The following is a 42432-nucleotide window of genomic DNA, read 5'->3' as shown; positions in this document are numbered from 1 at the left end:
ATCAGCACTTGCTGCAAGCGCAGCGGGTCGCCGACCAGGCTGCGGGGCACGTCGGCCGCCACCGCTATCGTGAAATCGAGGCTCTTTTGCCGGGCTCGGTCGGAAAACAGGTTATGGAGATTGTCGACGATTTCGTCGAGCTGGAACGCCGTGTGGTCGATGGTCAGGCGGCCGGCTTCGAGTTTGGAGAAATCGAGGATGTCGTTCAGGATGCTCAGCAGGTTGTTCGACGAACTGCTGATTTTTTCCAGATAATCGCGGATTTNCCGGGCTGATTTCCTTGTTCAGGGCCAGTTGCGACAGGCCGATGATCGCATTCATCGGCGTGCGGATTTCATGAGACATGTTGGCGAGAAATTCCGACTTGGACCGCGCTAAGGCTTCCGCCCGCTCTTTGGCCAGCAGGATCACGGCTTCGTTCTGTTTGCGGCCGGTGATGTCGCGCGCGGAAGCAAACAGAAGCGACCGCCCCTCAACAATGACCGGGACCGAATTAATTTCAACGTCGATAATGCTGCCGTCCTTTCTTCGGTGCTTGGTTTCAAATTGCCTGGCCTGGCCTAAATGAACCAACTCTCTTAATAGCCGAAGAACTTCTTCTGCCGGCCACTGCGCGTCCCATTGGGCGATATTGAGTTTCATCGCTTCTGCATGGGAATATCCCAATTGGCTGCAAAATGCTTCATTGATGTCAACGATATTTCCATCCAGATCGACAATATGGATACCGTCGGTCGATGATTTCAGCAGAGTCTGGTAACGAAGATTTTGAGCAGTCAGTTTTTGCTCGGCCAATTTTCGATCGGTAATATCCATACACGAGCCGATATAACCTAAAAAGCTTCCGTCCACATCGAATCTCGGCACGCCGCTATCGTGCAGCCACCGATACTCGCCATCGAAACGCTTCAGCCGATACTCCATCTTGAACGGTTCGTGCCGGTCGAAATGGCTGACGTAAATATCCATACAGCGCTGAACATCGTCGGGATGAACGCAATCCGCCCAGCCGTCGCCTAATTCCTCCTCCATTGAGCGGCCGGTGAAATCCAGCCAGACCTGGTTAAACCAATAGCAGCGTTTGTCGATTCCGGCTTGCCAAATCAGCACCGGCGCAGCGTCGGCAACGTTACGGAAACGTTTTTCCGATTCCTGCAATAGAGCTTCCGTTTGTTTGCGTACAGTAATATCTTCCTGAACGCCGACGAAGTGGGTGATTTTCCCGTCCGGCTGACGAACAGGGGAAATCGAAGCCGATTCTATATATTCGCCGCCATCCTTGCGCTTGTTGATGAACTCGCCTTTCCATGACTTCCCGGCGTTTAAGGTAGCCCATAAATCATCATAAGCGGCCTTGGGCGTCTTCCCCGAATGTAACAAGCGTAAATGCTTTCCTATCACTTCATCGCGCGTATAGCCGGTTGTCTTAACGAAAGCTTCGTTAACATACTCAACGTTGGCATCAAGATCGCTGATAACCACGGAATTGGGACTTTGTTCTACGGCCAACGAGAGCTTTCTTAACGATGCTTCGGCTTGCTTGCGCGCGCTAATATCGCGTGCGGAGTTAAACAGCACCGGCTTGCCGTCCAACTCCAGCGGCAAACCGCTGACTTCGACGTCGAAAAGGCTTCCGTCTTTACGGCGGTGCCGGGTTTCGAACAGGGACTGGCTGGGCCGGTCGAATTGTTGTTTAACGATTTGCAGGCATTCGGCAGGCGTAGATTGGGCTTCCCACCGGGTAACATTCATGCCGATCACCTCATCGCGCCGGTAGCCCAGCATGGTGCAAAAGGAATCGCTAACCTCGATCACATTGCCCTCGGTATCGAGGATATGGATACCGTCGCTGGAATTGCGCAACAGTGCGAGGTTCTTCTCGCTTTCTCTTTGCAAGGATTGCTCGGCGCGCTTACGCTCGGTGACGTCGCGAAAACTCCACACTCTTCCGGCCACTTCGCCGTCGATACGTTGCGGAATAGAATAACGCTCAATAATTTGTCCGGTTTTAAACTTAAGCGTATCGAAAGAGCTGGACTCCGGAGAAGCGTACAGCCCATGCACTTTACTTAAAAAAACATCGGCATCTTCCAACTGATTCATCGCATAGAGCAATGCGGCGCTGTCGTCCTTAGCGGCAACGATTTCGCCGGGGATGTGCCACAGGTCAATAAACCGCTGATTGTACAATACCCAAGTGCTGTTCAGGTCAACCACCAGAATTGCATCGTTGCTGGATTCCAGCGTCGCATGAAGCAACGATAAAGATTTTGCCGTTTGCGCTTCCGCCTGTTTACGGCGGTCGATATTCTCTATCACTGCAACAAAATGATTCGGCGTCCCATCGTCATAGCGGCTCAGTTTCACCGATAAATTTCCCCAAACCACTCCGCCATCCTTTCGTACGTACTTCTTCTCTACAGTAAAGCCGGAAATCTCGCCTGCCAGCATTCGCCTTACCATATCGGCATCGTGCTGACGATAATCGGGATGCGTCACTTGCTGAAACGTCATCGTTAAAAGCTCATCCCTGCTGTAACCGAGCAGATCGCAGTAGCCTTGATTGACTGCCAAGAACCGGCCGTTTAGCCCCGAATTAACAACCCCAACCGGAGCACTTTCGAAAGTGGATCGAAAACGCTCCTCGCTTTGCGCGAGGGCTGCGGTCCGTTCTTCGACCAGCCGCCGAAGCATGTTGCCCCGGCCGGAAAAGACCAGCACGAATGAACTGACCATGCTGGTCAGCAATAAGCCGCCCAATAAAATCAGCCCCGCGTGATTGGATCTGTGAAAAGCAAGATAATGCTGGGTAGGAACAACATCGACCCGCCATGAACGGCCCCCGACCGGGATCGCTGAACTGCTTGTCAGCGAAAAATTTCCGCCGAAAAGACCGTTTTCTTGCAAAACCAGAGGCTTGAGCGATTCCCGGCTATTGGAAAAAATCAACTGCTCGTTCGGAGCAGCTCCTTCGTCGATAACGCTATAGACTAAACCTGCCTGGTTTACATCTTTCAATGCGTTAGTAACAATGTCTTCGCCCCGGAATGCTGCGACCATGTAACCTACGATATTAGCGCGGCGCTGTTCCAAGGTTTGATAAGACAAACCTTGGCGATAAATGGGTAGGTAAGCAAGAATTCCGGGTTGGTTTTTATGTTCCTGGACTAAAATAACCGGTGCTGTAGCAGCTATTTCGCCGGTATCGGTAGCACGGTCGATGGCTTCTTGACGCACTTGATCGGAGTAAACGTCATAACCCAAGGCCTTTTCATTGCCTTGGAAGGGTTCAATGAAGCCGACCGGCACGTATACGGGACGGTCGCCTGCACGCACAATCCGATTGTCGTTATTTTTTTCGGAAATTTGAAAGTTTGGGTACCCTTCGCTTTGAATGCCGCGCTCGTATGCGTCCCGCTCTGAAAATAAAATGCGCGGATCCCATCCTATCGCCTGAATACCGCTGAAATTGTTTAACGAATGTTCAACAAAAATATGGAACTTATTCCGGTCAACATTTTCCGAAGCGGAATAAAAGCTTCCCAGCGAACGCAGCACATTTAAATGTATCAAAACCGACTTTTCCAGTGCTGCGTCCAGCTCTGAAGCCTGTAGATTGAATTCGCGCTTTAACCGCTCATTGTTGCTCTGCGCTTCATAAAAAACGCCGGTGGTCGTCAATACAAACAGCGCAACAATCGGCAGTGTGATCGACAACACCCTGTTTCGCCAATCTTCGTTTGAGCGTTGAGCCCAGGCTAAGGCCAATGGAGTAAAAATAAAAATGCCTAACGCATCTCCCATCCACCAAGTGGCCCAGTTAGCCAGGGAGTTCTCTACCGGCATCCGCCCCGCGGCTACGAGTGTTGAGACGGCAATAGTCGAATTGACTAGGGTGCTTAAGATGCCGCCAAAGAAAAACAGTAGGAAAACTTCTTTTTCCCTGACTAGCGGATTGGGAAAGCCGGCAAAACGGCTGACTAGATAAGCTCCGGCAATGGCTTGTAGACTGGCCCCGGTACCGATTATCAACGTAGTGGCAACGGCAATAATAATTTCCGTCGACGAGCTGGAAATAAGCGAAGTCGACAAATTAACCAGAAACGAGCCCAGCAATATCCCCGGCCAAGCACAGTATCCGAAAAGCAAAATACCCGCCAACGCAATGCCGGAAGGCGGCCAGATCGCCGTTGCATAGCCGGGAGGAATCGCCAGAAAAATGCCTAATTTGCCGGTTGCGCAATAGGCCGCAGCCAATCCTACAATTTGCAACAACTCAATATAAGATCGAGGCGATGGTAGAATGGCTGAAAACAAGGAATCCGGCCTGTAGCTATCTTTAGACATATGAATTTAACTTTGATTTCCCGTTAACCGAACCCGGCCGCTCAAACTTAGGCAATTAGAAAAAGAGCGTCTTGTTTCAATAACGCCCCAAACCGCATAGCCGGCCAGTCTTCATAATAAGTACCGCCTATATGCAGAGGGAGTTGTCGCCCCGTTCCGTTCGTCGATAGCGTTAAAAAGGTAATGTTAAAATGCAATGGCGGAAAGCCGGATAATACATCGATGCGGTCAGCGCATCCGAAAGCATGTCCGGTTTGAGGCGCTTCATGCAAACTAAACCGTACCACGGCAATGGAATTGCAGTGTTCTCCGATGGCGATCCGCAAGGCCTCACTCATGCCGGATACTAACAAGCAACAGGACGCGACGCTACAGGCAAACAGAATATATTAGCCGACGCGTAAACAGATGGAGCGGAAAAGCAAATTGCAAACTGTCTTGGCACACGCATCTCCTGCTTTTTAAGGCATTCTTTGTCAATTCCGGTATACGGGCAATTTAACAAGGCGTGTTTCCGGGCCTCAGAAATTTGGCGCCGGGGTCGGGGGCAGGCCAAAAAAGGTGTAAGCCATATCTTACATATTATGTAAATAAAAGCAAAAAAAGATTTTTCTAGTCCCCAAGATTTAAGGATTCGCTTGCGCGAATAACATCTATCGCAAGCTCGGATAACTTGCAGCGCCGGCTGCGTGCTGTTTTGCGCAGCAGTTCAAAAGCGGCCTTCCGAACAAGCCGGTATTGCACCATGGTAATGCCGATAGCGATACTGATCTCCCGCTCGCATTCAAGAGCGTTTTGCAACTGCTGTCCGGTTTTCCTCAAACCATACAGTTCTGTGGCGCGAGCCAATGCTGCCTCGATGGCTGGAACCAGTTGCCGTATGTCGACCGGTTTTACCAAATAGCCGAGTGCGCCATTGGCGGCCGCCTGCTCTACGATATCCTGATCACTGTAAGCGGTCAGCAGCATGAACGGAATATGATCAAATAAGCAAAGCCGTTCAGCCAGTTCCAGCCCACTCCGCCCCGGCATGTTGACATCGAGGATTATCAGGTCCGGCCGCTCGCCGCTTGCCAATGTCGCTTCAGCCTCGTCGACGGATTCGGCGGTATTAACAATATAGCCCTCTCTGGACAATCCCAGGGACAGGGTGGTCAGCACCAAACGTTCATCGTCGACCAGTAAAAGACTGCGTTTGCTATTAGGGCTAGAGTTCATTGTAACGGTAATAAAATAGTTATAATTAGATGACGGCTGTACGGACGCTCGACGCAATAATACCTCCCTATTGCGTCCCGGCCGTTTCCCCCAGGATTTATCGGTTAATTCTAACGGCAAATCCATCCGTCTAAAAGCGCTTCAATATCCATAAATTCGAGCTATAAGATAGCAAGTTTCGATAACCGCAATTGCTGCTTGATGTATTGAATAATCCAATAAAGATCATTATAGTTAAACCCTTTTTTAGCCTACAAACGTCTAGCCATGCCTTCTTTCGACATTATTTCCGAATTCGACAAACACGAGCTTACTAACGCCGTTGACCAAGCCAATAAGGAAGTCAGTACCCGCTTTGATTTTAAAGGTACCGACTCAATCTTTGAATTGAATGACGATAAAGTGATCATGATTTCCCAATCGACGTTTCAGCTACAGCAAATGTTCAGCGTTATTTGCGCCAAACTCACGCGGCGCGGCATTGATATAGCTTGTATGGAAACCGGCGATCCGAAACCTAGCGGTAAGGGAATGCGTCAGGAAATCATTATGAAGCAGGGGCTGGATAAGGAGATGGCAAAAAAAATCGTTAAATTGATTAAGGACAAAAAACTGAAAGTCCAGGCCGCCATTCAGGGCGACCAAGTCAGGGTAACCGGAAAAAGCCGGGACGATCTGCAAAGCGTCATTAAAATGCTCAGGGAAGAAAAGCTGGAAATGCCGTTGCAGTTTGAAAATTTCAGGGATTAATTACGCAGCTTTTTATAAACAAAGTAGCCGGCGATGGCGAAGCCGAGCCATCCGGTTACCAAAGGTCCGACAGTATTATTGTTAATGCTGACCAAGTAGAGATATTCCGAGTTCATATTCGTATTGAATATGCTGTTATTCATTTTTATTTGCCATACCCACCCGGCATGACAACCGATACATAGACCCAAGCTTTCTTTGACCTGTGTCCTAAGTACGGCCAGAAAAATGCCGACTACCAGCAATCCAACAAATGCCGACGCATTTTTCGGGTTTACTATATTAGCGAATGCTTCTCCCAGTAAGATAAAGCCGCTGAAGATATTAAAGTCCTGCGGGGATATTTCGGTCCTGGTATCCAAGAAATGCAGCGCTGCGAAGTAAGCCGAGCTGATCAAGATTGCCGCAACAACCGGCATGTTCTTTTTTAAACCGGCCAACAGCATTCCCCGGAAAACCGATTCCTCAACGACTGCAATCAGCAGTGCCAGCAGCAATGACAGAATCGTTTTTTTAGCGATTAAACCGCTGTCCCACGGCTGTGAGTCATCGACGACGTTGACGCCGAGCGCATACAAGATCATGAATATCGGCATCAACGTAATTAACCCAAGCCCGAATCCTTGTGGCAATTGTTTTAAAAATATTGGTCTCACGCTAAACCCCAGATCTTCTTTTTTGAAATTCAGGTAAGCCATTGCCGGAAAAATACTCAGCAGCAATAAAATCTGCGTTAAACGGGTGATCAGTGTCCGCAGTGAGGACGGATCATCCTGCACCAGCACTATCAAATAGCTTAACACGCAAGCTGTCGACGTCGCGGCCAATAACACCAGCAAAGGCACTATTGAATAAGCAATATATCGTTTCATTGCCGGCTCCCCGTTTCCGGTTTATCACTGTTGCTAAAATCTCCCCACAACATCTGTACCGCGGCTAATGCGGCAAGCGATGCGGTTTCGGTTCTTAATACGCGGCTGCCTAGCCGAACCGGAATAAAACCGGAAGCTTCCGCAATCTCTCGCTCTTGATTTGAAAAACCGCCCTCGGGGCCTGTCAGTAAAGTGACTTTCATAGCCTCCGGCTTTAACTCCATTAACGACGTTTCCGCATAAGGATCGAGAAATACTTTCAGACCCTGCTGCTCGCTTACCCAGTTCTGTAACTGCTCAACTTCCAGCAATACGGGCAAGGCGGTTCGGCCGCTTTGTTCGGCGGCATGTTGAACGATTTTTTGCCAATGCAATAAGCGTTGCGGTTTTTTTTCGCCTTTGAATTGCACCACGCAACGCTCGGTCAATAGCGGCGTGATCTGGTTAACGCCCAGTTCTACGGCTTTTTGTACCGTCAAATCCATTCTGTCGCCCCGGGAAATACCCAAGCCTAAGACGATCTGCAACGGCGATTCGACACTGCGGTCAGTCCATTGTCCGATATCCACCAGCACGGTTTTTCGGCTGACTTCTCTGAGCGTACACAAATATTCTCCGCCGCGGCCGTTAAACAGAATTATCCGGTCGTCTTTTTTTAGCCGTAATACGGTCCTGACATAATGCCCGTTATCGTCATCCAACTCGATAAGCCTGCCTGTAGCCAACGGCGCCACCGTATACAATCTGGAAACTCGCATATTCAATCCTCAACCGCGTGCTGTATACCTTGCCATGCAACTTCAGCGATTAATAAAAGCTGCTGCTCGCTCACCACATAAGGCGGCATGAAATAAATGACGTTGCCTAAAGGACGCAATAAAACGCCTTTGGCTAACGCGTATTGATAAACTTTAAGGCCGCGACGTTCCTGCCAGGGATAAGGTTCGCGGGTATGTTTGTTTTTGACCAGCTCAATCGCCAGAATCATGCCGGTTTGCCGGACTTCGGCAACATGCGGATGATCGTGAAAACGCATCGCCGCTTTTGCGATAATTTCCGCCAAAGACCGGTTTTTCTCGATGACGTTATCTTGATCAAAAATATCGAGAGTAGCCAGTGCCGCCCGGCAAGCCAGCGCATTAGCGGTATAGCTGTGCGAATGCAGGAACGCGGTCAACGATTGATAATCGGCATAAAACGCCCGATATACCCGGTCAGTTGTTAACACTGCCGACAACGGCAGATAGCCGCCTGTTAAACCTTTGGATAGGCACATGAAATCGGGGCTGATCGCCGCCTGCTCGCAGGCAAATAATGTCCCGGTACGCCCAAAACCGACAGCGATTTCATCGGCGATTAAATGCACGTCATATTTGTCGCAAGCGGCCCTGAGCAATTGCAAATAGACCGGATCGTACATGCGCATATTGCCGGCGCATTGCACGAGAGGTTCGACGATGACTGCGCAGACCGTATCGCTATGTTGCTGTAGCGTTTGTTCCATCAGCGTAAAGCGGCGGGAGGAATAATCCGCCCACGACTCGCCTGGCTCGCGGTTGTAGCAATCCGGACCGGGCACGGTGATCACGTCCATTAATAACGGTGCGTAAGTTTCCTTATACAGCGGCACGTTGCCGACCGCCAGCGCGCCTAAGGTTTCGCCGTGATAACTGTTTTCCAGCGTAATGAATTTGGTTTTTTGAGCTTGGCCGAGGTTGCGCCAATAGTGGAAACTCATTTTGAGCGCGACTTCCACCGCGGAAGAGCCGTTATCGGCATAAAAACAACGGCTCAACCGTTCCGGCGTTATCCGAACCAGCTTTTCCGCGAGCGCGACGCCGGGTTCGTGGCTAAATCCGGCGAAAATCACATGTTCCAGCGTATCGAGCTGGTCTTTTAATGCTGCATTGATGGTGGGATTGGCATGGCCGAATAAATTGACCCACCACGAACTGATCGCGTCGAGATAGCGATTACCGTCAAAATCCTCCAACCAGACACCCTGGCCTTTTTTGATCGGGATTATCGGGAAAGTCTCGTGATCTTTCATTTGCGTGCAAGGATGCCACAATACAGAAAGATCACGGTTGGAAAAAGACTGGTTTGACGACATGGATTCTGCTTTCGCCGGAAATCTTTATGGATTTCGCTGCCTGATTCCGCTTTAGTCGCGAGGCTTGATCTGCAAGTTTTCCAAAATCGCCAAGGTAGGCGCAGACTGGTTCATCGTATAAAAATGCAACCCCGGAGCGCCGCCATCGAGTAAACGGCGGCAAAGATTGCTGACGACTTCCAGGCCGAACGCTTGTATCGCCGCCCTGTCGTCGCCAAAGCTTTCCAGGCGTTTCCGCAGCCAGCGAGGAATATCCGCGCCGCACATTTCCGAGAAACGGAACAGTTGCGAATACTGCGTAATCGGCATAATGCCGGGCACGATAGGAATAGTTATGCCGCTTTTTTCGCAAGCGTCGACAAAGTGAAAGTAAGCTTCGGCATTGTAAAAATACTGGGTAATAACGGCATTAGCGCCCGCCTCCACTTTGCGTTTGAAGTTTTTAAAATCTTCCACGCCGCTGACGGCTTGCGGGTGTACTTCGGGATAGGCGGCAACATGAATCTGGAAATGATCGCCGGTCTCCTGGCGAATAAACTCGACCAGCTCATTCGCGTAACGAAATTCGCCGGCCGACATCATGCCGGAAGGCAAATCGCCCCTTAACGCGACAATTTTAGTGATGCCATGGTGCTGGTAATCTTTCAGGATCGCGCGAATATTGTCTTTGGTCGAGGCGACACAGGACAAATGCGGTGCGGCAGAGATCCCTTTAGACTGAATATCGATAACCGTCGCAAAGGTAAGATCGCGAGTCGAGCCGCCAGCACCGAAAGTAACGGAAAAAAAATCCGGATTGAGTTTAGCCAGTTTGCCATGAACGATCTGCAAACTTGCCGCGCCCTCTTCTGTCTTTGGCGGATAAAATTCGAAACTGAATAGCTGGGGATGTGTTTTTTGCGATTGCATTTTATGGTCTCACTGACAGCCATCTAATGACTATGTTGATGCAGGAGCAATTGCTGGATGTATTGAGTCCGGTACGGGCTATTGCCGCACCGGACGGCGTCCCCGCGGAGACCGCGGGAACAATGTTCAATCAATAACGGTAATGGTCGGCTTTATAAGGTCCTTCAATCGGAACATTGATGTACTTGGCTTGTTCCTCAGTGAGTACCGTTAAGTTTACGCCTAATTGCTTAAGATGAGATCTGGCGACTTTTTCATCCAGCTTTTTAGGCAGGATGTAAACCTTGTTTTCGTACTGAGCGGAATTTTTCCACAGCTCGATCTGCGCTAAAACCTGGTTACAGAACGAGTTGGACATCACGAAGCTGGGATGTCCGGTCGCGCAGCCCAAGTTAACCAAGCGCCCTTCCGCCAGAACAATCAGGCGCTTGCCGTCTGGGAATATGACATGATCAACCTGGGGCTTGATGTTTTCCCACTTATATTGACGCAATGATGCAATGTCGATTTCCGCATCGAAATGGCCGATGTTGCAAACGATTGCCTGATCCCTCATCGCCGCCATGTGCTGATGGGTGATGATATTAAAGTTACCGGTTGCGGTAACAAAGATATTAGCCAGCGGTGCCGCTTCTTCCATTGTTACGACCCGATAGCCTTCCATCGCGGCTTGCAATGCACAAATCGGGTCGATTTCAGTGATCAGCACTGTCGCACCGAGCCCGCGTAGCGATTGCGCGCAACCCTTACCGACATCGCCGTAACCGCAGACAACCGCAATTTTACCGGCAACCATCACGTCGGTAGCGCGCTTGATGCCGTCGACCAGCGATTCGCGGCAGCCGTACAAGTTGTCGAATTTTGATTTAGTGACCGAATCATTGACGTTGAAAGCAGGAACTTTTAACGTGCCTTTGGCGACCATCTCATACAGACGCAACACGCCGGTCGTAGTTTCTTCGGACAAACCTTTAATATCGGCCATCAATTCGGGATATTTTTCATGCATCATGATGGTCAAGTCGCCGCCGTCGTCCAGAATCATGTTCGGACGCCAGCCGTCAGGGCCCTCAATGGTTTGCGCAATACACCATTCGGCTTCCTGTTCCGTTTCGCCTTTCCAGGCAAAAACAGGAATACCCGCAGCTGCGATTGCCGCTGCGGCATGATCCTGAGTAGAGAAAATATTGCAGGAAGACCAGCGAACCTCTGCACCTAATGCGGTCAGGGTTTCGATTAACACCGCTGTTTGAATCGTCATATGCAAACAACCGGCGATACGCGCGCCTTTTAATGGCTGTTCCGCTCCGAATTCTTCACGCAGGGCCATTAAGCCCGGCATTTCGGTTTCGGCGATATTGATTTCCTTGCGACCCCATTCCGCCAAAGCAATATCGGCGATTTTATAATCTGGTTGGCTCATGACGTTTCCTTTATTTAGTGATTAGTTAAAGGCCGGCAGCATCTTTCAATGCGTCAACTTTATCTGTTTTTTCCCAGCTAAAGGTATCTTCGGTACGGCCAAAATGTCCATACGAAGCCGTTGGTTGATAGATAGGTTTTAACAAGCCTAACATCGCAATCAAACCTTTAGGTCTTAAATCAAAAATATCCCTGATGATTTGCACCATTCTATCTTCACTGATTTTGCCGGTACCGAAGGTTTCGACAGTGATTGAGGTAGGTTCTGCAACGCCGATAGCGTAAGAAACCTGAATTTCACAGCGCTCAGCCAACCCGGCTGCAACAATGTTTTTTGCCACGTAGCGCGCCATATAGGCTGCTGAGCGGTCAACTTTTGAAGGATCCTTACCGGAGAACGCGCCGCCGCCGTGTCTAGCCATACCGCCATAGCTATCAACGATAATTTTACGCCCGGTTAAACCACAGTCGCCGACCGGACCGCCAATGACGAATTGACCGGTAGGATTAATGAAATATTTGGTGTCTTTGTGCAACCATTCTTTTGGCAAGACCGGCAGGATAATTTCATCCATGACTGCTTCATGCAATGCTTTTGTCGCAATGTCAGGCGAATGCTGAGTCGATAAAACCACTGCATCAATTGCTACGGGTTTGTTGTTTTCATAGCGGAAAGTAATCTGGCTTTTAGCGTCAGGGCGTAACCAAGGCAGGGTTTTATTTTTACGGACTTCAGCTTGGCGTTTAACCAGCAAATGAGAATAGGTGATTGGAGCCGGCATTAACACATCGGTTTCGTTGCTCGCGTAGCCGAACATCAAACCTTGGTCGCCCGCGCCTTGCTCATGGTTATCCGACTCGTCAACGCCCATTGCAATGTCCGACGACTGCTTGCCGATAGCGTTTAACACGGCGCAACTCTGCCCGTCAAAGCCTATATCGCCATGATCGTAACCGATGTCGCAAACTACTTTCCGAACCAAAGCTTCAAGGTCAACCCAAGCATCGGTGGTAATCTCACCCGCTAAGATAACCATGCCGGTTTTTACAAGTGTCTCGCAAGCAACGCGTGAACGAGGATCTTGCGCCAATAAAGCGTCAAGTACCGCATCCGAAATTTGATCCGCAACCTTATCAGGATGTCCTTCTGAAACTGATTCTGATGTGAAAGTATAATTATTGCTCACGATACCACCTTCTAAAATGTAAAACCCAGATATACAAAAGGCTGCACAGGCAGCCTTCTTGTGTTTGGTGGGCCCTGTAGGACTTGAACCTACGACCTGCCGATTATGAGTCGGACGCTCTAACCAACTGAGCTAAGGGCCCTATATAAATATTTACTCACCATCCAAAAAGCATCTTAGTTGCTCTGATCTTGAAGGATGTCTAAGTTTTCTCAATGCTTTGGCTTCAATTTGACGGATTCTTTCACGCGTCACGTCGAATTGCTTGCCTACCTCTTCCAGCGTGTGGTCGGTATTCATGTTAATACCAAAGCGCATCCGCAGGACTTTTGCCTCTCTTGCGGTCAATCCTGCCAACACGTTTTGTGTCGATTCCCGCAAACCGGCAATTGTTGCAGCTTCAACTGGGGACAATACTTTAGCATCTTCTATGAAATCTCCCAAATGAGAATCTTCATCGTCGCCGATAGGCGTCTCCATTGAAATAGGTTCTTTAGCTATTTTCAATACCTTACGAACTTTGTCTTCCGGCATTTCCATTCGCTCCGCCAGTTCTTCCGGCGTTGCTTCCCGCCCTAATTCCTGAAGAATCTGTCTGGAAATTCGATTCAGTTTATTGATCGTTTCGATCATATGCACCGGAATACGGATAGTTCTAGCTTGGTCGGCAATCGAACGCGTGATGGCCTGTCTTATCCACCAAGTTGCATAAGTAGAAAATTTGTAGCCACGGCGATATTCAAATTTGTCGACCGCTTTCATTAAACCAATATTGCCTTCCTGAATCAAATCCAAAAATTGCAAGCCACGGTTAGTATATTTTTTAGCGATCGAAATAACCAACCTTAAGTTAGCTTCAATCATTTCTTTTTTCGCACGCCTTGCCTTGGCTTCTCCGATAGACATGCGTCGATTAATATCCTTTAGCCCACTAATAGTCAAACCATACTCTGCCTCTATGTCGGCCAGCGTCTTTTGGGCTTTTCGTATTTCTTTTTCCCGATCTTTTAACACCTCAGAATACTTGCTTCCTGGGCTTAAATACTGATCAAGCCATTCTGAACTGGTCTCATGTTCAGGGAAAGAGGCAATAAACTCTTTACGAGGCATCTTTGCATAGTTAACGCAAATGTCCATAATAAGCTTTTCTTGTTCCCGTACAGCTGTAACGCCATTAGGAATAATAGCCGTCAACTTTTTTAAATATTGCGGCGTCCACTTGAACTCCATAAACAAGTCCGCCAATATCTCAAACTCTTTCTCTGTTTTATCGCTCGAATAGCCATACTTTTTGATTGCTGTGGAAGCCGTTTTCAACTGCTTCCTTAGCTCATCAACTTTTTCTTTGACTTCTTCGTAGTTTAGGCCTTTCGGCTCCTCTTCCGCAGGAGCTTCTTCAACATCATCGCCCACAGGCAGAGCCGTAATAAAATCATCCGGCTCGCTTAAATCTACGAAACCGGAAATTAAATCAGTCAGGCGGATACCGCCCTCTTCACTTGAAATATTATCAAATGAATGTAAAAAATCCTCAACAACGATACAGGAGCGCGCTATAGCTTGAACTAATTGCTGCTGCCCTTCTTCAATGCGCTTGGCGATTTTCAATTCGTCTGAACGCGTCAATAATTCTACCGACCCCATTTCCCGCATATACATGCGCACTGGATCCGTAGTTCTACCAAACTCACTATCAACGGAAGCTAAAGCAGCAACTTCTTCAGCATCCTCATCATCCGTTGTAACGGCTGCCGAATCAGTAATAAGAGAATCTTCATCAGGGGCAACTTCGTAAACCTGAATCCCCATATCGTTGATCATGCCAATAATGTCTTCAATTTGCTCAGGATCAACAATATCACTAGGCAGGTGATCATTAACCTCGGCATAAGTCAGATACCCCTGGACTTTGCCTTTGGCTATCAATTGTTTAAGCTGGGACTGTTGCTGTTCTTGATTCATCATTTACTCACGGAAGACTCTGGCTCGACCTGACCTCGCCGAACCGAGAATTATACTACAAATTCCTACTACTTGGCACCATAATTTTAGTTGCCAGCATTTTACGCAGCAACTCTTTTTCCTGTGCATCCAGTCCATTTGTCTTGCCTTTATTCAGCAATCTGGTTAAAGCGCTTTCTCTAGCTTGATTTAACAATCTATCCAAAGAGTCGCAAAAAACCGCATCTATCTTGTCATCCGAAACCTGAGAATCCAATAAAGCCAATGCTTTTATAGACTTTTCTTCAGCAGCATCTCGATAGCACTCCACCAAAACGGCCGCATTAACAGGGTTTTTATCTGCAATCGTTTGCAAAATACTTCTAAACAGACCCGCTCCCGGAAAATCCAGTCCATTCCAGTCGATTTCCCGCTGCTCAACCAATTCCGCTAGCCTGGGATTCTGAACCAACAAAGCAACCGCGACTCGCGCCGACGATAATCTATTTCCATCCTGAGACAGATTCCTATCTGCTTTCCGGACTTGCTTCAAACCCTGATTAGAGGCAAGTGTAGCCGCATTCTCAAAAACATCCAGATTAGCCCACCCGGACAATTCTTTTAATCGCGCAAACATCATCTCCCTAAAAATACTTTCCGGCAGCTTTTCCAGGTACGGCCTTGCTTTGCTGACCAGTTGCGCTCGCCCCTCGATTTCGGATAGATTCAACTCATTCGAGAAATGACCAAAAAAATAGTCGGATAAAGTTTCAGCCGCTTGCACACGCCCAACAAATCCATCAACATCTTCTTCTCGCACCAATGAATCAGGATCATGATTTGGCGGCAACAGCATAATACGTATCTGCCGGCCATCCTTTAAACTGGAGAAAGCCGGCTCCATTGCTCTCCACGCCGCCTCACGCCCCGCTTTATCACCATCAAAACAAAACACCAGCTCTGAGCAAAAACGAAACAATAAATCAAGATGCGCCTGAGATGCAGCCGTTCCCAAGGTTGCCACCGCATAATGAATGCCATACTGAGCCAAGGCGATAACATCCATATAACCTTCAACAATTAAGATCCTTTGCGGCTTAGCATTTTTCGCCAGAAGCTCATACAAGCCATAAACCTCCCTGCTTTTGTGAAATAGGGACGTTTCCGGAGAATTCAAGTATTTCGGCAAAGAATTATCGAGCACCCGCCCGCCAAAACCTATAATTCTCGCCCGCCTATCCCTGATAGGAAACATGATTCGCCCGCGAAAACGATCATATATCTGCCCTCCCTCCTTGATAACCACCAAACCAGCCTCAAGCAGTAGCTTTGAGTCAAACCGCGCCGTCAGGGCTTGCCATTCATCAGGCGCATAACCCAACATAAAATCACTTGCACTAGCGCCGCCAACCCCCCTGTTTTTCAAATACTCAGCCGCTATTTTTCCTTCAACACCGGACCGCAGCCGCTCCACATAAAAGCCAGCCACCTGCTCCATTAACGCATACAGCTCACTCGAATCTTCTTTCTTCTGCTTTGATGACTGATATTCGACAGATTCCCTAGGAACATCGATCCCAACAAAAGCCGCCAAATCCTCAACAGCCTCAACAAAATCAAGATGACTGAACTCCATCAGAAAGCTGATGGCATTGCCGCTAGCACCACAACCAAAGCAATGAAAGAATTGTTTTTTTCGGTTTACCGAAAAACTGGGAGTTTTTTCAGCATGAAAAGGACAGCGAGCGACAAAGTTGTTACCCGTCTTTTTTAGAGGAACGTGCGAATCGATTAAATCAACAATATCAACCCGCACTAATAGATCATCAATAAACTCGCGAGGAATTCTACCAGACATCACAATGCTCCGACGACAAGACGGATGCAAGGCAATGCGGCGAGCAGTTGCCGGCAAAAACCAGAAAACAACTACCCTGCCAACGCAGCCTTGATTTTGGCGCTTACCTCTGACATGTCAGCCCGCCCCTGCATTTTTGCCTTAAGCAACGCCATGACCTTGCCCATATCCTTAACCGACTCAGCCCCAGATTCAGCAACTGCATCTTGAACCATTGAATCAATTTCAGCTTCAGTCAGAGCCTGCGGCAAAAACTCCTGAATTACAGGAACCTCCGCCTCTTCAATATCCGCCAAATCCTGTCGACCCGCTTCAATATATTGACGGATAGACTCACGGCGCTGTTTAAGCATTTTATCAAGCACCTGGATAACGCGCTCGTTATCCAAAACAGCGCGCTCATCAACCTCAACCTGCTTAATAGCGGCCAAAATTAAACGAATCACCCCTAGACGCGCTTTGTCGCCGCCTTTCATGGCGACTTTCATCTCTTCCTTGATACGATCTGTTAACAAATCCATCGTACAACCTTAATCTTTACAGTGCAGGGCGTCCGCGACGTAAGTTTTTCAATGCATAACGCTCACGCGCTAATTTTTTCAGATGACGCTTAACAGCAGCAGCACCTTTGCGTTTACGCTCTGCAGTTGGCTTTTCGTAAAACTCGCGGCGGCGCACTTCAGCTAATACACCTGCTTTTTCACAAGCGCGTTTAAACCGGCGAATTGCAATATCAAATGGTTCGTTTTCTTTGATTTTTACTGACGGCATATAATGACCCGAATATGTTAATATTTAAAAAGTTAGGATTTTTAATCCACTGAACAAACAGAACCCTTAATTATACCTTTACTTTTATAAATTTCAAAAACTCAATGTACGTTTTAGGCATAGAAACCTCGTGCGATGAAACCGGCGTCGCGATTTATCACTCAGAACAAGGCTTATGCAGCCATCTTTTATACAGCCAAGTTGACATGCATAGCGAGTATGGCGGCGTTGTTCCTGAACTAGCTTCGCGTGACCACATCAGAAAATTGGTTCCGTTAATTAAACAATGCCTGCAAGAAAGCCGACTAACAAGCAACGATATAAACGGCGTTGCTTACACAGCAGGCCCCGGACTGATGGGAGCACTGCTGGTCGGCGCGGCAACAGCCAGAAGCCTGGCCTGGACATGGCAAGTTCCCGCACTTGCGGTTCATCACATGGAAGGCCATCTGCTTGCGCCCATGCTTGAAGAAAATCCGCCGGAATTCCCTTTTGTCGCTTTACTGATTTCCGGAGGACACACTCTATTAGTGCGTGTCGAAGGTATCGGCCACTATCAACTGTTAGGTGAATCCCTCGATGATGCGGCCGGCGAAGCGTTTGACAAGACAGCTAAAATGCTGGGTTTGGGCTATCCCGGCGGACCGAAACTGTCCGCTCTTGCAGAACAAGGTATAGCAAAGACTAAATTCCCTCGCCCCATGACCGATCGCCCCGGACTGGAATTTAGTTTTAGCGGCTTAAAAACATTCACGCTGAATGCCGTTAATGCCTCAGAAAAAACCGATCAAGACAAGGCCGATGTTGCAGCCGCGTTTCAGCAGGCAGTTGCCGAAACGCTCAGTATCAAATGCAAGCGCGCCTTACAACAAACAGGACTAAAAAGACTGGTTATTGCCGGAGGAGTTAGCGCCAACAAGCAAATTCGAGCCTGCTTGACGGAAATGGTTGCCAAGGAAAATGCCCAACTCTATTTTCCGAGACTCCAATTTTGCACCGACAACGGCGCGATGATCGCTTATGCCGGCTGCCAGCGCCTAATGGCCGGCCAGCAACAAGGATTGGAAATTCATGCCCGCCCTCGCTGGCCGATTAGTGAATTATCGGGCTGCTGATTATCCCTCCTGCCCTGCCAGCAACCGCTGAATATTACTCTTATGCCGCCATAACAAGAAAACCGTCATGATTACAGAGGCTACAACGATAGCCTCGTCGCCGGTAATATACCAAGCAAAAATCGGCGACAAGCTGGACGCAACCAACGCTGACAAGGATGATATTTTGCCTAGCTTGTAAATCAGATACCAAGTTGCCATAAAAGCAAGGCCGAGCGCCCAGAAAAAACCCAGCAACACTCCAACCGATGTTGCCACGCCCTTTCCGCCTTTAAAACCGAAAAACACCGGATAAAGATGCCCCATGAATGCCGCCAAACCAGTCGCTGCGACCAACTCGGCAGATACTCCCAACACGTTTGCGGCATAAACAGGAATTAACCCTTTTAACGAATCACCCAGCAGCGTGATAGCTGCCGCTTTCTTGCCGCCGATACGCATCACATTGGTAGCACCGGGATTGCCCGACCCCTGTTCACGGGGATCCGGCAAGCCCATCAGACGGCAAATAATAATTGCACTGGAAATTGAACCTATCAGATAGGCAGCCGGAACAAACAACCATTCAACCATTGACTAATAACCTTTTCATCATTCAGAACTTGTAAGCGCGGAGCGTTTCCTTGATACTTACGACTACATGGACGCAGAGGCATCGTAGCAGGAGCACAAACCGAGCGACTTTAAAAAAACACGCATCATAACCGGAAATTACAATGGACATCATATTTTTAGGCGGGCTAAAGATCGAAACGATCATCGGCATTTACGACTGGGAAAGAGTAACCAAGCAAACCGTCATCCTTGATATCGAGATGGCTTTTGATATTCAAAAAGCCGCCGAAACCGACGATATTCAATATACGCTTGATTATAAAACCGTTTCTCGCCGCATTATTTCCTTCGTAGAAGCCAGCCAGTTTTTTCTGGTTGAAAAATTAATTTCAGAGATAGCCGATATTATACGTAATGAATTCAGCGTATCCTGGGTAAAAATAACCTTAAATAAAAAAGGCGCGATCAGTGGTGCCAGCGATGTCGGCATTATCATCGAGAGAGGAGAACGGAAACCGTGACCCGAGGCTATATCAGCATAGGCAGCAATATAGAAAAGGACAAATATATTCCTGCCAGCCTGCTAGCGCTTCAGCAAGTCTTTGGCGAACTGACGGTGTCAAGTATTTATGAATCAGAACCTGTCGGTTTTACAGGCGATACTTTCTATAATCTTGTGGTTGGTTTCGACTCCGATTTGGAGGTAAAAACGGTTGCCAAACAACTCCGGCAAATTGAACTCGATAATGGCCGTACACGCGATAGCCGCAAATTTGCAGCGCGCACTCTCGATTTGGACCTGATTCTATATGGCGACCTGCTTATTAACGACGGCCGCCTACAAATACCTCGGGATGAAATCGAACATTACGCTTTTGTACTTGAACCTTTAACGGAAATTGCCCCAAACTTGAAACATCCCGTCAGCCACCTGAGTTATGCCGAGCTATGGGAACAATTCAACAAGAGCGAACTAAAGCAAAAGCGCGTCGTACCTTCATGGACTTCAACAAAATAAGGTACGTCCGCCATCGACCGTCAGTATTTGACCGGTGATATAGTCGGCATTATTCACCAAAAAAAGCACCGCCTTGGCAATATCATCCGGCTCTCCTCTGCGCTTTAAAATCACCCGTTGCAGTATCTCCAGCCTGGCCGATTCGGATAAATCATGATCGGGCCAAAGTATGGCCCCCGGAGCCACGCCATTGACCCTGACAGCCGGCCCAAGCTCCTTGGCTAAAATCCTGGTCATGGCCGCCAGCCCGGCTTTGGCGATACTGTACACAGGATAACCGCTTAACCCGCGTTCGGCATGAATATCGATAATATTGACTATACAGCCGTTGTTATCGGCTAACGTTTCCGCCAGGGCTTTTGCCAAAAAGAAAGGCGCCTTTAAATTACTGCCCAACAATTCATCCCATTGTTGCTCAGTCACATCGGGCATAGCCGTCGGATAAAACGATGACGCATTATTCAGCAGCACATCGATGCCGCCCCAAGCCAAGCAGGCCTCCCTGGCAACAGTCTCCAGCTCCGCCATATTGAGCAAATCCGCCTGAATAATTTTTGCCGAATCGGGGCGTTGTTGATTTAATTCATAGCAAAGCCGTTGCGCCTCTGCCGACGAGGACCGGTAATGTAAAAATACATTACAGCCCTCGCTATGCAGCAATCGCGCACAAGCCGCGCCTATGCGCTTGGCGGCGCCGGTAATCAATACATTTTTTGCCCGCCCCATTATTAGTCTTGACGAGCCAGACTTTTACTCGCCACTTCGTAAACATCTTTGGAAATCGCTTCGGTCGATATAATCCGCTCAAGTTGCGCCTTCATTAACGCTTGCCTGCTTTCGTCATATCTCCGCCACGAAGTTAATGCTCCAACCATGCGCGATGCAATCTGCGGATTCAAAGTATTCAATGCAATAATCTGGTCCGCAAGAAATTGATAGCCTTGCCCGTTAGCGGCATGAAAATGCAGCGGATTAGATTGACTAAACGCACCCACCAATGACCTGACTCGGTTTGGATTTTTTAAATCAAACGCCGGGTGCTGCATTAAAGCCTTCACCGTCTCGAAAGTACCAGGCATATGACTGGAAGCCTGCAACGCAAACCACTTATCTATCACCAAAGCCTCCTCTTGCCATTGCCGGTAAAAACTGTCCAAACACCGCTGCTTAGCAGGATGCGGATTATTGGCAATAACCGCTAACGCGGCCATTTGGTCGGTCATATTCTTGGCCGTATTAAATTGCTGCTGAGCCAATCGCTGAACATTTATATTTTCCAGTTTGCCTAAGTAACTTAAACAGATATTTTTAATACGCCTACGCCCGATTGCACCGGCATCAAATTTCCCGGATTCATCCTTATGATTAGCCTGGTATAAAGCGAAAAACTGCGATTCCAGCTCCTCGGCCAAGGCTCGCATCACAAACTCGCTAGCCGTATGAATGGCTTCCACGTCGACAACTTCCATTTGATCGCCTAAATAGGTTTCCGAGGGCAAGCCTAATAGCAACGAGAAGTACGACAAGTCATCCCACGGCTGCTCCAAAACCTGCCTAAAGGCATCAACCATAACCGGATTGACGTGCAATTCCCTGCCGTTTTGCACATCGGCAATCAGGCCGGCAATAATCTGCCCAGCCAACTGCTGCCCGGCTTCCCAGCGATTAAACGTGTCGCTGTCGTGGCTTAATAAAAACGCCAGTTCATCCAGGCTGCGATCCATCACCAATTTAACCGGCGCCGAAAAGCCTCTCAAGATAGAAACAACCGGCTGCTCAGCCAATCCTTCAAAGACGAAGGTCTGTTCGGACTGGGTCAGTTGCAAAATAACTTCGTCACTGGCGCGATCACTGCCTTCCAGCTTACAAAGTGCGGCAGAACCGTCCTTATTCAGCAAGCCCATCGTCACAGGAATATGCAACGATTCTTTTACAGCTTGCCCGGGCGTTGGCGGACAGCTTTGCTTTATGGTTAAAGCCAGGGTTTGCGCGGACGCATCATAGTGCTGACGAACCGTTAATACCGGCGTTCCTGCCTGGGAATACCAGCGGCGGAACTGGCGCAAATCAATATCATTGGCTGCTTCCATCGCGCTAACGAAATCATCGCAAGTCACCGCTTGCCCATCATAACGTTCAAAGTACAGGTCGCTGCCTTTGCGAAAGCCTTCCGCGCCAAGCAGCGTATGAACCATGCGCACGACTTCGGCGCCTTTTTCGTACACCGTCAGGGTATAGAAATTGTTGATTTCTATATAGGCGTCAGGACGTATCGGATGCGCCAACGGCCCTGCATCCTCGGCAAACTGGCGAGTACGCAACATGTTGACATCTTCGATGCGCTTAACTGCCCTGGAAGTACGGTCCCCGGTAAATTCCTGATCGCGAAATACCGTAAATCCTTCTTTCAGGCTAAGCTGGAACCAGTCGCGGCAGGTGATGCGATTGCCGGTCCAGTTATGGAAATATTCATGACCGATCACGCCTTCGATATGCTCATAATCCGAATCGGTTGCGGTATCGGGCCGCGCCAGTACAAATTTGGTATTGAATACGTTCAGTCCTTTATTTTCCATCGCCCCCATATTGAAGTGACTGACGGCGACGATCATATACAAATCCAGGTCGTATTCGCGGCCATAGACTTGCTCATCCCAACGCATCGCATTTTTCAGAGATTGCATCGCATGATCGCATTTATCGATGTCATGCTTTTCGACAAAGATTTGCAAGTCGATTTCGCGACCGGACTGCGTAGTAAAGCGGTCAGCAATACATTCAAGCTGTCCTGCAACCAGTGCAAACAAATAGCACGGTTTATTGAACGGATCTTCCCAAGTCACCCAGTGGCGATTATTCGGCAATTCACCTTGAGCCACTTTGTTACCGTTGGACAGCAAAACCGGATAACGGTCTTTGTCGCCAACCAAGGTTGTTGTAAATGACGTCATCACATCGGGACGATCCAGGAAATAAGTAATTTTCCTGAAACCTTCCGCCTCACATTGCGTACATAGCATGCCATTAGAGAGGTATAGACCTTCCAATGCCGTGTTGGCTTTTGGGTTAATGGTATTTTCAATAGTCAGCTCAAAACGCTGCTGTTGCGGAACATTATTAACGATTAACGCATCCTGGGTTTGCAGGTATTGATCTTTGGCTAAGTCCTTACCATCCAAATTAACGCCAAGCAGTTTCAGATTCTCTCCCAATAAAATCAATGACTTGTTGGGAGAATAACTGGCAGGATTACGACTAAGAGTGAGCCGCGAACGCACCAAAGTATCTTCATCATCCAAGATAAAATTTAAAGCAACGTTGTGAATCAGGTATTCAGGTACCGTATAGTCTTTTAGATAAATTGTTTGTGGATTAGCGTCACGCATTATTTATACCTGCTGTTGTGATCGGAAGATCTGATGTTTTGATTGGCGAACAGTGCGATTAATAGCCACGAAGCTATAAAACAAACACCGCCGAAAGGAGTGATCATACCTAGCCAATGATGATTGAGTAAGGCCAGTGCATACAAGCTGCCGGAAAACAGTACAATGCCTGCAAACATTAGCCATCCCGACCAATGTAATAATTTGGAATCAGGCGCTTGCAGGCGAATTAGAGCAACGCCTATCAACCCCAAAGCGTGCCACATCTGGTAAGTCACGCCGGTTTGATAGACAGTTAACATTTCCGGGCTAATAACGGATTTTAAGCCGTGAGCGCCGAATGCCCCGATACCGACGCCGGTTAAAGCGCTTAACGCACCAAGCAACAAGAAAACCGAACTCATCATTTCTCCATTAATCTGGGCATCAGCTGTACCAAATTGCAGGGCCGGGTGCGATGATCCAATTGATCCTTGATCAGCGCATCCCATGCAGTGCGGCAGGCGCCGGACGAACCCGGCAGGCAAAATATGTAAGTCGCGTTGGCGACTCCGGCAATTGCCCTGGATTGAATGGTGGAGGTTTTAATATCTTGATAAGAGAGCATCCTAAAAATTTCGCCAAAACCGTCCAGCATTTTGTCCAATAATGGCGCAACGGCCTCGGGCGTGCCATCCCTGCCTGTTACGCCGGTGCCGCCGGTGCTGATCACGACATTAATATTGTCTTCGGCAATCCAGTTTGAAACAACCGCCCTGATTTGATAGACATTATCGGGGACTATTTTCTTTTCAACAACCCGATGTCCTGCACCGGTTGCGCGCTCGACTAGCGTTTTACCGGATACATCATCGACTTCGGTACGGCTATCGGAAACGACCAGTATCGCGATATTTAATGGGATGAAATCTGTGTTTGTAGTTGTAGTCATGTTTTTTAAAGATGAAAGACAAAAGGCTAAAGGCGCAGGCATAAGCTTCGAAAGTATATACTTTCAGCTTTTGCCTTGCGCCTTTCATCTAACTACTTTAACACAACAAAGAAACCTTCCTGTCCTCGCTGGATATTAAGCAGCAAAGGACCGTTCGGTTCGACCACTTGCTTTAATTCCTCAACATTATGGACGCGATAACGATTTGCCGACACAATGATATCGCCGGGACGCAGCCCTGTACGCCATGCGCTGGATGTTGTGTCGATTTTTTCAAATACGACACCTTCAATTTGGCCTTTTAGCGAGGTACTCAGCAACGCGCCTTCCAGCCCGCGATGCAACTGCCCTCCTGTCAATCGCGGCAGCTCCTGCTTACCGATTGTCGCGGTAACTTGTCTTTTCTCGCCGCCGCGGTAGTACTCCAGCTCTACATTGTCGCCAATTTGCATCAATCCGACGATATTGCGTATATCATGACTGTTCTTAATCGGATGACCATTCGCGGAAACAATAATATCGCCCGGTTCCAGTCCTGCTTTTGCTGCGGGCGAGTTACTTTCAATCCTGCTAATCGCGGCCCCCTGTATATTTTTTAAATTAAAAGCCTTAACTAATTCAGGCGTCAGATCCTGAGTGGTTACGCCCAACAGGCCGCGCCGCACTTCGCCGTGCTTGACCAGCGACTCCTTGATGGTCATGATCATATTGGACGGTATCGCGAAGCCGATGCCGACATTACCGCCTGTCGGCGCAAGAATTGCGGTATTCATGCCGACAAGCTCACCGTTCAGGTTGACCAACGCGCCACCTGAATTACCGGGATTAATCGAAGCATCGGTTTGAATAAAATCCTCGTAGCCCTCTATGCCAAGACCCGAACGCCCCAAAGCACTGACTATGCCTGACGTTACAGTCTGCCCCAAACCGAACGGATTACCGATCGCAACAACAAAATCGCCGACCTTCAGCCGACTGGAGTCGGCAATCGGCAGCATTGCCAGATTCTCGGCCGGGATCTGTATAACGGCGACATCCGCTTCGGGGTCAGTACCGATTAATTTAGCGGAAAGCTGGCGACCATCGTTCAAGGTCACAGTAATAGTATCCGCCTTATCGATAACATGGTTGTTGGTTAAAACCAAGCCTTGTTTACTGTCGACAATAACACCGGAACCCAAACTGTTTTTTTGCTGCCGTTGTAACGGCTGGTTCGGTACATTAAAAAATTGACGAAAAACCGGATCCTGCATCAGCGGATTGTCATTAACCGTAATATTGGTCGAAGTTGAAATATTGACTACCGCAGGCATACTTCGCTCAAGCATCGGAGCCAGGGACGGCAATTCCTGACCTGCAACGAAAGGAGGCAATTCGGCCTGCGTAGCCGGACTTATACCAAAATAAACGGGCAAAGAGATTATAAGCAACAGTTGTTTTACCGACTTAATATTCATAATGATTTTCCGGTTTGTTGAACACGCGTTATTTTTAATATCTGTAATATATGCACAAAAATGTTTAATGCAAGGTATGGTAAAGTGGATTTTTAAACAATCAGAACTGTCATTTAGATGTCATCTTGCTTAGAATATTTAAATGGCCGTAGACGTTGATTCCGAAGACGCGTTAATTATTCGCAAACTGATTCCGCTTGCAACATTACCGAGCGCTCGATTTAACGCGTTATGCGAGGAAATGACTGTCGAGGAAATACAAGACGACTTTTTGTTTAAAAAAGGCGATGCATGCCCGCAACTTGTTTATCTAATAAGTGGCGAGATCACTCTTCAGGCGGCAGGACTGATCGTTGAAGTCATTGCCGCAAACAATGACTCCGCCAAGTTTGCTCTGGCGCATCAGATCCCGAGAAAAATTGACGCACTCGCTAACGGAAAAGTACGTTTTTTACGGCTAAACGCTGATATTGTTAATAATCCACTTTCCCTTGCTAATAAAGAGGACAACAGTTACATGGTCATTGACGAGACTGATGGCGATTCAGATGATTGGATGACAGCATTATTAAGGTCACCCATTTTTCAACGCCTTCCTCCCGCTAATCTACAGAAAATCATCATGGGTTTAGAGGCCGTTCACTACAAAAAAGGTGAAATCATTCTCGAGCAAGGCGGCGTCGGGGATTATTACTACCTAATCAAGAGTGGGCAATGCCTGTTAACCCGCAAACCTTCACCTAATGCAAAAGAGATTAAATTAGCCCAACTCGGCAACGGCGATACTTTTGGCGAGGATTCATTACTGTCCGGCGCCCCCAGAAACGTAACCATTACCGCACTGACGGATATATCCCTGTTGCGCCTTGACAAGAACCGCTTCATATCACTGATAAAAGAACCTTCTCTAAAATTTGTTAATTTTGCAGAAATGCAGGAGGCGGTAAAACGAGGAGCGGTTTTGCTGGACGTCAGCTCGCAGGATGAGTATGAGCATCACCATCTTGACGGCAGCATCAACGCACCCTTTTTCTCCCTGCGCATGCAACTTAAAACATTAAGCCTTAAGCTCCCTGTCGTTGTTGTTTGCCAAGACGGCAAGACCAGCGAGGCAGCCGCGTTTTTATTGCTGAGGCATAAAATTGATGCAATGATTTTGAGAGGAGGAATGGAAAGCCTTGCAGCAAAACCGAATGCCGCTTCCGAGCCGGAAAACAAACCCTCGCTTTCCAGTGAAGAAAGTCCTGAAAGCAATGCCCACACGCAGCCCGCCAGCAGCCCAACAACCGCAGCAACCCATTCCTCTTTGGAAGATCAGATAAGAATCCTCAAACTTGAAAATGAAGCACTCAAAAACATCAACCATCAGCTCAATGACAAATGCATGAAACTGGAATTCGATAAACAACATGCTGAAAAACAATGCCGCATATTGCACAAGCAAATGGAAAAGTTAACCCAAGTATTGGATAAATTGAAAGGAGGATAGAGGGACTATCCATAGAATATGGAGGAAACGGTGTAGCCCGACGATCAGACTTGCAGATGCCGGGTTACGAGATACTGACAGACCCCAAGGGCAATTGCCGAGAGCGCCACAAATGGCGCTTCAGGCACGGGACGAGCCGGGAAGAAACAGAATCGGGAATTACTTGATTTTTGCTTCTTTATAAATAACGTGTTTACGAACGACAGGATCGAATTTCTTGATCTCCATCTTTTCAGGCATCGTACGTTTATTTTTTGTGGTTGTGTAAAAGTGCCCGGTTCCTTCGGTTGAAATCAGTTTAATTTTGTCGCGCATTTTTGCATCCTCTTAAAGATTGTTGCCGGCTTTACGTATGTCGGCAAGAACAGCATCAATGCCTCTCTTGTCAATGATACGCATGCCTTTCGGGGAAAGTCTAAGACGAACCCAACGGTTCTCGCTTTCTACCCAAAATCTGTGATGTTGCAGATTTGGACAAAAGCGTCTTTTAGTTTTGTTGTTAGCGTGTGAAACATTGTTACCTGTAACTGGACGCTTGCCTGTTACTTGACATACTCTGGACATGATTAACCCCTAATGGCGTGCCTAAATATAAAAATTAGCCGAGCTTTATACCAAAAATTGTTTTCAAGGTAAACAACAATCTATAAAATGAGCAAGATAAAAGGCACACGGTTAAAGATTAAAGGTCCGTACTCCTATGCCTTGCGCCTTTAACCTTGTACCTTTCGCCTAACGCACTTATCAGGAAAAAATAATGCCCATCAAGCTCGGCATGGTCATGGACTCCATCGATCATATCAACATCAAAAAAGACACCAGCTTTGCAATGCTACTCGAAGCTCAATCCAGAAACTGGGAGCTGCACTACATGGAACTTAACGATTTATTCCTACGCAACGGCAGAGCTTATGCGAGAACGCGGACGATTAAGGTTCAGCGGGATGAAAAATGCTGGCATGAGTTTACCGCAGAGCAAGATATATCGCTGGATGAGCTGGATGTGATCATGATGCGAAAAGATCCGCCTTTCGATCAGGAATACATCTATGCGACTTATCTGCTGGAACGCGCGGAAAGCATGGGCGTTTATGTAATCAATAAACCGCAATCGTTGCGTGATGCCAACGAAAAACTTTTTACAGCATGGTTTCCGCAATGCTGCGCAGAAACTTTAGTAGCCCGAGAGCCGGCCAGAATCAGGAGTTTTTTACTAGAGCAAGGCGAAATCATTTTAAAACCGCTGGACGGCATGGGCGGCACCTCCATTTTCCGTTTGCGGCACGGCGACCCCAATCTCAGCGTAATTCTGGAAACCATGACCCAGTACAACAGCCGCTATGTCATGGCGCAGAAATATTTACCGCAAATCGTAGACGGAGACAAACGTATCTTGTTGGTTAATGGCGAAGTCATTCCTTACGCCCTGGCGCGCATTCCCGCCCAAGGCGAAACGCGCGGCAACTTGGCCGCAGGCGGACGTGCCGAAGGCCGTCCATTAACCGAACGGGACCGCTGGATTGCCAACCAAGTCGGACCGACATTACGAGAAAAAGGCTTGGTTTTTGTCGGCATTGATGTAATTGGCGACACACTCACCGAAATTAACGTTACCAGCCCTACTTGCGTTCAGGAATTGGACCGCCAGTTTGGCTTGAATATTTGCGGTCAATTAATGGATCATATTGAAACAACTCTTGCCGCACCTGCTCCAGGCAGGTTTGCGGCATACACACCATCCATGGCGATAAATGAAAACACATCAGGTAATGTTTGATCCGCCTGCTCCGCTATCCAGTAATGACTCATTACTGATTGCTTTATTTTTAGCCGCCGTCATTCATGTCGTTATTGGACTGGGGATTAATTTCACTGCACCGCAACCGGAGCAAGTCACCCGGTCTATCGACATTACGTTGGTCAACATGCCAACCCAAAAAGCGCCCGAGAAAGCGCAATTGCTGGCTCAAGAAAATCAAGTCGGCGCGGGAGAACAACACAAGAAACCGGAACCAACGCCGCAGCAACTGCCCAGCCAAGGCAATAATAGCCAAGCCAGGCAGATGAAAAAGAGCGCCCCGGAGCAGAGCGAACCGAAAGCAGCAAAAAAACTGCTTACCCAGCAAAAAGCGGAAAAAAAAGTCATGACTGCGAGCAAACCGAATAATACCGAGCAGCATGTTGAAAAACATCCGCAATTGACCGCGGAAATGCTGCAACAGCAAATTGCACAATTGGGCACAGAAATCAGGCTCAACCAACAGAGCGCAGAGCAATCCAAAATAAAGTTTGTTGACTCAGTGAGCGCCCATAAATATATCGCAGCTCAATACATGAAAGACTGGGAAGATAAAGTGGAGCGCACCGGCAACCTTAATTATCCGGAAGTAGCCGCCAAGAAAAATTTTTCCGGCACCTTAACCATGGATGTTGGAATTAGGGCAGACGGCAGCGTTTACAGTATTCGTATCAACCAGTCTTCCGGGAATCCGGACCTGGATGAGGCCGCCAAAAAAATTGTCCGGATGAGTGCGCCGTTTGCACCGCTACCGATAGAGTTGCAAAAAGAGCTTGATGTCCTGGTCATCACCCGGGTTTGGAAATTTTCCGATGAATCGGGCATGACCGCGCGATAAGCAGTTGCTTAAGTTAACGTAAACTTTGATACTAACATCCATGAACGAAACTACTTACCTGAACAACCAATTCATTATCGCCATGCCCAATCTGGCTGATCCCAACTTCTTTCATACAGTTGCTTATATGTGCCAACATAATGAAGACGGTGCTTTAGGCATTGTCATTAACAGACCGGCCGACATGAAACTGGGCGAGATTTTCAAACAGATGGATATCACCGTTACTTCACCCTATTCAGCCGAAACACCTGTTTTTGCCGGAGGTCCGGTGCAGCAGGAGCGCGGCTTTGTGGTCCACCCCGCAGGTGGAGATTGGCACGCGACCATGGCAATTTCAGACACCATCTCCCTGACCACATCCAGAGACGTACTTGAAGCGATTGCCGCCGGCGAGGGCCCGAAGCAATATTTGGTGGCTTTAGGCTATGCCGGCTGGGGAGCCGGGCAATTGGAAAAAGAAATCATGGAGAATGCTTGGCTTAATACGCCTTGCAGCAAACAAGTCTTATTTGATACGCCGGTCAATTTACGCTGGAAAGCCGCAGCCGACCAGATCGGCATTGACATTAACCAACTGACTGCTCCGGCAGGACACGGCTAATTCCAGGCCCGATTCGTTTGCGCATAAACCAGACGCCGCACCGGCTGGCGGCCTATACTCCATTCCTGCCGGTATAAATCATGCAAGACCCATTACTAGCCAAAATCCATACCGACACTTACTTAGGCTTTGATTTCGGCACAAAAAAAATAGGCGTTGCCGTTGGTCAAACAACCACGGCAACGGCAAGCCCCTTACAAACCATTCGCTCGATCAACCAAAATCCCAACTGGGAAATAATCGGCAAACTGATACAAGAATGGCGTCCGGCCGGTTTAGTGGTCGGCATATCAAGACAGGCCGACGGCTCGGATAATCCTGTAACGCCTCGTATGTTAAAATTTTGCAGACAACTGGAAGGGCGCTATCAACTCCCCGTGTTTCGGCAGGATGAAACCCTGTCGACATTTGAAGCTAAACAAATGTTGTTTGACGAAGTCAACGTTAGCGCAAGCAAGCTCTGGGAAGTGCAAGACCAACTCGCCGCCCAGCTTATTTTGCAAACTTGGCTGAATGAACGAACCGCCCCCCATAATTAGAAAAATATGACTGCATGTCACGCTGGCGATAGAACAATGCAGGCCAAAGAAATGCCCCTGCATTCATTAAGCCCATGCAGCTTAGGCAGTTAATGAGAGCGCAAATGACACGAATGCGACTAAAGATCATTGATAAAATATACTGCAAGTAAAAATTATTCCTCCAAATTCCATGTCATCCGCGTTCCATTATGAAGTCTACATGATTGAGCAGTTACCCAAAAAGGACCATTAAGTGTTAAAAATTCCCGAATTATTAAATAACCTCGAAACCGCGCTAAAGCGCATTAGCGATGATAGAAAACTGGTCAATCCATTGATGCTGGGCATTCGTACCGGCGGCGTATGGATCGCAGAGCAAATGCACCGGCGATTAAATATCAGCGAGCCTTTAGGACTGCTGGATATTTCATTTTATCGGGACGACTTTTCGCAAATCGGCGTTAATCCCAACGTGAAGCCAAGCCAACTACCGCCTCATATTGAAGGCCGCGACATTATCCTGATCGATGATGTTTTTTATACCGGAAGAACTATCCGCGCCGCAATGAATGAAATTTTCGATTACGGCAGGCCGAACCAGATTGTTTTAGGCGTGCTGATAGAGCGTGACGGCAAACAAATCCCGCTCAACCCGGACTGCGTCGGCGCAAAGATCACCCTAAACGCCAATCAGCGCATCAAGTTAACCGGCCCGGAACCCGTAGACATTCACCTGGAAACCATTGATGGGGCTGCGTAAATAATGACTTATAAAGCTGAGCTGAGCAGCTTGCCTGCTCAAACGAAACTTATGCCCTTTGGGTATAACTTGCAACTAAATGCGGAAGGAAAGCTTAAACATTTTCTGACCATTGAAGGATTGGACAGGAACTTATTAACTGAAATTCTCGATACTGCTGAATCATTCGCTGGCGTGTCCGAGCATCAAGTTAAAAAAGTTCCCCTGCTGCGCGGCAAGACCATCGTTAATCTGTTTTTTGAAAACAGCACTCGCACCCGAACCACTTTTGAGCTGGCTGCGACGCGCTTGTCCGCGGATGTGATTAATATGAATATCGCCACCTCGGCCACCTCAAAAGGCGAAAGCCTGCTCGATACCATACGCAACCTGGAGTCCATGTTTGTCGACATGTTTGTAGTGCGACATGCGCTCAGCGGTGCGGCACACTTCATCGCCCAGCAGACCGCTCCGCATATCAGCGTTATCAATGCCGGCGACGGACAGCACGCCCATCCGACTCAGGCCATGCTGGACATGTTTACGATACGCCAAATCAAAAAAGATTTTTCCAACCTTAGGGTTGCGATTATCGGCGACATTTTGCATTCGCGGGTAGCCCGCTCGGAGATCCAGGCCTTGAATACGCTGGGCGCAGCCGAAGTCAGGGTTATTGCACCGAAAACCCTGCTGCCCGCGCATGTGGAAAGCCTGGGCGTCAGCGTGTCGCATAATTTAAGCGAAGGACTGAAAGATATTGATGTCGTGATGATGTTGCGTCTACAGAAAGAGCGCATGAGTTCGGCATTACTACCCAGTGAAAGCGAATACTTTAAATGTTTCGGACTGACCGAAGAAAAACTGAAAGTCGCCAAGCCCGATGCAATAGTCATGCATCCCGGCCCCATTAACCGGGGCGTGGAGATTGATTCCAAAGTCGCGGACGGCCCACAATCGGTAATACTCAGGCAAGTCAGCAACGGTATCGCCGTGCGTATGGCTATCATGGCGATGGCCATGCAAACGCTACCGTCCGCGCCCGGCAAGTCCGCGTCCACACCATCTACGGCAAACACAGGAACGATGTGATGAATCAAATACGCATAGATCACGGAAGAATCATAGACCCTGCAAATAAAATAGACCGCATCGGCTGCGTTTATATCTCGGGCGGCAAAATTATTTCAGTGACTGACGAACCAGCCGGATTCAAAGCGGATACTGTCATTGATGCCGGCGGACAAATCGTGTGCCCGGGTTTTATCGACTTAAGTACCCGCTTGCGGGATATGGGACATAGCCGCAAAGCCACATTTAAAAGCGAAGTCATTGCCGCCGCTGCCGCCGGCGTCACTACCTTATGCCTGCAGCCAGATACTGTCCCGGTCATCGATACGCCTGCCGTTGTCGAACTGATCAAGGAGCTGGCGGAAAAAGCCGGTTATCCGCGAATCTATACGGTTGGCGCCCTCACTCAAAAACTGGAAGGTACGGAACTAAGCGCCATGCTGTCTCTGAAACAGGCAGGATGCATTGCTGTCGGCAATGCCAATCAACCGGTTAGAAATCTGTTGATATTGCGGCGGGCAATGGAATATGCAGCGAGTCATGATTTATTGATGATGTTCCGCCCCAACGATTTTTGGCTGGGTAATAACGGCTGCGCTCACGAAGGCGCGGTCGCTACCCGCTACGGTTTGCCCAGCATTCCTGAAGCCGCCGAAACCATAGCGCTGGCGCAATGCCTGGAACTGGCCGAGTTGACCGGTTGCCGCGTGCATTTCGGCCAATTAAGCTGCAAGCGCTCGGTAATTAAGATTCATCAGGCGAAAAAATACGGCTTAAAGGTCAGCGCCGATGTCGCCGTTCATCAACTGCATCTGACTGAAAACGACATGACGCCTTTTGACAGCGCCTATCATGTGTTGCCGCCATTACGCACCGAGGACGACAAGCAGTATTTAAGACAAGGCTTGGCCGGAAGCACAATTAACAGTATCTGCTCGGATCACCAGCCCCACGACTTGGACGCCAAACTGGGTGCATTTCCGGAAACGGAACCTGGCATATCGTCGTTGGAAACCCTGTTGCCGTTAATGCTTAAACTGGTAGCCCAACATGCGATCACGCTGGAACAAGGCATTGCTTGCTTAAGCGCGAACCCTGCACGGGTGTTGCGTTTAAACAGTGGCGCTTTAACACCGGGTTTTTCTGCGGATGTCTGCATCTTCGACCCAAAACGCGACTGGCAGATTAATTCGGAAAACTGGAAAAGTCAGGGCATTAACACGCCGTTTTGGGGGCAAACGCTGACGGGCCGGGTGACTCATACTTTACAGGAGGGCATGGTTATTCACCGCTTATAAAACACAAAGAGATCTTTTCTAAATAGAGTGACCGAGATAATGAGAGGCCAGTTGCTTCTAATCAACTGGCTATTATCGTCGGTTTAACTAACCGCCGTTGCTGTCCAAGCGGATTTTAAGCTCTCCCTGCCGAACCGCCACATTCCTATGATGCCGAACTTGGCACCTTTTCCGGCCATGAATATAAATTGGTACATCATGTATAGCGCGCTCGGTCTTTGTGTACCACCATGTTCCCAGAAATCAACCCAACGTTGACTGTCCCCGTAGACCATCTTCACTACATCGGCGAACCTTTGTTCCAGCTCAGTAAACTCGCACCCGCAAATGGCAAACCCTTTGCGGTTGGCAAGGAACATGATTTTGGCTGACAGTTCGTGTACGTCGCCACGGCTATCATTTGTTTTGAGGATGACAATATCTCCCTGCTTCAAGGCGTCGCTGATGGGAAATTTAAAACCTATGCCGCTAAGAGAAAGATCCATCATCTCGCCATCTATGATTATTTTTTTATCATGCTCTAAAAACGCAGTTATTTTTCCTTTGACAGGAAAGCGATGGTGCCGGCGAATTTGGCTTCGCTCCCAAAATATACCCAGGGAAGCAAAAGAGATGGCCAGATTATAAAGCACCCAGCTTGCACAGATTAAAATAACATCCCGGTAGATAGGATACGTAATCCATTCGTACACGGCCACCGGCACCGAAACCAACATAATGACGACCATCAGATAATAAGGCCCCGCCAAAGGGCTCAACATATCCTGGGTTTGGTTTTTCCCTTTGGGAGTGACCTTAAATGTCGGTTTTCTCGGGTTGCAGATAACCCCCAATACTGCGGGAAGAAGGAATATCGATTGCAAGCCCTCATAACATTCGGAATACATAGGCCATCGGTATTTACCAAAGAGATAGTCCGAAGCAATAAAACTGGTAATTAGATTTGGCATGGCGTATGCCAAAATCTGACCGGCAGAAGCATGATAAATCTGAAGCCCAAAAAGAATGAACAGAGTAGGCGCAATAAAAAACAAAAAACGTGCAAAACCAAAAAACCAAAACAGATAAGTACTGCTGTAACAGAGGCGTTGCGGCATACTCAGACCTGATATTCCCATCGGATTCTTTAAAAAACCGATTTGCAACATACCCTGACACCAGCGCGTCCTTTGTACCAGAAAGTCCTCTAACGTCTCAGGTGATAAACCGCAAACCATAGGACGATCGATAAAAGCGCTGTTGTAACCCTTGCCATGCAGTCCCAACGCTGTTTCGGCATCTTCTGTGATGGTATCGCCCGCGATACCTCCAACTTCGTCTAAGAATTTGCGCCGCAATATGGCGGCCGAACCGCAAAAAAAACTCGCGTTCCATAAATCCATAGCTGGATGGCCGGCACGATAAAACATTTCATGCTCGCCAGGAGCATCACCGAAAGAACCCATCCTTTTTTCCAAGGGATCAGGATTAATAAAAAAATGAGGCGTTTGAACCAAAAACAATTTTTTGTCCTTCAAAAACCACCCAACTGTTTTTTGCAAAAAATCTTGCGAGGGAATGTGGTCGCAATCGAGGATTAAAATAAGATCGCCGGAAGTTTTTTTCAAAGCCTCGTTGAGGTTTCCGGCCTTGGCATGCTCATTTTTTTCCCGAGTCAGATAACCGACGCCGAGTCTCGCGGACATCTCTTGCATTTCATTATAGCGCTGCCATGCTGCCGAGGCTAAGATAGGATTATTTCGTCTTTGCTCCGAGCTGCCGTCATCCAGGATATAAACATTCAGTTTATCCTTGGGATAGTCCAACAAAGTTGCGGCGGTTGCCGTAACATGAGTGATTTCCACATCTTCAGTATAAGTAGGGATAAAAATGTCTACCGTGGGCCATAAACTCTGATTCTTTGGCAAAGGCGCTATCCTGCGCTTAAGGGGCCATAAATTAACGAATAGATTAATGTAATGCACCAACGAAACTTGCAGCTCCGCCAAATAAACCAAGGACATCATGACACAATCCATTGGCCCTGTATAAATCAGCGTGTCGAATGTACGCCATAAAAAGTAACGCAACGAAATAAAGGCAACAATAACAAGGAAAAGTATGCGGCCAAGAGGTTTTTGAAAAAAGCTCCGGCGCTTGGCAACAACCAAAATAAATACCCCTCCCCAGCCCAGCATAAACTGCTCGGATACATCCAAGGTCAAATTGGCCATGTATATAAACAACAAAACGCAAAGGAAAAGCGCAGCATTCAGCAGCCTTCTGCCGATCTTATCGTCAAAACGGTAATTCATATTGAGTTTACGCTGCTAGGTAGGAAAATCCGATGGATAGCTCTAATTGGCGATAGTGTGCCTGGCAGAACGCCTTTCTTCGCTGGAGGAAAAGCCTGTGAAGAGCTCATTCCCTTTAATTAGCAATGTGACTGCAATGATTCCAATGGCAATAATTGCGAGAATAGCGACCCAGACAAAGAGGCCTGACTTAGCCTGAGCTTGGTTTTGGCCTGTGGATAGTCCGGCAGCGAGTTCGGCCTTATCTTTTTCGATATCGTCCGGATCCCAAATGATTTTGAAGATTTTGAATTCGTCCTTTTTACCTTTTAGTTTTGCCATCCGGAAGTATCGGCAATAAATTTCCGCCTTGTCTTCCAGTGCGTTAAAGGTTTCCTCTGAAACACAGATTTCGCTGCCTTGAGCTTGTGCATCGAAACGAGCGGCTACGTTTACCACGTCACCGTATATGTCGTCTTTTTCTACAATACCTTCGCCAGTATGAAGACCGGCAGTAACTATAATAGGGATTTTAGGCTTTTGTTTGGCGTTGTACTCTTTGAGTATGCGCTGGAATTCACTGGCGGCCCGTGCAGCATCCTGTGCTTTAGTAAAATAAGACATAGTGCCGTCGCCCATGGTCTTAACTAAAACGCCATTGTGTTTTTTCAAAATAGGAAAAAGCATGTCGTTGTGCTTCTTCATCAACTCACGAACAGCCAGATTCCCCTCGGCTTCCGTGATCGCAGTCGACCCTTTCAGATCCGTAAACATCACGGTGATGACTTTTGTGAATTTTTCGTGAAATAATGCCTCTAAACGCTGCCTTTCGGCCATAAGGCTTTCAGCGTCGAGTTCCTCTGATGTCTGCTGAAGTGATTGATTGTGATCTTTCATTTTTAAATTTGCGAGTTCATGTATCGTTATAAAAATTACAATATCAAGATTCCTGCCCTGCCTCCTGCAAACCGGTCTCTCTTACAATTCTTGCAGCCAAGCCGTAACTGTAGGCCATGAATTATTGCAGAATTCTTGTCAAACTGGAAGATATAAGAATCAAGGCATTTACGCAGCTTATTCCGTACTCTTTAAAATTTATTGAAGTATTTTACTAATCGCTCGATTGTGATTAGTTATATGGCAATCTTATACAAACAGCTAAATCGCACATTGCCTGTACCGGGTAAGAAAGCCATCAATAAGTATCCGTTTATCTCTGAATATCCAGCATTCCATCCTTGTTGAATCTATATTTTTGCTCTAGCCATCCTTTGCCGAATAAGATCAAAACACTATCATAATAATGATCAGGTTTACTCGATATCTCACGAGTTTCCAGTTCTTTTACAAACTCATTTACTCTAGTGGAGTTACTCCCACTGACTAAAAAAGGCAATACGGCCGCACGAAAACCCAACGGTTTATAACCCGTTTGCATTTTCGTCTTGGCATCGTACCGCTCTGCGATATAACCATCCGTTGTAATAGTCCTTAACATCGGTTCAAAATGCTCCATTAACGCAGGCTTATCCTGATCATCGTTACTTAACATACCTAGCCAGAGATATACGCGAATAGCATTATAACCCCCTATTCCGCCCTTCTCGTCGGAACTGACCTGGTTATTGTCATCGAGACTCGCCCATTCAGGACTAAATCCTTGTGGCGCTGATTGTTTTAAAAACTTTACGCTGTTCTGAGCAAGCTCTTGCCACGGCGAGTGAGGATACATACCGGCAAATCGTCTAAGAACCTGTATCGGCAAGTAGCTCGGATTCAATCGCCACGCATGCTCTGATAATTGAAACCCTTTTCGTCCGGGTAAAATCATCCAGCCATAATTAGGCACTTGCACCGCCTCTTCGCTCAAAATCCGCATCGCCATAAAATAGCCTAACGACTGATAGCGATACTCGCCCCATAAGCGACCTGCTTCGACGAGCGCATAAGCAATCCATAAATCAGAATCAGAAGCCGAATTACTGTCTAAAATACCGTACTGCTGGCTTTCTTTATCCAAGCCCCACAACCACGCCGGTAAATTTGCGCTTAAGTCATTATTTGCTAAATTATTTTCAGTCCAATTTAATAGCAAATCGAATGTTTCTTTGTCATTAGCAATTAACGCAAATAAAAGCGCATAAGATTGACCTTCGGAAGTTGTAGCCAATTGAGGGCTACTACCATCAACTACCCGCCCTTCAGGTGAAATATATATAGCTTTAAATTGTTCCCAATCTTTCCACGACTCACTGGCTTGAGCAGAAATTGAAATAAACGTTAATACAATTATTAATAAAATTTTCATAACAGCTTAATAAACAAGGTTGGCCTAATTATTTATGGCGATGTAATCGCAGGTAAACGGCATACCTGATCATTTTCCACAATACCACAAGCAATAATGCACATATTGAAACGATTAATATGCTTAGCAGCGTGGGTTTATCCGATAATTCAAACAAAATTAGTTTAATAATCGGCAAAGACCCGACGTAATAAGTTTCACCCACTTGAAAACTAACGATCTCATCACCCCTAAATAACGACACAGTACCTGATATATCATCTGATCTTTTCAATAGTGCCGAGGTAATCTTTTTAAAAACAGCGGGCTTAGAAGCCACTACTGCAACAACACTTTTATTTTTCTGCCAAGGCGACTCAAATCCAACCAGCGCACCAATTTCGCCTTCATTTTTAAACTCAACTTGTTTAAAAACTTCCCTACCCAGTTTTATTTGGGCAGGCTGAAACAACGTAACATATTCTGTCTGGCGAATAGGCGTATTGATCGTTTTCTTAATGTTGGAGACCATTGCATTGAGCAATTTATGCTGATCGCTTTCCTGCATTGCATTGGCAGCCATTAAGCCAATCACGAGGATATCTTTATTCTCGATTCCAGTAAAAGGAGCGGAATCATAGACAGAAAACTTTGTTGCGGCTAAACCTGTTGAAGCGCCAAACGAACCTAATAAATCCAAGTAAGCTTCTACTGCATTAATGGAAGCCTCTTTCTCCATAACAATTGCAGTATCGGCTAAATCGGCCAATCGGGTAAAAGGAAAGCCGACGTTGGCAAACGCTTTTAAATCCGGCATTGCCATGTAGTGGGGAAAACCGGTTAAATCCATAGTTGAATCGGCGTCGATTTCACCATACATATAATTAGCTGTTAAATCCCTACAATCACCGCTATCCGGCTTGGTAAACGCATATTCAAACTGGATTTTATTTTTACCGCTCAATCTAAATCCCGGAACCAGCACTTCATCCGTCACACCATGAACCAAATCGTCGACGAGCGGAATTTTTAGTTTGTCATTATTGGAGCCTTCGTAAACTCCATTTCCAGTTAACGGAAAACCTTTTACGAAAAGATCATTCACCAATATGGATAGGTGAGAATCATCTTCCTTATTGGGGGGGGAATAACGATATTTAATATTTAACGGAATACCCCGGCTGCGCCAAACAAACAAGTCAGGCGAAATATTAAAATTCACCACTATTTGCCGTGGCGTCCGTCCTTGAGCTTGTAATTGTGTCGGTGAATCTATCAGCTCACCTAATCTGATTACCCGATTGGTTGGAAGCCAATTCGGCGCGTCATAGGGTTGCCTAGGCAAAACATCTTCGACATGAGTAACTTCTGCGAATGGCCCGGCCAGTACATTCGAACCATTCGCTAATGCTTCCATTGCTTTACGCAGATCCTGTTTATCCCGTCCCAAAACCAATAATAACTTAACGAATGCATTATGAGGGTGCGTCACAAGTTGAATAGTCGGCGCATTAACACGCGGTAAATCTTTCAAAAAATCAGGGCGTTTATCATTTGTGGCAAACACAACGCCATGCTTTTGCGGTAGTAAGTTAACATGAACAGGAAAAGAGATACCTCGCCACTTAGCCAAGCTGCCAAAATACGACGCCGCAATACCCGCTGCTTCCAATGTTTCCGCTTGAGCATTTTCAGGAAAAACAAACGGCACTTCTACCGGTAAAAAGTCGTTTACATCTAAAAACGGTTTAGGAAAAAAAGAGAAGTCGTTTTTCAACGGTAAAGGCTGCGTTCTCAACGTGAGCTGGCTCTGATTGCTAATATCCAACCACATACTCGCTTGTGCTTTAGTTGCACAGCGCATTTCACGGAAAGCAATTAACTCAAACTCAATTTCATTATATTTAGATAAAAATCGAGGATCGAAAATAAGCGTATGTTTGACAGGAGCTCCGGCCTTATTTTGTTCAACAGGAAGATAGCCTGCAATCTGATTATTTAAAAGCACACGCACTTGGGAAATTTCATTCGCAAGCGATGGCGAGTACGTATAAATCACGTCAATTTTAGCTTCCGTAACCAACTCATCGAGCCGAGAACCAAACCCCAGCCGAGAATGTGCTAAATTGCCCTGTAATTTAATTGACGATCCCAATCCCAACTGCTCAAAAGTCAAAGCGTCGTTTTTGATCGGCGGGTTATCGATCTTGTAATTAACATTCTTTTCAAAAAAATCTCTTTGAGCACCAAGACTTTGTTCCGCGAATAAAAGCAGCACAGAGAAAAACAAGACCGAAAAAGAAACTTTAGCGAAGTATCTGCTACTCGCTACAAAAGCGTTTTTTATTTTAAGCGTGCTCATGTTGAATAGAATTGTCTTTAATATTTTTAGGCAGCAATGTTTTGATAAAGGCAAAAGATGCGCCTAATAACAAAAAATGCCGAGTGATAAATTTCGGTAGTTTTCTGGCTAGAATAATATATCCATAAAAACAGGTCATGATGATTGTCTTTATATTCGACAACAATTTTTCCTGGGATAAACTCTGTTGCCATAATAACCACGCACCTGAGTGCGAGTAAGTACATTGGATATAGTCGAGTTGCTGCTGTAGCGTTAAATTTTCAAATAAAATATCAACAAAGTCTTCATTGATACTGGTAATTCGGGCAGGAAATGCAAACTCTCTTTCGTCCCGTGAAATGAGTACATAAACTTTTTCACTTTTTTCAATCGTTACGTATCTCGGCTCAATACGCAGTCCAAGCCCTGAATCCGAGTAATTCTCCATCAGCGCACAAATTAAATGCCCGGATGCTTTTTTTATAATAACCTCGTCATGGGCTTCAATACGATTCTGCAACTGCCTATGTTTAGGCTGTTGTGTAATGTTAATCGCTACACCCAGCATGATTAAATTGCAGATCACCCATGCCAGATAAAGCAGCACCATCGATTGTTCGTCGGCAGGACCTAATAAATACCGAGTTAATGCAAGAATAACAGCTGCCAAGTTCAATCCAATTAAATAGCGACAGAATTTAGGCAAAGCAAAATCAAAAATTTCAACCTCACTGCTTAAATCTTCTTTTATATTTCCGCTCAAGAACCCTATCTTTGGATGAATTAGCGCGGCCACCGCAGAGAAGGCGATATACCAGCCAAAAATAGTATCGTAAATGCCGGACCAAATTGAATAACGCCGCTTTTCCTGCCTGTATGAATTGAAAATACTTGAAAGCGCAATGACAGGGATCGCGTACAACGCAATTTCAACAGCGGGGGCATGGATCAAGTAAATATGGAAATATAAACAAACTAACGGTGCTAATAGAAAAACCAAGCTTGGAATACCCTTGAGAAAACCTAACATCGCATTGGCATAGCATAAACGCTGCGCCATATTCGGTCCTGCTCGCAACAAGGGGTTATCAATACGGAAAACTTGGGCCAAACCACGTGCCCAGCGGGCTTGCTGCGCAATACGCGTTGATAAAGCATTGGGAACTAATTCGACCGCTTGCATCACATTGATATAAGCAGAAGTATAACCTTTGCTATATAGATGCAATGCTGTGTGAGCATCTTCCGTAAACGTTTCAGGAGCAATTCCACCCACTTCAAGCAATGGCGCGCGTTTTAAAATAATACCTGAACCACTAAAAA

37 protein-coding genes and 1 tRNA gene (1 of these 38 cut by a window edge) are annotated in these 42432 nt (G+C 47.2%); 12 read left to right on the top strand and 26 right to left on the bottom strand.

Features of this window, described 5'->3' with window-relative positions; translation table 11 throughout:
* Nucleotides 1-111: 111 nt before the first annotated feature.
* Nucleotides 112-4347 carry a PAS domain S-box protein gene (locus tag EKO24_RS00620; protein WP_143733129.1) on the bottom strand — a complete coding sequence of 1412 codons (4236 nt, stop codon included), beginning with the start codon at nucleotides 4345-4347 and terminating at the stop codon, nucleotides 112-114.
* A 612-nt stretch (nucleotides 4348-4959) separates the two neighbouring features.
* Nucleotides 4960-5565, bottom strand: coding sequence for an ANTAR domain-containing response regulator (locus EKO24_RS00615; protein ID WP_127027647.1), 606 nt, complete (start codon nucleotides 5563-5565; stop codon nucleotides 4960-4962).
* Nucleotides 5566-5832: 267 nt separating this feature from the next.
* On the opposite strand from EKO24_RS00615, the gene EKO24_RS00610 reads away from it, so the two are divergent.
* On the top strand, nucleotides 5833-6315 hold the full coding sequence (locus tag EKO24_RS00610; RefSeq protein ID WP_127027648.1) for a YajQ family cyclic di-GMP-binding protein: 483 nt from the start codon (nucleotides 5833-5835) through the stop codon (nucleotides 6313-6315).
* Here EKO24_RS00610 and EKO24_RS00605 read toward each other — a convergent pair.
* The 11 genes from EKO24_RS00605 to rpsU all read right to left on the bottom strand — a co-directional run bounded on the left by EKO24_RS00605 (nucleotide 6312) and on the right by rpsU (nucleotide 17388).
* On the bottom strand, nucleotides 6312-7187 hold the full coding sequence (locus EKO24_RS00605; protein WP_127027649.1) for a CPBP family intramembrane glutamic endopeptidase: 876 nt from the start codon (nucleotides 7185-7187) through the stop codon (nucleotides 6312-6314). The two genes, EKO24_RS00610 and EKO24_RS00605, sit on opposite strands and share 4 nt — an antisense overlap.
* Entirely contained in the window at nucleotides 7184-7945 is a 762-nt protein-coding gene (locus EKO24_RS00600; protein ID WP_127027650.1) for a 16S rRNA (uracil(1498)-N(3))-methyltransferase, read from the bottom strand. Before EKO24_RS00600 ends, EKO24_RS00605 begins: the two co-directional genes overlap by 4 nt.
* Nucleotides 7946-7947: 2 nt before the next feature.
* Nucleotides 7948-9300, bottom strand: a complete 1353-nt coding sequence (locus EKO24_RS00595) for an adenosylmethionine--8-amino-7-oxononanoate transaminase (protein ID WP_127027651.1) — start codon at nucleotides 9298-9300, stop codon at nucleotides 7948-7950.
* 51 nt (nucleotides 9301-9351) lie between these two features.
* Nucleotides 9352-10209 (bottom strand): methylenetetrahydrofolate reductase [NAD(P)H], encoded by an 858-nt coding sequence (gene metF, locus EKO24_RS00590; protein WP_127027652.1) that lies wholly within the window; start codon nucleotides 10207-10209, stop codon nucleotides 9352-9354.
* 130 nt (nucleotides 10210-10339) lie between these two features.
* Nucleotides 10340-11632: an adenosylhomocysteinase gene (ahcY, locus tag EKO24_RS00585; RefSeq protein WP_127027653.1), complete on the bottom strand. Its 1293-nt coding sequence runs from the start codon at nucleotides 11630-11632 to the stop codon at nucleotides 10340-10342.
* A gap of 25 nt (nucleotides 11633-11657) precedes the next feature.
* Nucleotides 11658-12818, bottom strand: a complete 1161-nt coding sequence (metK, locus tag EKO24_RS00580; RefSeq protein WP_161990536.1) for a methionine adenosyltransferase — start codon at nucleotides 12816-12818, stop codon at nucleotides 11658-11660.
* Between the two features lie 65 nt (nucleotides 12819-12883).
* Nucleotides 12884-12960: transfer RNA gene (locus EKO24_RS00575), tRNA-Ile, on the bottom strand.
* 11 nt (nucleotides 12961-12971) lie between these two features.
* Nucleotides 12972-14780, bottom strand: coding sequence for an RNA polymerase sigma factor RpoD (rpoD, locus tag EKO24_RS00570; protein ID WP_127027726.1), 1809 nt, complete (start codon nucleotides 14778-14780; stop codon nucleotides 12972-12974).
* Between the two features lie 55 nt (nucleotides 14781-14835).
* A complete protein-coding gene (dnaG, locus tag EKO24_RS00565) occupies nucleotides 14836-16617 on the bottom strand; it encodes a DNA primase (protein ID WP_127027655.1) in 1782 nt (593 codons plus the stop codon).
* A gap of 71 nt (nucleotides 16618-16688) precedes the next feature.
* Entirely contained in the window at nucleotides 16689-17138 is a 450-nt protein-coding gene (locus EKO24_RS00560) for a GatB/YqeY domain-containing protein (RefSeq protein ID WP_127027656.1), read from the bottom strand.
* 16 nt (nucleotides 17139-17154) lie between these two features.
* Complete coding sequence (rpsU, locus tag EKO24_RS00555; protein ID WP_006890759.1) at nucleotides 17155-17388, bottom strand: 30S ribosomal protein S21; 234 nt, start codon at nucleotides 17386-17388, stop codon at nucleotides 17155-17157.
* Between the two features lie 104 nt (nucleotides 17389-17492).
* On the opposite strand from rpsU, the gene tsaD reads away from it, so the two are divergent.
* Nucleotides 17493-18503, top strand: a complete 1011-nt coding sequence (gene tsaD, locus EKO24_RS00550) for a tRNA (adenosine(37)-N6)-threonylcarbamoyltransferase complex transferase subunit TsaD (RefSeq protein ID WP_127027657.1) — start codon at nucleotides 17493-17495, stop codon at nucleotides 18501-18503.
* Here tsaD and plsY read toward each other — a convergent pair whose 3' ends face one another.
* Complete coding sequence (gene plsY / locus EKO24_RS00545; protein ID WP_127027658.1) at nucleotides 18504-19076, bottom strand: glycerol-3-phosphate 1-O-acyltransferase PlsY; 573 nt, start codon at nucleotides 19074-19076, stop codon at nucleotides 18504-18506.
* Between the two features lie 143 nt (nucleotides 19077-19219).
* Between plsY and folB the strand changes: the two genes are divergently transcribed.
* Nucleotides 19220-19579 carry a dihydroneopterin aldolase gene (gene folB / locus EKO24_RS00540; protein WP_127027659.1) on the top strand — a complete coding sequence of 120 codons (360 nt, stop codon included), beginning with the start codon at nucleotides 19220-19222 and terminating at the stop codon, nucleotides 19577-19579.
* Nucleotides 19576-20076: a 2-amino-4-hydroxy-6-hydroxymethyldihydropteridine diphosphokinase gene (gene folK / locus EKO24_RS00535; protein ID WP_127027660.1), complete on the top strand. Its 501-nt coding sequence runs from the start codon at nucleotides 19576-19578 to the stop codon at nucleotides 20074-20076. The genes folB and folK overlap by 4 nt, the downstream gene beginning before the upstream one ends.
* On the opposite strand, the gene EKO24_RS00530 is transcribed toward folK, so the two are convergent.
* The 5 genes from EKO24_RS00530 to EKO24_RS00510 all read right to left on the bottom strand — a co-directional run bounded on the left by EKO24_RS00530 (nucleotide 20065) and on the right by EKO24_RS00510 (nucleotide 25850).
* Entirely contained in the window at nucleotides 20065-20802 is a 738-nt protein-coding gene (locus EKO24_RS00530; RefSeq protein ID WP_127027661.1) for a pteridine reductase, read from the bottom strand. The genes folK and EKO24_RS00530 overlap by 12 nt on opposite strands.
* A 2-nt stretch (nucleotides 20803-20804) precedes the next feature.
* Complete coding sequence (gene pepN, locus EKO24_RS00525) at nucleotides 20805-23462, bottom strand: aminopeptidase N (protein ID WP_127027662.1); 2658 nt, start codon at nucleotides 23460-23462, stop codon at nucleotides 20805-20807.
* Nucleotides 23462-23866, bottom strand: a complete 405-nt coding sequence (locus EKO24_RS00520; RefSeq protein WP_127027663.1) for a DUF423 domain-containing protein — start codon at nucleotides 23864-23866, stop codon at nucleotides 23462-23464. The genes pepN and EKO24_RS00520 overlap by 1 nt, the downstream gene beginning before the upstream one ends.
* Nucleotides 23866-24393, bottom strand: a complete 528-nt coding sequence (gene moaB, locus EKO24_RS00515; protein WP_127027664.1) for a molybdenum cofactor biosynthesis protein B — start codon at nucleotides 24391-24393, stop codon at nucleotides 23866-23868. Before moaB ends, EKO24_RS00520 begins: the two co-directional genes overlap by 1 nt.
* 92 nt (nucleotides 24394-24485) lie before the next feature.
* On the bottom strand, nucleotides 24486-25850 hold the full coding sequence (locus EKO24_RS00510) for a DegQ family serine endoprotease (RefSeq protein ID WP_127027665.1): 1365 nt from the start codon (nucleotides 25848-25850) through the stop codon (nucleotides 24486-24488).
* Nucleotides 25851-26121: 271 nt separating this feature from the next.
* Between EKO24_RS00510 and EKO24_RS00505 the strand changes: the two genes are divergently transcribed.
* Complete coding sequence (locus EKO24_RS00505) at nucleotides 26122-27339, top strand: cyclic nucleotide-binding domain-containing protein (RefSeq protein ID WP_241674340.1); 1218 nt, start codon at nucleotides 26122-26124, stop codon at nucleotides 27337-27339.
* A 159-nt stretch (nucleotides 27340-27498) separates the two neighbouring features.
* Here the strand turns inward: EKO24_RS00505 and rpmG are convergent, their stop codons facing one another.
* Both rpmG and rpmB read right to left on the bottom strand, forming a co-directional pair.
* Complete coding sequence (gene rpmG, locus EKO24_RS00500) at nucleotides 27499-27654, bottom strand: 50S ribosomal protein L33 (RefSeq protein ID WP_006890747.1); 156 nt, start codon at nucleotides 27652-27654, stop codon at nucleotides 27499-27501.
* A 12-nt stretch (nucleotides 27655-27666) separates the two neighbouring features.
* Entirely contained in the window at nucleotides 27667-27903 is a 237-nt protein-coding gene (rpmB, locus tag EKO24_RS00495) for a 50S ribosomal protein L28 (protein ID WP_127027667.1), read from the bottom strand.
* 193 nt (nucleotides 27904-28096) lie between these two features.
* On the opposite strand from rpmB, the gene gshB reads away from it, so the two are divergent.
* From gshB to EKO24_RS00460, 7 genes are all read left to right on the top strand, one after another.
* Nucleotides 28097-29116 (top strand): glutathione synthase, encoded by a 1020-nt coding sequence (gene gshB, locus EKO24_RS00490; protein ID WP_241674339.1) that lies wholly within the window; start codon nucleotides 28097-28099, stop codon nucleotides 29114-29116.
* The gene (locus EKO24_RS00485) at nucleotides 29091-29975 is read left to right on the top strand and encodes an energy transducer TonB (RefSeq protein ID WP_127027668.1); all 885 of its coding nucleotides are present in this window, start codon (nucleotides 29091-29093) and stop codon (nucleotides 29973-29975) included. The genes gshB and EKO24_RS00485 overlap by 26 nt, the downstream gene beginning before the upstream one ends.
* Before the next feature lie 40 nt (nucleotides 29976-30015).
* Entirely contained in the window at nucleotides 30016-30579 is a 564-nt protein-coding gene (locus tag EKO24_RS00480; protein WP_127027669.1) for a YqgE/AlgH family protein, read from the top strand.
* A gap of 80 nt (nucleotides 30580-30659) precedes the next feature.
* Complete coding sequence (ruvX, locus tag EKO24_RS00475; protein WP_127027670.1) at nucleotides 30660-31118, top strand: Holliday junction resolvase RuvX; 459 nt, start codon at nucleotides 30660-30662, stop codon at nucleotides 31116-31118.
* 235 nt (nucleotides 31119-31353) lie between these two features.
* Nucleotides 31354-31860 (top strand): bifunctional pyr operon transcriptional regulator/uracil phosphoribosyltransferase PyrR, encoded by a 507-nt coding sequence (pyrR, locus tag EKO24_RS00470; RefSeq protein ID WP_127027671.1) that lies wholly within the window; start codon nucleotides 31354-31356, stop codon nucleotides 31858-31860.
* 51 nt (nucleotides 31861-31911) lie between these two features.
* The gene (locus tag EKO24_RS00465) at nucleotides 31912-32928 is read left to right on the top strand and encodes an aspartate carbamoyltransferase catalytic subunit (protein WP_127027727.1); all 1017 of its coding nucleotides are present in this window, start codon (nucleotides 31912-31914) and stop codon (nucleotides 32926-32928) included.
* Nucleotides 32928-34205: a dihydroorotase gene (locus EKO24_RS00460; protein ID WP_127027672.1), complete on the top strand. Its 1278-nt coding sequence runs from the start codon at nucleotides 32928-32930 to the stop codon at nucleotides 34203-34205. The genes EKO24_RS00465 and EKO24_RS00460 overlap by 1 nt, the downstream gene beginning before the upstream one ends.
* Before the next feature lie 83 nt (nucleotides 34206-34288).
* On the opposite strand, the gene bcsA is transcribed toward EKO24_RS00460, so the two are convergent.
* The 5 genes from bcsA to EKO24_RS00435 form a co-directional block, all read right to left on the bottom strand.
* A complete protein-coding gene (gene bcsA, locus EKO24_RS00455) occupies nucleotides 34289-36499 on the bottom strand; it encodes a UDP-forming cellulose synthase catalytic subunit (protein WP_127027673.1) in 2211 nt (736 codons plus the stop codon).
* 42 nt (nucleotides 36500-36541) lie between these two features.
* Nucleotides 36542-37375 carry an adenylate/guanylate cyclase domain-containing protein gene (locus EKO24_RS00450; RefSeq protein ID WP_127027674.1) on the bottom strand — a complete coding sequence of 278 codons (834 nt, stop codon included), beginning with the start codon at nucleotides 37373-37375 and terminating at the stop codon, nucleotides 36542-36544.
* 313 nt (nucleotides 37376-37688) lie between these two features.
* Complete coding sequence (gene bcsZ / locus EKO24_RS00445) at nucleotides 37689-38786, bottom strand: cellulose synthase complex periplasmic endoglucanase BcsZ (protein ID WP_127027675.1); 1098 nt, start codon at nucleotides 38784-38786, stop codon at nucleotides 37689-37691.
* Nucleotides 38787-38814: 28 nt separating this feature from the next.
* Entirely contained in the window at nucleotides 38815-41127 is a 2313-nt protein-coding gene (gene bcsB, locus EKO24_RS00440) for a cellulose biosynthesis cyclic di-GMP-binding regulatory protein BcsB (protein ID WP_127027676.1), read from the bottom strand.
* Nucleotides 41114-42432: the 3' portion of a glycosyltransferase gene (locus tag EKO24_RS00435; RefSeq protein ID WP_127027677.1), read on the bottom strand. Its footprint extends 1315 nt past the window's final position; only the last 1319 of its 2634 coding nucleotides appear in the window; its start codon lies beyond the right edge, outside the window — the gene reads right to left on this strand; the stop codon is at nucleotides 41114-41116. The genes bcsB and EKO24_RS00435 overlap by 14 nt, the downstream gene beginning before the upstream one ends.

The organism is Candidatus Methylobacter oryzae (genome assembly GCF_003994235.2).
GTDB classification, from domain to species: domain Bacteria; phylum Pseudomonadota; class Gammaproteobacteria; order Methylococcales; family Methylomonadaceae; genus Methylobacter_A; species Methylobacter_A oryzae.
This window is presented reverse-complemented; position numbering and strand designations above follow the sequence as displayed.

Coding starts and splice junctions, on each gene's coding strand:
- EKO24_RS00615 (WP_127027647.1), bottom strand. CDS start 5,565: ATGAACTCTAGCCCTAATAGCAAACGCAGTCTTTTACTGGTCGACGAT.
- EKO24_RS00610 (WP_127027648.1), top strand. CDS start 5,833: ATGCCTTCTTTCGACATTATTTCCGAATTCGACAAACACGAGCTTACT.
- EKO24_RS00605 (WP_127027649.1), bottom strand. CDS start 7,187: ATGAAACGATATATTGCTTATTCAATAGTGCCTTTGCTGGTGTTATTG.
- EKO24_RS00600 (WP_127027650.1), bottom strand. CDS start 7,945: ATGCGAGTTTCCAGATTGTATACGGTGGCGCCGTTGGCTACAGGCAGG.
- EKO24_RS00595 (WP_127027651.1), bottom strand. CDS start 9,300: ATGTCGTCAAACCAGTCTTTTTCCAACCGTGATCTTTCTGTATTGTGG.
- metF (WP_127027652.1), bottom strand. CDS start 10,209: ATGCAATCGCAAAAAACACATCCCCAGCTATTCAGTTTCGAATTTTAT.
- ahcY (WP_127027653.1), bottom strand. CDS start 11,632: ATGAGCCAACCAGATTATAAAATCGCCGATATTGCTTTGGCGGAATGG.
- rpoD (WP_127027726.1), bottom strand. CDS start 14,780: ATGAATCAAGAACAGCAACAGTCCCAGCTTAAACAATTGATAGCCAAA.
- dnaG (WP_127027655.1), bottom strand. CDS start 16,617: ATGTCTGGTAGAATTCCTCGCGAGTTTATTGATGATCTATTAGTGCGG.
- EKO24_RS00560 (WP_127027656.1), bottom strand. CDS start 17,138: ATGGATTTGTTAACAGATCGTATCAAGGAAGAGATGAAAGTCGCCATG.
- rpsU (WP_006890759.1), bottom strand. CDS start 17,388: ATGCCGTCAGTAAAAATCAAAGAAAACGAACCATTTGATATTGCAATT.
- tsaD (WP_127027657.1), top strand. CDS start 17,493: ATGTACGTTTTAGGCATAGAAACCTCGTGCGATGAAACCGGCGTCGCG.
- plsY (WP_127027658.1), bottom strand. CDS start 19,076: ATGGTTGAATGGTTGTTTGTTCCGGCTGCCTATCTGATAGGTTCAATT.
- folB (WP_127027659.1), top strand. CDS start 19,220: ATGGACATCATATTTTTAGGCGGGCTAAAGATCGAAACGATCATCGGC.
- EKO24_RS00530 (WP_127027661.1), bottom strand. CDS start 20,802: ATGGGGCGGGCAAAAAATGTATTGATTACCGGCGCCGCCAAGCGCATA.
- pepN (WP_127027662.1), bottom strand. CDS start 23,462: ATGCGTGACGCTAATCCACAAACAATTTATCTAAAAGACTATACGGTA.
- EKO24_RS00520 (WP_127027663.1), bottom strand. CDS start 23,866: ATGAGTTCGGTTTTCTTGTTGCTTGGTGCGTTAAGCGCTTTAACCGGC.
- moaB (WP_127027664.1), bottom strand. CDS start 24,393: ATGACTACAACTACAAACACAGATTTCATCCCATTAAATATCGCGATA.
- EKO24_RS00510 (WP_127027665.1), bottom strand. CDS start 25,850: ATGAATATTAAGTCGGTAAAACAACTGTTGCTTATAATCTCTTTGCCC.
- rpmG (WP_006890747.1), bottom strand. CDS start 27,654: ATGCGCGACAAAATTAAACTGATTTCAACCGAAGGAACCGGGCACTTT.
- rpmB (WP_127027667.1), bottom strand. CDS start 27,903: ATGTCCAGAGTATGTCAAGTAACAGGCAAGCGTCCAGTTACAGGTAAC.
- gshB (WP_241674339.1), top strand. CDS start 28,097: ATGCCCATCAAGCTCGGCATGGTCATGGACTCCATCGATCATATCAAC.
- EKO24_RS00485 (WP_127027668.1), top strand. CDS start 29,091: ATGAAAACACATCAGGTAATGTTTGATCCGCCTGCTCCGCTATCCAGT.
- EKO24_RS00480 (WP_127027669.1), top strand. CDS start 30,016: ATGAACGAAACTACTTACCTGAACAACCAATTCATTATCGCCATGCCC.
- ruvX (WP_127027670.1), top strand. CDS start 30,660: ATGCAAGACCCATTACTAGCCAAAATCCATACCGACACTTACTTAGGC.
- EKO24_RS00465 (WP_127027727.1), top strand. CDS start 31,912: ATGCCCTTTGGGTATAACTTGCAACTAAATGCGGAAGGAAAGCTTAAA.
- EKO24_RS00460 (WP_127027672.1), top strand. CDS start 32,928: ATGAATCAAATACGCATAGATCACGGAAGAATCATAGACCCTGCAAAT.
- bcsA (WP_127027673.1), bottom strand. CDS start 36,499: ATGAATTACCGTTTTGACGATAAGATCGGCAGAAGGCTGCTGAATGCT.
- EKO24_RS00450 (WP_127027674.1), bottom strand. CDS start 37,375: ATGAAAGATCACAATCAATCACTTCAGCAGACATCAGAGGAACTCGAC.
- bcsZ (WP_127027675.1), bottom strand. CDS start 38,786: ATGAAAATTTTATTAATAATTGTATTAACGTTTATTTCAATTTCTGCT.
- bcsB (WP_127027676.1), bottom strand. CDS start 41,127: ATGAGCACGCTTAAAATAAAAAACGCTTTTGTAGCGAGTAGCAGATAC.